Source organism: Treponema primitia ZAS-1, from assembly GCF_000297095.1.
GTDB lineage: Bacteria > Spirochaetota > Spirochaetia > Treponematales > Breznakiellaceae > Termitinema > Termitinema primitia_A.
In genome coordinates this window covers 56720-114390 of sequence record NZ_AEEA01000037.1, presented here as the reverse complement: position 1 = coordinate 114390, position 57671 = coordinate 56720, and the positions used below count along the sequence as shown (strand labels likewise).

Below are 57671 nucleotides of genomic sequence, written 5' to 3'. Positions count from 1 at the left end.
TGAAGTCCGAGGAATAGCCGCCGCCCCGGAAATAGCCCAGGCTGCCGTAGCGCCAGCTTACCGCATCCAGACAGGCGCCGGCTTCTTCGGGGCTTATCTCCCAGAAGGGCTTCCAGGCGGCTTTCCCGTCCTTCCGCTGCTTGCCCGTACCGTCGATGGCGGCGGAACCGGAGTTGATCAGGTGGATAAGGCCATTGGCCGCCCCGCCTTCGGGTTTCCAGCCGGTGACCCGCTCTATAGCCGCAGGGCTCCAGTAGGTCCGCACATCCGAGAAGACCTGAGCCTGGCCTGTAAGGAGGTAGCCGAAGAGCATGGACACCCCGTTGAGGCCGTCATTCTCTGTGGCCACCACATAGGGGGAGCGGATGCCGTTCCAGTCAAAGGATGAGTTGAGGATAACTTCCATGAAGTCTCCGTTGGGGAAATGGTCGGTCCACTGGCGCTGACCCTGGAAACCCGCCAGGATGGCGTTATGCCCCAGGGCTTCCTCGTCCAGCTTCTTCCGGCGCAGGTCCGGGTTTCCAACCATGAGGTCCCGAACGATAAGGGCCATTTTTACGCAGGTCTTCCAGGTTTCGTCCTTTTGTTTTTGGCTATGCTGTTCTTCGGCAGGATTATTGTCCGGCCCTACCTTACAGTTTTCCAGAGTCCAGGCCAAGGCCCGTTTGTACTCAACTTCGGAGTAGATCTTCTCTTCAAAACGCCGTACCAGTTCGGACATATCCACGTATTCATTTCGCATCCCCAGGTATTCCTGGAAGAAATCGGCGTTGCTGATGGAACCGGCGATACCCATGGCTACCGAGCCGATGGATAGATAGCTCTTGCCACGCATCCAGGCGGCGGCCAGGCCGGATTTTATAAAGCTGAGGATCTTGTCCTTCACATCATTGGGGATCTTGGCGGCGTCCGCAAAGTCCATCACATCCCTGCCGTAGATACCAAAGGCGGGGAGTCCCTTCTGGTTGTGGGCGGCCAGAACCGCCGCCAGGTATACCGCGCCGGGCCGGTCGGTACCGTTGAAGCCCCATACTGCCTTAATGGTGGTGGGATCCATGTCCATGGTTTCCGAGCCGTAGCACCAACAGGGGGATACGGTCAGGGTGACCTGGACGTTTTCCCGGGAAAACTTATCCTGGCAGGCAGCAGCTTCGGCCACGCCACCGATGGTGGAATCGGCGATTACACACTGGATGGGCTGCCCGTTGGGGTGCCTAAGGTTTTCGGTGATGAGTTTAGCCGCCGCTTTAGCTAAGTCCATGGTTACCACCTCGAGGGATTCCCGCACCCCTCGGCGCCGGCCATCGATGGTCGGCCGTATGCCGATTTTCGGCAGCGCTCCCCGGTAACGGTTCTCCGGGGGATTCAACTTGAGACTGGATATATCAGCCATTCTTTGCCTCCTGTAAACTTATGGGGTGGAAAAATCCGCCCCTTAATGACGAATAATAGTTACCGGGATTCGGATGATCCGGCTCCCGGTTTTCCGGTTTTGTTTTTTCAGACTAATCCGTTCAAGGATACGCTGTCCCGCCTTTTCTCCAATGCTTACCGCATCCTGGGCCGCCGTATACCGGCAGGCCGGTAAAAATGGGGTATACCGCGTCTCATCAAAAGCGGCTATAACCACCGGTGGAAGCTTCCGCCCTTCACGGACCCATTCCAGAAGCCTCCGCTCCATCCCCAGGTGAACCAAACTGTTCACTGCCACCAGGGCTTCCAAGGTTTGCGGGGACTTGAGAATGGTATCCATACCCTGGTACCCATCCTCTACCCCCATGCCGGTCAGACGTATCCACTCCGGTTCAGACCGGATTCCCGCCTCCCCCAGCGCCCGGGAAAAACCGGAAAAGCGCTCCCGGGCGGTGGAAATGACGCTATTCCCCCCGACAAAAACGATACGTTTAAACCCATCGGAAAGGAGACGCTGGGTAAGGTCAAATGCGCCTCCGTCGTTATCCGAAAGCACCGCATCCAGATCGATCCCTTCCACCAGCCTATCCACCAGTACCAAGGGGAATCCCCGCCGGGCGATCACCTTTAGGTGTTTCCCCTGGGCGCCCGCGGGGATAACCACCATACCATCCACCATACGATCCGCCAGTAGGGAGGTCCGCTTCTGCTCTTCCTCCACGGAATTTGCCGAAGAGGCGATAAGCATGGTATAGCCCTGGGCATCCAGTACCCGTTCAATCCCTTCCGCCAGATCCATGAAAAAATCGTTGGCCAGTTCCGGGGCAATGATCGCTACCGTCCTGGTAGACCGGGTTTTAAGGCTCCGGGCTGTATGGTTAGGCCGGTATCCTAGTTTTTTCACCGCCAAAGAGACCCGTAACCGGGTTTTTTCGGACACTTGGCCGGTACTGTCCGGGGCAAGAGCCCGGGATACCGTGGCAGTGGAGACCCCAGCGGCTGCGGCAACATCCCGTATGGTCTGCCCTTTCATTTGAAGGTCCAATACACCCTTTTACAGCTTCTTATCCAGGGGGATAACCCCTTTCTTTAGAATTATATTCCCATATTTTACGGTTTCGCCGGTCATGACCACTGCAAAGGCTTTTTTGGTCCGCTCATAGAAGGCAAACCGTTCAATCCGCTCAACCGGGGGAGTTCCGGGCCAATGCCGGTCAATTACCGCCTGATATGATTTTTCCACCCCAAGATCCAGGGTATCCCCAGGCATGACCTGCATCATCATCACCGGATGGGGTACTGCGTAGTCCAGATTCATCAGGGCCAGGATCCCGTCCAGCAAAGCGGGAATTCTGATACCATCCGCCCGGATCACCCGGGAATTACAGGAATCTCCGGGGAAAAAAGCGTCCGCCAGGATAAGCTCATCCCCGTGACCCATACGGAACAGGGCATCCAAAAGTTCGGGGCTGATAACCGGATCAATACCAATAAGCATAGTAACCTCCCATATTGTACTATTATAATCAAGCCGAAAGAGCAATTTGTCAAGAGAAAAATGTAATCGTTTACATTATGCTTTCTACAGGTGCATCCGCCGCTGTAATTCTTCCCAGAGGGCTCTGCCCTCAAAGACCAGCAGGAAGGCCAGGGAAATAAGGGAAAGGGCAAAGCAGATTACTGCGGGATAAACAATGGTAACCACATGAAAAATGATGAGCAGCAAAGAAAAAATACTGATCACGCTGATGATGCCTAAAAATATGATATAATCCTCTACCTTTAGTCTGCGGACCTTGGCAAATACCGCCAGGGCTATCATGGAACAGCTAAAGAGGGTGGGGATAACAAAGTTCAATGACCATTTATAAAAACCCGTAAAAAAATCCCAGAGGAGAACCATAACCGAAATAACCAGGAGCTGCAGAAAAATTATTTTTGGAATATTCCACCATTGGTTATTGATGACCAGAAAGGAAAGCCAGAGGCTGCCCAGTCCCGCAATGACAAAGAGGGACCACCATACACCCCCCGAGGGGATAGCAATATTGATCGCCACGGTTATAACCGCCACAGCGATGGTACCAAAGGCAATAAAGCTGATGAGCCGCTTGTTGGGAACCGGCAGGATGGGGATTTCCGGGAACACGTCCAGACCAGGTTCGGCTTCCCCGGACAGTTCCCCCTGACAGAGGGGGCAGCGGCGGGGACTTCCCCCAACCCTAACCCTGCATTTATGACAAAACAACATGGGGCGCTCCAAGTTCTTCCGTGTTGGACACAATTTCAATATCCAAACCGAAGCTGCTGAGGGTACGAAAAAAGGCCCTCTGAACATCACTGCTTATAAAGGGGGATGAAAAACTGATAACCAGGTTATCCTCAAAGGATGTTATACACACCTGATGACGTTTCGTGCAGGTGGTCATGCAGAATGAGCGTATATGGGGGGTCATTTCCGCGGGCATGGTGATTTTTCCGATATTGGAAAAGGCTGCGCTGTCCTCCTTCTCCGCCTTCCATGCAGCATTCTTGAGAACCGGAACCTTTACCGCCAGGGGAACCACCTTGATAGGCAGGGCATGTTCCAAAGAGCTTAGCTGGTTCAGCCGTTCATAGATTTTTTCCGGCCCTAACTGGGCCTTAAAGGAAAGCCGTACCTGGGCCAGGACATCCTCGAAATTTTTTCCCTGGACGGCAAAATTATGGGACACATTGATGACGCTGAAAAAATTCCGCGCCGTGGGGGTGGCAAAATAGCGCCGCAGATCCACAGGAATAGTGAGGGAGACCGGCCGGTTTTCATCCCGAACTTTCATACCGTCGTGGATGGAACAAATAAGCAGGGCGGAAAGAAATTCTCCCATGGTGGCATGGTATTCATGGGTTTTTTGCAGTAACGCTGCGGCAGAAATATGCCCCTCAATAATGCCAAGCCGGGATTCGGGAAGCCGTTCGCCCTTGATACGGTAGGCATGGGGCAGTTTGGGTATTTTAACGGATTTCTCCTTTGAATAGTATTTATCAAAGGCATCCCCGCTTCTTTGTTCATTCGAAGCGTTATTATCTTCCAGGCGGATATTGTTATCAATAATTCCCCGGTACTTTTCAAGAAGATAGTAATAGACAATGGTTTTGAGAAACTGTAAGGCTCCCATCCCATCGGACAGGGCATGGTAGAGTTCAAGGTTAATACGTTTTCTGTAAAAGTTCAGCTCAAAAAGCAGATTTGCCCGGTTTACATCGTACAGGGGGGCGCAGGGGGGCTTATATTCCTCCCGTACCTGGGGTTGTATATCGCTTTTTTCAAAGTAGTACCAAAAGAAGCCCCTGCGTATGATGAAGCGGTAAAAGGGGAATTGTTCAAGGCTGGTATTGAGGGCACGCTGCAGAGTTTCTGCGTCCACATCCTCATGGAGTTCGCAGCAGAAACGAAAAACCTTGGTATCATCCTTGGTGGTGCTGGGGGGAAAGATCTTTGCAGCATTATCAAGCCGGTGCCATTTGGCGGAATACACGGGGCCCCCTAATTATCCAAAAAGTTGTTGATCAATTCGTAGGTCTTTTTTACATGGACAAAACGGGGGGGCAGCATCATATATGCGTGGAAGGCATCCTTCATCCGGTAAACTTCCACCTGATTCCCCGCTGTTTCCAGCCTCTTTCCATAAAATTCCCCCTCATCCCGGAGGGGGCAATACTCGGCGGTGATAATCAAGGTCCTGGGCTGACGGCTCAAATCCGACGCTTCCAGGGGGGCAAAGTAGGGGTTCACCGAATCCGCCCCGGAGCCCTTATACAATTCTAGCATATCCTCAACTCTTTTTGAAGTTAAAAGATAATCGTATCCGTTGGTCCGTATGGACTCAAAGGGTGAATTTTCGCTGTGGTCCGCGGCGGTGGCGGGGTAGATCAGTATTTGGCGGGGCGGCAGAAACTCCCCCCGGTCCCGGGCCATGAGGGAAACCGCCGCTGCAAGATTTCCCCCGGCGCTGTCACCGATGATAGTTATATTGGCAGGGTTCACGTTCAAAAGACTATTTCCCATAAACAGTTCCCGGGCCACGGCGTAGCAATCCTCCGGAGCGGTGGGGAACTTGTATTCCGGGGCAAGCCGGTAATCTACGGAAACCACGATACTGGAAGTGGCCCCTGCCAAACGGGTACACATCTCGGTATAGCTTTCAATGCTCCCCAGAACCCAGCCGCCGCCGTGGAAAAACAGCAGGAGCCGCCGGGGCTTCCCTTTTTTTGGCAGGAAAACCCGTACCGGTATCTCGTAATCCCCGGAGCTGACAACGTGGTCCCAGACGGAGTATTCCGCCGGTATGGGGCGTAACCGGGCGCCCAGGTTTTCAAAATGCCGTTCAACCTTATAGCTTTTTTTGATATCCACATTCAGGTTCAGGTAAGCAATAGTTTTGAGCGCCGCCCGCATGGCCTTGTTGATAGCCATATCTGCCTCAGGAGATAGCCGTTTCCAAGGCTACCTCCATCATCCTGGTAAAGGCGGTTTGCCGTTCCTCGGCGCTGGTCGTCTCACCTGAGACCAGGCTGTCCGAGATGGTTAGCAATGCCAGGGCTTCCCGGCCGTATTTGGCCGCCAGGGTGTAGAGTTCCGCCGTCTCCATTTCCACCGCCATAACGCCGAATTTTGCCCAGAGCTTCCATTCTTCCGGGTCCTCGGTATAAAACATATCCGATGAAACAATGGGTCCCACCTTAGGCTGCCAACCCTTGGCAACTGCCGTGTCGTAGGCGGTCTTAAGGAGACTGAAGGCTGCGGTGGGGGCGAAGTTTCTCCCCCCAAAGCGGATGCTGTTGGCCCCCGAATCGGTGGACGCCGACATGGCTATAACCAGATCCCGGAGCTTAAGTTCCGGTACTATGGCCCCCGCCGTCCCGATGCGTATGGCCCGGCGGACATTGTAATCCCGAAACAGCTCATTAACGTAGATAGAAATTGAAGGAATCCCCATCCCTGTCCCCTGTACGGATACCCGTTTCCCCTTGTAGATTCCGGTATACCCAAACATATTCCGCACCCCGGTGTACTGAACCGGCTTCTCCAGGAAATTTTCCGCGATAAACTTGGCCCGCAGGGGGTCTCCGGGCAGCAGAATCGTCTCGGCGATATCCCCAGGTTTTGCCGCAATATGAGTGGACATGGTAACTCCTTCTATTAAATACTAAGACCAACGGCGGGGAGGATCTACCCCTTGTCAGTTATTCCTAATTTGGAATTCTTGCCCCCTTGTTTTGGTGAACAATTTATTGTACCGTAAAGTTAATAGCTTAATCTTTAAGACTTTAACAATTGCGGGGTAAACAATGGCTCAAATGGGCAACAGGAACTTACATTTAATGGAAACAACACCGGTTTGGGTCAGCATTATACGGCTTGCGCTTCCGATGATGTTCAGCATGATCGCCCAGTTGGTCTACAATATGACCGATACGTTTTTTATCGGGCAGACCGGGGACCCGAACATGGTGGCGGGTATTTCGCTGGCAATGCCGCTTTTTATGGTGTCCCAGGGTATAGGGAACATATTCGGCGTAGGGGCGTCAAGTTATATCTCCCGTATGCTCGGGGCGCGGGAAATAGAAACCGCAAGACGTACCAACGCGGTGTCTTTTTATACAACCATCCTCGCCGGGGTGGTTATTACGATTGCCATGCTTCTGTTCCGTAAGCCGATTTTACACGTCATCGGAACGAGTGACGTAACGTTTCCTTACGCCGATAGTTATTTTACGATAATTTCCGGATTTATCGTCATTGCGCTGCTCAATATTTCCTTATCGGGACAAATCAGGAGTGAAGGCGCCACCGATAAGGCAATGATTGGTACGCTTATCGGCATAATCCTTAACATCATTCTTGACCCGGTGTTTATTTTGGTTTTTCACATGGGAACCGCAGGCGCGGCATGGGCCACCGTGATAGGACAGGCCGCTTCACTGGTGTATCTCCTTTGGTGTTTTATGTCCCCCCATACCATGCTTTCCATACACCCCCGGGATTTTAAGCCTTCCGGGAAGATATACGGAGAGATTCTCAAAATCGGACTGCCCGCGGCGCTTTCAAATATTGTGATGAGCCTTGCGATGGCGGTACGGAATCTTATGGCCGCAAGTTACGGCGACCTGGTAATTGCCGGTATGGGAGTTACCATACGGGTTGAAAGTTTAAGTTTTATGCTGATAATGGCCCTGGCCATGGGTTACCAGCCCTTTGCCGGGTTTAACTACGGGGCTAAAAACTATGGGCGTCTCAAAAAGGGCATGAAGATAACCTTTATGTATACCACCGCTCTGGCGTTATTTTTTGTCGGCGCCTTTGCCCTGGCGGGGCGCAGTATCATTGCGCTTTTTATCAATGACGCCCCAACGATTACCGCGGGAGCAAGCTTTCTCCACGCTTTTTTATTTGGGCTTCCTGTTATGGGCATTCAGATGACCATTATGGTTACATTCCAAGCCCTTGGAAAACCGGTACTGGGGACGATAGTATCCCTGGGAAGACAGTGTTTGTTTTATATCCCCCTTGTTTATGTGTTTAATCATTTTTGGGGATTCGAGGGTTTTGTATATTCACAACCCGTTGCGGATATAGCTACCACCACGATTGCGCTCTTTTTGGTGCGCGGCCTGTTAAAGGAATTAAAGCATCATGAAAAATGAACTGCACAATGAATTACTCCGTTCTCTTTTTATGTTAAAAAAATTCACCAGTACGTTCCGCCCCGCTGTTCTTCCTAAGGAAGACGAGATGAATCTCGCGTCATTTACGTTGCTCTACTATATTAAGGAACACAACGGAGATTTGAGCTGCGAAAAAATCAGAAACGAATTATCGGTTACAAAACCCGCGGTCTCACAAATGCTTGCTTCCCTCGAAAAAAAAGGTTTTTTAACCCGGGAAACGAACAAAGAAAACCGGAGATGCATTGTACTTTCTCTCACCGAAAAGGGAACCCAGTTTATTGAAAAGACCCAGCGAAAAACCGAAAAACGGCTTACGGAAATTATCGGGCGCTTTGGCGTAGACGAAACCCACAGCCTCATAACGCTGGTCAACCGTTTCTTGTCAGTTATGGAAGAATCTGACCGGGAGTAACACGGGGATATAATTGGATCCACCATTGAATTAGACAGCGGGAAGCGCGGAAAAATCATAGACTTTTCGAACCGGAAGAAAAATGAACCCTTTACAGTCGAGATAGATTCTAAGCTGTACGCCGTTCCCCTGGGGGCTATCAAAAAATTCCTCGGCAGCTCCTGAATCGTTCTTTTTTTTCACCAAGACTCAAGCAAAACCCACCTCCGCCCCCGGCTCACCACCGCCTCAGGCAGGATCGTGAATATAGAGGTACAGGTAGAGCGGTACAAATTCTTCATCCAGCGCATCATCTACTACCTGGCTAAAATGCTGGTTGAACAGATGAAAGCCGGCTTTAACTACGGCAGGATCAACCAGACTATCTGCGTAGTTATCGCTAACCATATCCTTTGCCCGGAAGAGGAGCATTACTTGAACAGTTATGACCTGCGGAACCCCATAACCGGGCGCTTATTTACAGATTTACTCAAGGTGGTTATACTTGAATTACCGAAGGTTCCTGAAACCGACGATAACCGGGCCATCTGGCCGTGGTTACAATTCTTCAAGTGTAAAACCAAGGAGGATTTCACCATGCTGGCAAAAACCCATCCCGAAGTAAAACCCGCAATAAACGAGTATGCAAAGCTCAGTTGGAGCGACCGGCGCCGGATGATAGCGGACTACAAGGAGAAAGCGCGCCGGGATAAGTACGCCATGATGGAATTCGCCAAAGACGAAGGCCGGGATGAAGGCATCGCATTGGGTGAAGTTAAGGGCATCGCAATAGGCGAGGCGAAGGGCTTGGAGCGGCTGCGGAATACTGCCCGCAAAATGAAAATCCGAGGTATACCGGTAAACCAGATTGCCGAAGATACCGGCCTCACCCTAGAAGAAGTTGAGCAATTATAGTCGCTTGATATCTTCAGGAGGCTTAACCCATGGCGGTTCCGCCCCCCATTGCTAAATCCCCTTGTTTTCGCTATGCTTAACAATAATCCTAGATTTCCCCCTTTTCCTATGGTTTTTAGGCATAGGGATAATAGTTTGAATTTTTGGCTGCCAATCTATTGACACAGATTGAGGTTTTTGATAACCTGCTAGGACCTTGTAAAATGCGCGGGTAATGCCCTTGTAGCTCAGTTGGCAGAGCATATCCATGGTAAGGATAAGGTCAACAGTTCGATTCTGTTCGAGGGCTGGTAGGTAGGAGGAAGAGACATGGCGAGTAAAAAGACAGCGGTGGAGCTTGTCGCCCTGCAGTGTACTGAATGCAAGCGGAAAAATTATACGACCTCAAAAAACCGTCGGAATACCCAGGAAAAGCTGGAATTCAGTAAATATTGCCCCTTTGACCGGAAGCATACCCTGCACAAGGAAACAAAGGTTAAGTAGTTGCAGTTCAGAGGCGTATAGCTCAGTTGGTAGAGCGGCGGTCTCCAAAACCGCAGGTCGTGGGTTCGAAGCCTACTGCGCCTGGAATGAATATGGAAGGCGCAGTAGGCTTCGAAGGGCCCTGTTTGGCCCGAGTTGATTTGAGACATAGGAGAAGGTGACATGCGCAAGATAGTTCAGTTTATCAAAGAATCCTACGCAGAACTCCGCAAGGTCGTATGGCCGAGCAAGGAGGATGTTGTCAGCTCCGTGAAGGTGGTACTTATTTCTACCGTTATATTCGCCGCGGTCCTTGGGCTGGTGGATGTGCTTCTGCTTCTGGGTGTACAGGCAATATTTTAACAAAGAGGGCAAAAAAGGTACAATATGGCTACGGGTTGGTACGTGCTTCATACCTATTCCGGATATGAAAACAAAATAGAAAAAACCATCCGCATGATGACCGCCGCGGGAGATCTCGATAAAGAGGTCGTCCGTGATGTAAAGGTGCCTTCCGAAGAGGTGGTGGAAGTCAAGGATGGGAAGAAGCGGACCATGACCCGGAAGTTTCTGCCCGGGTATATCCTGGTAGAAATGGACCTTCCGGACCTGGAATGGAAGGCGCCCTGTTCGAAAATTAAGAAGATCCAGGGGGTTACCGGCTTTGTGGGAACCCCGGCGGATAAGAAACCCCAGCCCCTGACCGGGGATGAAGCCCGGGGGATTTTGCAGAAATCCGGGGAGATCAAGGGTGAACGGCCCGTCCGCGCCCGGCAGACCTTCGCCGCAGGCGAACAGGTTAAGATTATCGACGGACCCTTTGAGTCCTTTACGGGGACTATCGAAGAGGTCAACCAGGAAAAGAACAAGCTTAAGGTTATGGTCGGGATTTTCGGCCGTAATACCCCGGTAGAGGTAGACCTTTTGCAGGTAGAGAAAATGTAGAACGGAGATTTCCGTTTTTCGCTATACCGTGGAAGTTTTCTAAGGGAAACGTTATTACCACAAAGGAGTATCATATGGCAAAGAAAAAGGTTGCCACCTACATCAAGCTCCAGTGCCCGGCGGGAAAGGCCACACCGGCCCCGCCCGTTGGCCCTGCCTTGGGACCCCACGGGGTCAGCGCTCCCCAGTTTGTCACCCAGTTTAACGACCGGACGAAAACTATGGAGGCTGGGCTTATCATTCCGGTGGTCATTACCGTGTATACGGATAAGACCTTCACCTTTATTCTCAAGACCCCCCCTGCGGCGGTTTTGATTAAAAAGGCTATCGGCCTGGAAAAGGGTTCCGCGGAATCCCACAAGGTCAAGGTCGGGAAGCTGCCTAAGGCTAAGTGCGAAGAAATCGCCAAACTGAAGATGGCGGATCTGTCCGCCAATGATGTTGACGCCGCCATGCGGATTATCGCCGGAACTGCCCGGTCCATGGGTGTCGAGGTGGAAAAATGAGCCACGGGAAAAAATACATCGAAAGCCTTAAAAAGTACGATGCCACGGTCTCCTACCCCTTAAAAGAGGCGGTAGACAAGGTAAAGACCCTGGCATTTGCCAAATTTGACGAGACCGTAGACCTTTCGGTCAAGGTAAGCCTGAAAAAGAGCCAATCTGTCCGGGATACGGTGGTACTTCCCCATCAGTTCCATGCGGAAAAACGGGTATTGGTGTTCTGTAAGGCGGAAAAGGAAAAGGAAGCCCAGGAAGCGGGGGCAACCTATGTGGGCGCCGAGGACCTGATCGAGAAAATTAAGGGGGGCTGGCTGGACTTTGATGTTGCGGTGGCCACTCCGGATATGATGAAGGACGTTGGTAAGCTTGGTATGGTCCTGGGCCGCCGCGGCCTTATGCCTAACCCCAAGACCGGAACCGTAACCTTCGACCTCAAGAGCGCCCTGTCGGAGCTTAAAAAAGGCCGGGTTGAATTCCGGGCCGATAAGACCGGCGTTGTACACCTGGCGGTGGGCAAGGTTTCCATGGATGCCGAAAAGCTTGCTGAAAATGTCAATGCGGTGGTTACGGAAATTAAACGGAAGCGTCCCGCGGATGCCAAGGGCGAATTTTTGGAAACCGTATCGGTATCTTCCACCATGGGTCCCGGTGTATGGGTCGCTATCAAGGATGAGGAGTAAAATATGGCGATTGTTGCAAAAAAAATACAGGATATTAAGACTAAGGCCATAGCTGAGTTAAAAGAAGATTTTACCGCAGCCCCGGATTTTATCTTTACCGATTATCGCGGGCTTACGGTGGCGCAGATCACCAATCTGCGGAAGAATCTCCGGGCCAAGGAAGCCAAGTTCAAGGTTGTGAAAAACAACTATGCCCGGATCGCCTTTGAGCAGCTTTCCGCCCCCGGTGAAGTAGCGTCGTACCTAAGCGGCCCGACGGCGGTGGCTATTGCCCCTAAGGATGCCAACGAGGTCGCCAAGATCCTTCTGGATTTTGCCAAGGATACCCCGGCGCTGAATGTAAAGGGCGGCTTGGTAGGCGCCAGTGTATACGACGCCAAGCAGGTGGAGGCCTTCTCCAAACTGCCCGGACGGCTGGAACTTATCTCCATGCTCATGTCGGTGATGAACGGTCCGGCCCGGAACCTTGCCGCCGCCCTGAACGACGTCAACGCCAGACTGGTGCGGACCATCAAAGCGGTTGGGGACAAGAAAGCCGAAGGCGGCGCCGCCTAGGCGGAAATTGTAGTTAAATCCGTCAGGCTTCGGTCGCTGCCGTTCCTGTCGGGGTTTTATACCGGGTAATACCGGAAACATACCTGTATGGGTGTGTTAATTGAGATATTTTAGGAGAAGATAATATGGCAGCCCTTACTACAGATCAGATTTTAGAAGCGATTTCTTCCATGACAGTTCTGGAAGTTTCCGAACTGGTTAAAGCCATGGAAGAAAAATTTGGTGTTTCCGCCGCCGCTCCCGTTGCAGTCGCCGCTGTTGGCGCCGCTGCCGGAGCCGCCCCCGCTGAAGCTGCGGAGGAACAGACGGAATTCAATGTAATTCTTAAGGCCTATGATGACACCAAGAAAATTGCGGTCATCAAAGAGGTCCGGGCTGTTACCGGTCTTGGTCTCAAGGAGGCAAAGGATCTTGTTGAGGGCGCTCCCAAGCCCCTCAAGGAGAATGTTTCCAAGGATGAGGCTGCAAAGATTAAGGAACAGGTCACTGCCGCCGGCGGTACGGTTGAAGTTCAGTAAGATATTGGGTCAAAAGTAATATTTCTCTAGAAGGGATGTTTGAGGAGCGGCGTGAAGACGCCGCTCAAACATCCCGGCGGCTTCCGGCTTTTTGCCGGGGCCTTTTGTAGTTTGGGGGTAAACGTATGGTAAAGGGTAAGGCAATCACAAAGCGAACATACATTGGCAAGGACATACAGGATGTGATGGATCTTCCGGATCTTATTGATATCCAGCTTTGTTCTTATGAACGATTTCTTCAGCGGGAACGGCTTCGGGGCAAAGAAGCGCCGGAATTGCAGGGGCTGGAGGAAGTGTTCAGAACCACCTTTCCTATCGAAAGTCCCAACGGTGATATGACCCTGGAATATGAGTACTATACCCTGGATGAGGATAATATAAAATTTTCTGAACAGGACTGTAAGCAAAAGGGTTTGTCCTACGCGGTGCCCCTGAAGGCCCGGATCAACCTGATTTTTCAGCAGACCGGTGAAATCCGTCAGAAGGATATCTACATGGGTGATATCCCCATCATGAGCGAGCGGGGTACCTTCATCATAAACGGCGCGGAACGGGTGGTGGTTTCCCAGATCCACCGTTCCCCGGGGGTCATTTTTAGCCACGAGAAGGGAATCTACTCCTCCCGGATCATTCCCTACCGTGGTTCCTGGTTGGAGTTTGAAATTGACCAGAAGCGGGAGCTGATCTTCGCCAAGATCGACCGGAAAAAGAGGATCCTGGGAACCATATTCCTCCGGGCCCTTGGGTATGAAAGCCGTGAAGACGTCATTCAGGCCTTCTACAAAACCGAAGTTCTGGACGTTAAGGATGACCGGGAAACCAGGGAGCATTTTTCCGGCAAGATACTCGCCAAAGCGGTGGTGGTTGATGGTGTAGAAGGGGAGGGACCGCGGAAACTGTACCGGGCGGGTGAGAAACTCCACCCCCACAATATCGACGAACTTTTGACCAACGGTGTTACCACCGTGGAGGTCATTGATTTTGAACATAAGGATTCTCTTAACTCTCCCATGCTGATCAACTGCTTTGAGCGGGAGGAGATTAAATTTGTGAAGGAAGATCCCACCCGGGATGAACCTTCCAAGGAAGATGCCCTTTCCAATGTCTACTCCGTGCTTATGCCCGGGGAATCGATCACCGTGGAGGCTGCCGAGAAGGACCTCCAGGGGATGTTCTTTACCAGTCGGCGTTACGACCTGGGCAGGGTGGGACGTTACAAGCTCAACAAGAAATTTAACCACCAGCCTCCGCTGGAAGATTTTACCCTGACCAAGCCGGATATTATCGCCACCATGAAGTTCCTCATCCAGGTTTATGTGGGTGATGAAAACATCGACGATATCGACCACCTGGGTAATCGGCGGGTGCGCTCCGTAGGGGAACTGATGGCCAACGCCATGAAGACCGCCTTTAGCCGCATGGAACGGATAGCCAAGGAACGGATGAGCCTGAAAGAGACCGATACGATTAAGCCCCAGGACTTGATTTCCATTAAGCCCGTGGTTGCGGCCATCAAGGAATTTTACGGTTCCAGCCAGCTTTCCCAGTTCATGGACCAGGTAAATCCCCTGGCGGAACTGACCCACAAGCGGCGGCTTAACGCCTTGGGCCCCGGGGGACTTTCCCGCGACCGGGCGGGCTTCGAGGTGCGGGATGTTCACTACACCCACTACGGCCGCATGTGTCCCATCGAAACACCGGAAGGTCCGAATATCGGTCTTATCGTGTCCCTGGCCAACTATACCCGGGTAAACGAATACGGCTTCCTGGAAACACCCTACCGGAAAGTATCCGATGGGGTAGCCACGGGCAATATAGAATACCTTTCCGCCATGGACGAGGACCGGTACTTCATCGCCCAGGCTTCAGCAAAGCTGAACACCAACGGTTCTTTTGCGGACGAACAGATTTCCTGCCGCCGTCAGGGGGACTATACCACCAGGGCGCCCGGGGAAATCCAGTACATGGACGTATCCCCCAAGCAGATCATCTCGGTCTCCGCTTCCCTGATCCCCTTCCTGGAACACGACGACGCCAACCGGGCCCTGATGGGTTCCAACATGCAGCGTCAGGCGGTACCCCTGGTATTCCCCGAGGCGCCGCGGGTCGGAACCGGTATGGAAGGAAAGTGCGCCTACGACTCCGGCGTGTTAGCCAAGTCCCGGCGCAGCGGTACTGTGGTACGGGTTACCTCCCACGAAATTATTATTAAGCCCGATGAAAGCGGGAAGAACGCCCCCAAGATTCCGGAAACCAACGCCGACGGCCTGGATGAATACCGGTTGGTGAAGTACCAGCGGACAAACCAGGACACCTGCTATAACCAGCGGCCGGTGGTCAAGGTTGGGGAGAAGATCGTGGCCGGTCAGGTTATTGCCGACGGTCCTGCCACCCGGAACGGGGAACTTGCCCTGGGGCGTAACATCCTGGTGGGCTTTATGCCCTGGAACGGGTACAACTACGAAGACTCCATACTTATTTCGGAACGGGTGGTTAAGGACGATATGTTCACTTCCATCCATATAAAAGAGTTTATCACCGAAGTCCGGGAGACTAAGCTGGGGCCGGAAAAGATAACCCGGGATATTCCCAATACTTCGGAGAAGAGCCTGGATAACCTGGACGCCGAAGGCATTATCCGGGTGGGCGCCAAGGTGCGCTCCGGAGACATACTGGTAGGAAAGGTAACGCCGAAGAGCGAAACCGAAACCACCCCGGAGTTCAAGCTCCTTAACTCCATATTCGGCGAGAAGGCCAAGGAAGTGCGGGATTCCAGCCTCCGGGTACCCCACGGTATCGAGGGGACCATCATAGACATCCAGCGCTTAAAACGCACCGAAGGGGACGACCTTAACCCCGGTGTGGACGAAGTAGTAAAAGTGTTGATCGCCACCAAACGGAAACTCCGTGAGGGTGATAAGATGGCGGGCCGCCACGGTAATAAGGGTGTTGTGGCACGGATACTGCCGGAAGAGGATATGCCCTACATGGAAGACGGTACGCCACTGGATCTGTGCCTTACACCCCTGGGGGTTCCTTCCCGTATGAATATCGGCCAGCTCTTGGAAACCGAACTTGGCTGGGCGGGCTCCACCCTGGACGAATGGTATTCCGCCCCGGTGTTCCAGTCCCCCTCTACGGATCAGATCGAGGAAAAGCTCAGGGAAGCGAATCTACCCGTAACCAGTAAGACCGTGCTCCGGGACGGCCGGACCGGGGAGACCTTTGTGAACTCCATATTCTGCGGGATCATCTACTTCCTCAAGCTCCACCACCTGGTTGACGACAAGATGCACGCCCGGTCCACCGGTCCCTATTCCTTAGTAACCCAGCAGCCCTTAGGCGGCAAGGCCCAGTTCGGCGGTCAGCGTCTTGGGGAAATGGAAGTCTGGGCTCTGGAAGCGTACGGCGCGGCCAATACCTTACAGGAACTTTTGACCATCAAGTCCGACGATATGACGGGCCGGTCTAAGATATACGAAGCCATTGTAAAGGGAGAACCCTCCACCACCGCGGGGATTCCCGAATCTTTCAACGTATTGGTACAGGAACTGCGGGGCTTGGCGCTGGATATGACTATCTACGATGCCAAGGGAAAACAGATCCCCCTCACCGAGCGGGACGAGGAACTGATAACCAAAAGCGGTTCGAACTTTTAAGGGGTAAAAGATGCGGGACATACAGGATTTTGATTCGATTATGATAAAGCTGGCCAGCCCGGAGATGATCCGGGCCTGGTCCTACGGTGAAGTGAAGAAGCCGGAGACGATTAACTACCGGACCCTGCGGCCGGAGAAGGACGGACTTTTCTGCGAGCGGATCTTCGGGACCACCAAGGAGTGGGAGTGTTACTGCGGCAAGTTCAAGTCTATCCGTTATAAGGGCGTTATCTGCGATCGCTGCGGCGTTGAGGTGACCCACTTCAAGGTACGCCGGGAACGCATGGGCCATATTGAGCTGGCCGCTCCGGTGTCCCACATCTGGTATTACCGTTCCGTGCCCAGCCGTATGGGCCTGCTCCTGGATCTTCCCCTGGCTGCTCTGCGGTCGGTGCTCTACTACGAAAAGTACGTAGTTATAGACAGCGGCGATACGGATCTTAAAAAGATGCAGCTCCTTACGGAAGAGGAATACTACGAAGCGCAGGATCGCTACGGTCAGGGCTTTTCCGCTGGTATGGGCGCAGAAGCGGTGCGGACCCTGTTGGAAAACCTCAATTTGGATCAGATGGCTATCGACCTCCGGGTAAAGATGATCGATAAGGGCGCTAAGAGCGACAAGCGGCTTCTGAAGCGCATCGAAATTGTGGAGAACTTCCGCAATTCTACGAACAAACCTGAGTGGATGATCCTTGACGTAATCCCCGTGATTCCGCCGGAACTGCGGCCCATGGTCCAGCTTGACGGCGGCCGTTTTGCCACCAGCGATCTTAACGACCTCTACCGCCGGGTGATCAACCGGAACAACCGCCTTAAACGGCTCCAGGTGCTGAACGCCCCGGATATCATCATCCGCAACGAAAAACGGATGCTCCAGGAGGCGGTGGACGCCCTGTTTGACAACTCCAAGAAAAAGCGGGTGGTCAAGGGCGCCTCCAACCGGCCCCTCAAGTCCATTAGCGATATGCTTAAGGGTAAGCAGGGACGGTTCCGGCAGAACCTGCTGGGCAAGCGGGTTGACTACTCCGGCCGCAGTGTTATTACCGTAGGACCGGATCTTAAGATGTGGCAGTGCGGGCTCCCGACTAAGATGGCCCTGGAGCTCTTCAAACCCTTTATTATGAAAAAACTGGTCGACAAGGATGTTGTTTACAATATCAAGAAGGCCAAGATGCTGGTGGAGCAGGAGACCCCCGAGGTCTTCGCCATACTGGACGAGGTGGTGAAGGAACACCCGGTATTACTGAACCGGGCGCCTACCCTGCACCGGCTGGGTATCCAGGCCTTCGAACCGGTCCTGGTTGAGGGCAAGGCTATCAGGCTGCACCCCCTGGTCTGTCATGCCTTTAACGCAGACTTTGACGGGGACCAGATGGCGGTCCACGTGCCCCTGACCCAGGCGGCGCAGATGGAGTGCTGGACCCTGATGCTCAGCGCCCGGAACCTCCTCAACCCTGCCAATGGCAAGACCATCGTATTCCCCTCCCAGGATATGGTTCTGGGGATTAACTTCCTTACCCGGATTAAGCCCAATTCTAAGGGCCAGGGCAGGCGCTATTCCTCCAGCGAGGAAATTCTCATGGCGGTGGAAGCGAAGGCCCTGGACTGGGAAGCGACTATCAAGGTAAAACCCGTTAAGTTTCCCATCTGGGATAAGGCGGGCCGGGAATTTATCCCCGGTGATGACGGGCTTATTGAGACCACCGCGGGGCGGCTGGTATTCAACGAAGAAATGCCGCCGGAAATTCCCTTCCTTAACTACGAACTCAAGGACAAGGAACTCCGGGGCCTTATTGAAATTGTTTTCCGTGATAAGGGTTCCTGGACCACCGTAAAGATGCTGGACGTTATTAAAGCTACGGGTTACAAGTACGCCACGGTTTTTGGCGCCACCATTGGTGTGGACGACATTGTGGTGCCCAAGGAAAAACCCGAGATGATCGACAAGGCTAATAAGGCGGTCGATGAAATCCAGCGGCACTGGCGCCAGGGGACCATTACCCAGGAAGAGCGGTACAACCGGGTCGTTGAAGTCTGGTCCAAGACGAACGAAGATCTAACCAACATCATGATGAAGACCCTGGAAGCGGACCGGGACGGGTTCAACTCAGTGTATATGATGGCCAACTCCGGCGCCCGGGGAAGCCGTAACCAGATCCGCCAGCTCGCGGGTATGCGGGGCCTTATGGCCAAGCCCTCCGGTGATATTATCGAACTGCCTATACGGTCCAACTTTAAAGAGGGACTGTCGGTTATCGAATTCTTTATATCCACCAACGGCGCCCGGAAGGGACTTGCCGATACGGCCCTTAAAACCGCTGAGGCGGGGTACCTTACGAGACGGCTCGTGGATATAGCCCAGGATGTGGTGGTTAACGAGGATGACTGCGGTACCATCAACGGTATCAGTTATTCTGCTATCAAGGACGGCGAGGATATTGTGGAGCCCCTGAGCGACCGCATCGTGGGCCGCTACACCCTGGAACGGGTGAAGCACCCCATCACCGGAGAGCTCATCGTCGATGTGAATGAGGAAATTACCGAAAGTATTGCTGAGGATATCGAGAAGGCCGGGGTTGAGACCGTACGTATCAGGACGGTTCTTACCTGCGAGGCCAAGCACGGGGTCTGCCGCCGTTGTTACGGGCGGAACCTGGCGACTAACCGGTCGGTGGATATCGGGGAAGCGGTGGGAACCATTGCCGCTCAGTCCATCGGTCAGCCCGGAACCCAGCTTACCATGCGGACCTTCCATATCGGCGGGGCCGCCACCAAGGTGAGCGAGGAAAATCGGACCTTCCTCAAGTACCCGGTGTATCTCAAGGAAGTTGTGGGGACCCATGTGGAGCTTGAAAACGGCCGCTGGCTCTTTACCCGCCGGGGTCATGCGGTGGTCAACAAGGTGATGAAGGAATATAAACTGGAAGCCAAGGATGAACCCCTGGTGGAAAGCGGTAAGAAGATCATCCGGGATGAACCTATCATCAAACGGGGTGGGAAAGAAATCCTCTCCCCGGAAATTGCCTTTGCCCTGATCCAGGAGGCGCCCGGAGGGGGACGAAGCCTGTACCTTATCGGTCAGGATCAGAAGATCGAAATCCGTAACGGTTCCGATTTCCTGGTAAAAAAAGGCGAGGTTGTGGATGCTGAAAAGACCATCGCCACCTTCGACCCCTTCTCGGACCCCATCATCGCGGAAGCTTCCGGGTATGTGAACTACGAGGATATACTCCCCGGCACTACCCTCAAGGAAGAGTTGGATGAGGAAACCGGAAATACGGAAAAACGGATCACCGAATATCAGTTGGAAAGCAAGCAGCCCAGGATCTTCATCACCGATGAAGAGGGCGCCGAAGTTGCATCCTACTTCCTCCCCGGAGGCGCCTATATCCAGGTTGATGAGTGGCTGGTACCTCCGGATAATACCGAAGGACGGCCCGCTGAACGGACCAAGATCAAGGCCGGGCGTATCATAGCCAAGACCTTGAAGGAAAGCGCCAAGGCCATGGACATCACCTCCGGTCTGCCGAGGGTCAGCGAGCTTTTCGAAGCCCGCAAGCCCAAGAGCCCCGCGGTTCTTGCCCAGGTTGGGGGGATCGTATTCTTCAAGGGTATCGTCAAGGGTAAGCGGGTGGTAACCATCCAGGACGACTTTGGGAAGGAGTATAAGCACCTCATTCCCATGGCCAAGCGCTTGCAGATCCGGGACGGGGATACCGTGGAAGCTGGGGAAGCCCTCTGCGTAGGGGCGGTTAACCCCCACGATGTTCTGCATATACTGGGCGAGGCCACCCTCCAGCGGTACCTGATGGACGAGATCCAGCAGGTCTACCGCCTCCAGGGCGTGTCCATCAACGACAAGCATATCGGCGTTATCGTCCGGCAGATGATGCGGAAGGTAGAGATCGTCGCCGTGGGGGACACCAAGTTCATCTACGGACAGATGGTTGACAAGTACCGGTTCCACGAGGAAAACGGACGGGTCATTGCCGAAGGCGGTCAGCCCGCGGTAGCCCGGCCCATGTTCCAGGGCATTACCAAGGCGTCCCTTAACATCGATTCCTTCCTGTCCGCGGCGAGTTTCCAGGAAACTACCCGGGTACTCACCAACGCTGCCATCGCCGGGTCCACGGACTACCTCCGGGGCCTCAAGGAAAACATCATCATCGGCCACCCCATACCGGCAGGTACCGGCATGAAGCGTTACCGGGCGGTGAAGCTTTTCGGCGAGGACCAGCAGGACCTGGACGTGCAGATGCAGGAGATCCTGGAACAGCGGAAGCTGGAAAAGGTCGCCGAGCCGGCGGAAGAGGAAGACTTTTCGCCGGAAGCGGAAGAGACGGAAGAATAGTTCCGGGCAGGAAGGGGGTATTTTGCAGGACGGCAGGGCCGCCTTGCAAAATACCCCCCTTCCGGTCCATAGTATAAGTAATACATGACTGAGAACCAGGAAGATGCGCTCTACGAATTTCTCGAGAACAACCGGGATCCCTTTACCCTTGAAGATGTGATGAGCTTTATCCGGCTTCTGGACTTTTCCCGGAATAACCGTTTGGCGGAGGAAATTACCGCCTTTATCGACTCTCAGAACATTGCTTTTCGCTTGGAACCCGGGAGATGGGTGTCCAGACGGGGCTGTTTTGAGCCCCTGCGCTTTGTTATCAGCCCCACCAGGCCGGAACTGCTGAACGGGATACTCATTCCCGGGCATCGTTGCGTGCCTTTTGCCAATCCCATGCTCTATCCCCAGGAATATCGGTTTTTTTATAAGGGGAATCAGATCCCCTTTTCCTCCATCGAGGGGCCGCCGGAGGAATTTTACCCCTATTACACGATTTTTGGGGAGGAATATGCCCCCGAGTATGTGGCTAAGGATAATCCGAATAATGAAAGCGCCTTTAACAGCGATCCCTACGAGGACCCGCCGGAAGTTTCCATCCAGACCCTGGATATGCGGAACCTCTACCGGGAACTGGCCTTTGTTCCCGGGGACCGCTTTGTGGTTCGTACCCGGGACTGGAAAGAAGGCTGTTTTGATCTGGAACGGGTAGGGCGGGATGAGTGGTCTAAGGTGGATCTCTATGCCTGGCAGGAAGCTGCCGAAGGGGGCTTTGAGGGTTCCTTTAAGGCCCTGGGGCCCGGCAGCCGTACGGAAGAACAGATTGCCTACGCCTACTGGTACGGCGGGAAACGGATGCGGGATGTGCCCGCCTATTCTCTGGAGGATTTTCTCTACGAACAAACGGATCGTATCGAAACCACCCCCTACGGCATGGAAACCCGGTTCTGGTTTGCGGGAAAGGAGATTCCCGATAAGGATGAACTGGAGGAACCCAATACCCAATCCCCGGTTGAGGAGATTTTGAGCCGAAGCGGGGCGCCCGTATCGGAATATGTGATACAGGCCTATGTCTGCGATGCCCTTTTCCGGCGGGACAAGGATATATCGTCTCTGATGAAGCGGATCGTTCCCCCTGCGGTGGTGATGGCGGAGAAGGACCGGGAATATCTTACGAACTTTGTTACCGAATTGATGGCGGAGTTTGAACCCATCTATTCTCCTTTTAAGGATTCCTCCATGGGTCCCATCCGTCAGCGTATGGCGGAGCTGCATACAGCGGTGATTGACCTGGCGGCCCGGCTCCATAAAGGGGATATTAACACTTCCTGGCTGCCCAAACATACCTTCATCATCCTCTCCCAGATTAAGGACCATGCCGAGGGAGTTCTCGACGACCTGAATACGGATACGCCGCCCGAGGAAGATGAGCTGGATGCTCTGGATAATTCTCTGGATAGCATGATTGAGACCTATGAGGATATCAAGGAATTGATAGATGATGCCCTGGACAGCTTTCGGCAAAACAACCTTTCGGTGGTGAAGCGGGTCAAAAGTGAGGGCCTTGAATGGCGGATCCTGCAGGTGAGCCTGGGGGGTACCGATGTCTGGCGCCGCCTTACCCTGCCGGAAAGCTGCCGCTTACGGGAACTCCACGGGATAATCCAGATCCTTTTGGGCTGGAAGGGTGAATATGCATACCATTTTGCCCTGGAGGAACAGAATTCCCCGGACCGGGGCGGTTCGGGGCGGCTGGAACTTGATTCGATACTGGGAGAACTCGACCTTAGGGGGGGGAATTCCTTTTTGTATGAATACGGATCAAAGTGGACGGTGAAGATTCTGGTCCTTTCCCGGCACGAACCGGAGGGGCAGCCAAGTATCCGCTGTGTGGCAGGAGCCTCGGCCGCGCCGCCTGAGTTTATTGATGGCCCCATGCGGTTCAGGCGGTATATCACTGCCCTGGAACGGGGGGCCGATGCGGAACGGGAATTGGCGCTCCGTGAACTCGGTCAGGATTTTAATCCCGAGACCTTTGATTTGGATGCCTGTAACCGTAATTTAGCATCGGTATTAATAGGGGAACAATGATGGACAATGCAATAGAGCCCGGTTTAATCGAACTTATCAAACGGGGAGGGGGATTTCATATCATTCCCGGAACCAGCCCACAGGAACTGCTGACCAGCCTGATAGGGGGGATCTATCTTCCCCCATCGGTGGACAGGACGGTCCTGCTGAATGCGGTACTGGAACGGGAAGCCCTGATGACAACCGCCGTGGGAAGCGGTATTGCCCTGCCCCATCCCCGGAATCCCCTTATTACGGATCCCGCCGAGCAGTTTGTGACCCTTGCGTATACGGAGCAGGGGCTGAACTGGGAAGCCCTGGACGGCAAGCCGGTGCATACGGTTATGCTCATCGTTTCCGCTTCCGCAAAGATGCACCTCCACACCCTTTCGCGGATCAATTTCTTCTGCCAGCAGGAATCCTTTAGGGCCCTGCTGGGGAAGCGCGCTCCCGCTGCGGATATTTTGAAGGCCATCGAAGAAATCGAGCAGACCTGGGGAAATAGTTAATTCTATACTGGATAATGAATTACATCCGCATATAATCATACCCCCGGAAATGCCGGAAGGTTCCCGGCAGATAATCCCTTGAATTATATTCCATGAAAAGGTACGGCTCCTTCCCCCAACAATCCCAGTTAGGGGGAAAAGGTGATTGTCACCTTTTCCCCCGGATGGCTACAGCGCTTCTATCGTTACCGTTTTACCAGTTGGAGTAGCAAGGCGATTTGCATTATCAGTCTTCCAGGCGGTATAGGCGCCGACACTCCCGCCGGGGACCTTTATGGTGAGAGTGGGAACCGCTGCGTATGTGAAAACCAAAGTTTGGGTTCCGATAGTGGGCGGAGTAGCTCCCAGGGTTATCGTTTCAAGTCTAGTGCAGCTCTCGAATGTCCTGTCGCCGAAGGCGCTTGCCACCGGGAGGCTCACTGTGGTAAGGCTGGTGCAGCTCCTGAATGTCTCTTCCCCGAAGGTGGTTGCCGCCGGGAGGCTCACCGTTTTAAGGCGGCTGTAGCAGCTCTCGAATGTCTTGTCGCCGAAGGTGGTTGCCACCGGGAGGTTCACCGTTTCAAGGCTGGTGCAGAGGCTGAAGGTATAGCTACCAAAGGTAGTTGCCGCGGGGAGGTTCACCGTGGTAAGGCTGTCGCAGTACTCGAAGGTCCTGTGGCCGAAGGTAGTTGCTGCCGGGAGGTTCACCGTGACCAGTTTACTGCAGCCCTCGAATGTATAGTCGCCGAAGGTAGTTGCCGCCGGGAGGCTCACTGTGGTAAGGCTGGTGCAGCCTGAATGTCTCTTCCCCGAAGGTGGTTGCCGCCGGGAGGCTCACTGTTTTAAGGCTGGTGCAGCCGTAGAATGTTAAATCCTCGAAGGTGGTTGCCGCCGGGAGGCTCACTGTTTTAAGGCTGGTACACCGGATGAATGTATAGTCGCCGAAGGCGCTTGCCGTCGGAAGGCTTACCGTTTCAAGGCTGGTGAGGCCGGAGAATGCATGGTCACCCACCGTGATTACCCCGGGGGCGTTAATGCTTTTAAGACCGGTAAAACTGGAAAAAGCGCCACTATACCAATCGGCATCTTTGAAACCATCAGTAATAACGCTTACCGTGGCGGGCAGGGTAATGGAGACAAAGCGGGCTTTTTCCGCGTCCGTTATACGGTTTGTGTAGCCGACACTCGTACCGGTACAAGAATCCAGATTAAGGCTGATGAACCCGGTAGGTATGTCGGTGATGATGCCGGAGTAGATGGCCCCCAGAGCAACGGGAAGCGGCATCCCGGCTACCGTTACCACGTAGGGGTCCGCTGCGGTTCCCGATCCGGTTTTGCCCGCAATGGCTGCAGTTATGGGAGCGGGGGTGACACGGTCTTCGGTAAAGCTGCTGTAGTCCACGGAATTGTAGTCCGTAGTAGACCAACTGATCAGCCCGCTGGAGGACGCTCCCCAATCCGTCTTGTCGAAGCTGCCTATCTCCCCATAATCAAAAATGATGCCGATGGTATAGGACCCCCCTCTCTCGCCCCAGTTATCGCCAAATGTAAAGTCATCCCAGTTCCTGGAAAGGGTTTTCAGGGTTTCAACCAGCAATGGCAGTCCGCCATCGGTACCGGCGCTTATGGGTCCGCCCTTGTAACCGGCAACGGGGACGCCTTTCTCCGGGTCTATCAGATATGCCACATAATACATGCCCTCAGCATACGCAGGTAGGTTGTTAATTCTCAGGTGACAGGAGTTCCAGGGTCGGAGTTCCTCATCATCGTCATCACTTTCGGCAAAGTCGTTGTAGGACACGGTCTTATTGCTATTTAAACTGGTCACGGGAAGTTCTACCCTGAACAAAAAATTCTGGTTGGCGCTGACGATAGGCTTACTTGCGCCGATAAGGCCGATGTGATAGGAACCGCTCCCGGTCCAGTCGTCCCCAAGGGTAAAGGTATTTCCGCTGAGCGTAATGGTTTTCATGGTTCCCGTAAGGGATGTCACGCCTGCGCCTATGGGACCGCCGGTACTGGCGGCGACGGGGACATCCGATCCCGAGACTCTCAGGTATACCAGATAATACGTGCCCGCAGCCTCGGCGGGTATGTCGGTAATGGTAATGGTCTTGGGGTTCACCGTAATCGCCACGGTGCTGCTCGTTACCGAGGCGGTTTGGTTTCCGTTTACGGCTGTGTTGGTATTTATAACCACTACATAATAATAAAGGGTGCCCGAGTTAGTGGTCGGAGGGGTGAAGCTTGCAGCGTTTGTGCCGACGGGGTTTCCTTCAGAAGTGTTGTTTGCCGTGTTGCTAAACCACTGATACAAAAGGGTCCCGCTGTCGTTTGTCGCCGCCGTAACGGTGAGGGGAGTCGCAGCATCGCCTGGGGCGTAGGTTTCATCTCCAACAGGCTGGGCGGTAATGGTAGGCGGTGCAGCATGGGTAACGGGGGTATTGGTAAAGGTAACTTTAGCAAAGCTGCTCTGTGCCGAAGCTGTTTGCGCCCCGGTGGCGCTGGTATTGGTGTTGGTAACAACCACATAGTAAAAGGTGTCTACATTATTGGGAGAGGCTGCCGGTGTAGGGGGCGTATAGGTATTGCCATTTCCATTGCCTGTGATAGGGGTTGCCCCGGCGGTACTTTCCGTGGCGTTGCTATACCACTGATACGAAAGGGTCCCGGCATCGGTTTTCCCCGCCCGTACCGAGAGAGGAGTTACCGGATTGCCCCAATTGTAAATACTTGCCGCAGCAGGCTGGGTGCCAATTACCGGCGTTGCGGCGTCAATTGGCGCGACATACGGCGGGTCGTCTTCAGTGTCATTGTCATTGTTGAGGGAACAGCCGCTTAAGACCAGGGCGCCCAGCAGGATAAGCAGGATTGAACGGGGGCTAACGCGCCCGGCGTTACCGGGGGGGATAAACAATACTGTAGTACCCTTCATTTTGCCAAGAGCGTTTTTCATGGGGCTTTCTCCTTTTGAATCAGTAATGGCTTTTTGGGGTCTGTTTGACCAGCTATGGTATAGGATTGCCGATTCAGGGAGGGCTGTCAACAGAGCGTAGGGAAAAACGGCGCCAGGCAGCCCGGGAATTAAGGGCGGAAAAGTCGTCGTTTCCCCGGCAGAGCCCTCATCCCCCATATTGACGAAGCGGTGATATATTGACGCACACCCCCTTTCCCATAGATACTTTAGCCCTATGAATCCACTTGCAGTCGAACTCAACACCGTTTTGGACGGTTCCGCCACAGGCCGCCTTCTGTCTTCCCTTGGTCGCCGCCTTTTTTTCCCCCGGGGAATCATTGCCCAGTCAAATGAGGCGAAACAGCTGGCCCCGGTAAGAAACGCCACCATAGGCATGGCCTTTCACAAGGGACAGCCCCTAATTCTATCCGCCATAAGCGATAGTATGCCCACCCTTACGGCAAAAGAAACGGTCACCTATGCCCCCACCGCAGGGGTTGAGGAGGTTCGCAGGGCCTGGAAGGATTCTATGGTCAAAAAAAACCCCTCAATGAAGCCCGATGAGGTCACCCTCCCTGCCGCAGTCCCGGGGATCACCGCGGGGATCTCCTACGTGGCGGATCTTTTTCTTGATAAAACCAGTACCATCATAGCCAGCGACCCCTGCTGGGATAACTATAGCCTGATTTTTACGGAACGCCGGTGCGCCAAGCTCCGGGGCGTACCCTTCTTCGGAACCGGTTCCGGGCTGGATCTTGCCGCCATCGGCGCAGCCATCCGGGAGGAAGCCAAGACCGGTTCGGTGCGGATCATCTTCAACTTCCCCAACAACCCCGCGGGCTACTCCCCAACCAAGGCGGAAGCGGATGCCCTGGTAGACATTATCCGGGAAACCGCCCAGGGGGGTGCCGATGTCTTAGTAATCTGCGACGACGCCTATTTCGGCCTTTTTTATGAGGATGATATTTGCCGCGAGTCCCTTTTCGGCCGGCTGGCCTCCCTCCATGAAAAGGTCCTGGCCGTAAAAATCGACGGCCCCACCAAGGAAGACTACGTCTGGGGCCTGCGGGTAGCTTTCCTCACCTTCGGTTCCCCGGGTCTCAAGCCGGAACACCAGGAAGCGCTGGGCAAAAAACTCATGGGGGAAATCCGTTCCTCCGTATCCTGCGCCAACACCCCGGCCCAATACCTGATCCTCAAGGTCCTCTCGGACCCCCGGACCGGGGCCGAAAAAAAGGCCAATTACGAGCTGCTCCGGGATCGTTACCGGGCGGTACGGGCCTTTATCTCGGGAAACCCCGCCCACCCCAAACTCAGCCCCATGCCCTTCAACTCCGGCTACTTCATGAGCTTCCGCTGCAATGGCCTGGACGCCGAAGTCCTGCGGAAAAAGCTCCTGGCGGACCACGGCATCGGCGCCATAGCCCTGGGTCCCGGCATACTCCGGGTAGCCTTCGCCGCCCTGGAGAAAGAGCAGATACCGGAGATTTACCGCATCATCTACGATACCGCCGGAAAACTGTAAAGGGATTGTAACCGTATAAGGCTGTTTATTTTCCTAAAAGTGTATGGTTATATCCGGATACTTTGTGTATTTTCCGCAAAAGTGTATGGATATAACCGGACAATCCTTGACTATTCGGTGTATCTTGAATACACTGAATTCAGGATAGTAGATATGATTAGACGGGAATTGTACCTTGAACAGCTCCAGGGACTTATCGGAAAGCCCTTTATTAAGGTACTTACCGGTATACGGCGTAGTGGCAAATCTTCGATTTTGGCCCTGTTAAAGGAGGAGTTGTCTATCTCCGTTGGCCCCGGGCACATCATCTACTTTAATCTGGAAGTTATAGAGGGTGACGGCTTTCCCAATGCCGAAGCCCTGCATACTGCCATAATAGACCGTATCAAAGATGATAAAACCTACTATATTTTCCTTGATGAAATACAAAATCTAAGCGGATGGGAACGGGTGGTCAATTCCCTCTTTGCATCAAAGCCGGTTGATATCTATATTACCGGTTCTAATTCCCGGCTTTTGTCGTCCGAATTGGCTACCCTTCTTGCCGGGCGATATGTGGAAATACCGATCAGAACCCTTTCATTCAGGGAATATCTTCAATTCAAAGCACAGTTTGGTGACGGAGAAAAAGATCCCCCCAAAGCGGTTTGGGATTATATTAAACTTGGAGGTTTTCCGGCGCTCCATATTGCTGAATATGATGATGCAAGCGTCGAAAGCATTATCAAGGATATTTACGCCTCAGTATTACTGCGGGATACCATTCAACGGCATCATATCAGGAACATTGATTTGCTTGAACGAATTATCCGTTTCTTGCTTGATAATACCGGAAATCTTTTTTCCGCCAGAACTATTACCGCCTATATGAAGCATGAGAACCGCAAGGCTGATGTCGAGACCGTCTATAATTACATCCATGCCCTGGAAAGCGCCTTCATCATTAAAAAAGCCCCGGTGTATGATATACGGGGCAGGGGGCACCTTGCTTTCCGGGAAAAATATTACCCCGGGGATATTTCCCTAATCTATGCCGCCCTGGATCATAATTTTAATCGTATCTCAGGTATCCTTGAAAGTATTATTTTTACCGAGCTGGAAAGGCGTGGGTATGATGTATATGTAGGAAAGCTGGATAACCGTGAAATTGATTTTATCGGGATCCGGGGCGCCGAAAAAATCTATGTACAGGCCGTATATTTGCTGGGGGACAACAAAGAAACTATAGACCGGGAATTCGGCGCCTTCAAGGGTATACAGGATAATTACCCAAAATATGTGGTGTCCCTGGATGAACGGTGGTCTGATAATATTGCAGGTATCAGACGGCTGCATTTGGCGGATTTTTTGCTGGGCCCGTATTGAAAGTAAAAATAAAAGGCCCGCCGGAAATGACGGGCTTGATTGCCTTGTAAGGTCTAATAGGACATGATCGTGGTGATCTTCCTGCCGCCGAATCCCAGTTCTTCGTAGGTGCCGCTGTTAACATTGATTTTGCCGCTGAGTATCTTTGTACCCTGGGCTCCGCTGAAGTAGAGATACTCGCCGGCAAGTGTGTAGGTGTCCAGTTCAATGCGATCAGGGTTCCGATCAATATAGCTGAAGAGGTCCGTCACCTCCGAAGGATTGTTAATACTAAAGCGGTATATTTTCTGATTCCCTGATTTCATGCCGCTGGCATTGTATAGTTCCATGCCGTAATAAAAATAATCATCCGCTAGCAGTACATTGAGAATGTCCCCCTTGTTTTTAATAAAAGGTTCGGGAACATAATAATCCCGGTTTCCGTTACTGTCCAGCAATTGGCAGAAGATACTGGAGCCAGGGGCGCTAGAAATTCCCCACAAACTGCCGTCTGCAAAAATAGTCAAACTGCTCATACTTGAAAAACCACTAAACATAGGAGAATTATAGCTACTCACCGCAATATTGGTTCCTTTTCGGAAACAGTAGTCGATAAAACGCTTCGTAGAGGATTGCTGACTGCTAAAATTTTTAAAATCCTCCTGTGTCAGAGTAAGCAGGGCTTCCTTATCGGTTTTTCCGTTATACCGGAATTCAATATTTTCTGAATTAGCAATAGAGGAATAGAAATATTCCATTATTTTATCATAGTCGGGATTTTCATCGGCGTCTAAATAATCGGGAATCCACCCAAAGCTAATGGCTGTGCTTATCAATCCGCTCATAGGGGCAAAACTATCCTTAGGGTTATGGTCAACCTTGGTGTCGGTTCCTTTCATGTAACAATAGGTGTTAATAAAATTCTGCATATTACTGTAGTTACCAAGAAAAGTTTGAAGATCCGAACTTGTTAAAGCCTTCAGGGCTTCTTCATCGGTTTTATCATTAAACCGAAATTCAATATCATTCGAATTAGCAGCTGTATAGATGTACTTCATAATTTCGGCAGAATCCGGCTGCCCGCTTTTAAAGTACGTAGCCTTCCATTTATATAGGCCGTCACCAGGATCATATTCAGCTAACGCATCAAAGTTATAGATCCCCTCGTTGAAGGTTACCAGGGTATTCGTCCCTTTCCGGTACCAATACTGGACCAACACATTCTTTATGCTTTTGCTATACAAGGTCTCCCAATCCGATTTTTTCAGGGAAGCCAGGGCCTCGGTATCAGTTTTCCCATTGTACCGGAATTCAATGTTAGGAGACAGGGCATAATTGTAAAAAAACTGCATAATCTTATTGTAATCCGGTTTACCCTCGGCGTTAAGGTACGTCGAATTCCACACATATTGGCTTCTTTGAGATATAATGGAAGAAGAACCATAACTTAAATCTGTCCAAAGCAAAGGGGTCGGAGTCGGTATATTCCGCAGATTTTCCAAACTTACCTTGAATAAACCGTTTACTTGTTCATTGGTATTATTTTCATTCAACTTGCTATAGCTTCCGGAAAAAATGAGGGTTTTTGAATCATTACTCATCACAAAGGAAGTGATCCATGCACCGCCGCCGCCGGCACTGGAGGAGTACGCAATATTTTCATACCCATCGGGGTTATTAACCGGAATAACCCGCAGGTAATAGGAATAGGTAGTATTATTCCATATGCTCGCCTTGGCAATAATCATGGACCCATCGGAGGAAACAGCAATCTTTTCATAACTAATACCGCTTCTCGGTGCAGTAAGAGGGGTGGAGACGGAAGTTGCAGGATTGTATTTGTAGATAGTATTGGTATTGCCGCTATTTGAACTCTCACTCATTATGAAAAACATATTGCCATGGTTGTCAAAGATCACCGGGTCATTATTCGAGTTTGTGTATAAGTTAGACCAGGTATTGTTTTCGTTAATACTGAGAATAGCTACACAGGAACCGTTTTCTTTAACATGGAACAACTTACCCAGGTTAACCCTATTGGTTTGATTCCCAGTACCGGTATAGTTTATCAGGTCACTCGCAAAATATATATACAGGTCCTTCGTTGCCGAGGAGCCCGGTGACCGGGCGATAAACTGCACATTAGGCAGCTGGGTAATCCCATATGCGGAAAGATCGATTATCTGGGCCAGTTCAGCATTCTCATTGATCTTTACCAATACATCTTGACCGGATATTGTGGCGGCCCGGGCGTTGAAACTGGCGGAGCTGTCTGCGTCCAGCGCTGCTATAGCTTTGGCGCCGCTCAGGTTGAACTTGAAATCCGTCAACACCCCAGCGGAGCCTCCTTGGGGGACTTCAGGGTTTTCCTGGTTGGTATCGCCGCCAAAAGAATTTCCACACCCGGAAAGGACGGTTAGAGCAAGACAGCAAACCACCGGGACCAAATACCAATTGTTCTTCAATTTCAATTAAGAGCCCCCCTTTATGCTTTTTTGCATATTTGATTGTCAATTATTATGCTAAATAGCATAAATTTATAATAATAATGCTAATTTGCGTAATGTCAAGTTTCTATTATGCTATTTAGATTTATTCTTCAGTTATGGGGTTTAAAGAGAATCTTAAATCCGAATTGGCGTATCAGGAAATACTGGTTAAAGAGCTTGCTGCCTTGTCCGGAATAAGCAAACATACCTTGGATAATTATCTAAATCTACGAGGACATATCCCATCTGCCGATATTGCGGTCAAAATAGCTCATGCTCTAGGAGTTTCTGTGGAATATTTGGTTACCGGAGAAGAAAATTCCCCTAAAAAGTCATCTTTAGACCCTGAAATTCAAACCCTAGTACAGGATTTTAAGACATTAGACGGGAAGGACCGTAAAATGATATACGCCATAGTCCAGTTATTCAAAAATCAACGGAAAGGCTAGGGTTTTTGGGCATTGGTTCCCTTCCCTCACGCTAAAGCCTGGTCAAAGTCGGCGATAAGGTCCTCCGCGCCCTCAAGCCCTATGGCAAGGCGGATCAGGGTGTCGGTAATGCCAAGCCGCTCCCGGTCGGCCGCCGAAGTTGCGATATTGCTCATGGTTACCGGGCGGGAGGCGATGGTCTCCACGCCGCCCAGGCTCGGGGCCGCCGCCGCAAGCTGTACCTTTTCGTAAAACCGGAGCGCCTGCTCCACAGTTTTAGTTTTGAAGGAGAGCATGGCCCCGGGGCCGGATGCCTGCCCTTGGTGGATCTCCCGGCCAGGATGCCCCGAAAGGCCGGGGTAATATACATTACTTACATTTTTATGGGTCAAAAGCCATTCCGCAATCTGTTGTGCCGAGGACTGCTGGGTTTCTAGCCGCACCTTGAGGGTCTTGATCCCCCGTATCACCAGCCACTCATCCCAGGGCCCCGGTATGGCGCCGAAACTGTTCTGCACCACATGGAGCTTTTCCCCCAGCTCCTCCGTACGGGTTACCGCCAGCCCGAGAACCACGTCACTGTGGCCTCCCAGGAATTTGGTTGCCGAATGGACCACGATATCCGCGCCCAGCTTTATAGGCTGTTGGAGGTAGGGGGTCATAAAGGTATTATCCACAATGGAGAGGAGCCCCGCCTCCCGGGCAATAGCCAGACAGGCCGCAAGGTCCGTGATTTTGAGCAAAGGATTTGAGGGGGTTTCCAGGTAGAGCGCCCTGGTGTTGGGCCGAATCGCGGCGCGGATATTCGCCGGGTTCCCGGAATCCACCAGGGTCGTTTCGATGCCCATCCGTTTGTAGAAGTTGTTGAGGATGAAGATGCTCCCCCCATAGACCTCTTCGGCGGCTATCACATGATCCCCCGCCGAAAGTAGCCCCAGGACCGACGAAATCGCCGCCATGCCGCTTCCGAACGCATAACCCTTAGCGCCCCCCTCCAGGGTTGCGATAATCTCCTCCAACGCCTGCCGGGTCGGGTGCCCACCCCGGCTATAATCAAACTCCTGACTACCCGGCCCCTTGGATATATCTTTCCGGAGGAAGGTAGATGTTTGGTATATCGTTACCCCCAGCGCTCCGGTAAGCGGATCCGTTTCGTGTCCGTTGTGTATAAGCTCGGTCCCTTTGTTCATGCTGCCCCCTTATTAATCCCCGTTATTATAGGGGGTTGTTGATTACAAATGAAAGGCCGGTGTAGGATAGTGTTGCCATGACACCGCGGTTTCTCCGATATACTTCCTCGGGGCATATCATGATACTTTCCCAGGACGATCCCCATGCTATTGTCGACGCCATGCTGGCGGTGGACTATGACGAGGAATTCTGTCTGGCCCTGGAATTCGATCCCCCCTTTGTTGCCCGGCTTATGAAGGCGGGCTTTTTAGTCATGTCCACATTCCTGGAGGAGGATCCGTCGGACTCTGGTCCGTCGGACTCTGGTCCGTCGGACCAAGGTCCGTCAGACCAGAGTCCGGCGCAGTACATCCTGCTCCCCAAGCTTCACCTGGAACGCTCAGTATTGCTTTTTCCGGAGCTGCACGTAAAAAAATCCATCCGCCCATTTCTGTCCCGGTATGAACTGCGGGTGGACGGGGTTCCCGCATCGGAACTGCGGGACATGCGGTCCCTGTTTGCCCTGTCTCCGGGACCGGATTCGGACTTTGGTTTCATCATGGAACGCTGTGTGGAGGTCCACGATGACGCATGGCTTACCGCGCCCCTGCGCCGGGCCATAGGGCAAATCCACGCCGATCCGGATCTTCCGGTACGGCCCATTTCCTTCGGAGTATACCGGGACGGCATCCTCAAGGCGGGCGAATTCGGCATCCTCGCAGGAAAGGTGTACACCAGCTATTCCGGCTATTACGATGAGGATAACGCCGGGATGGTTCAGTTGGTTCTTACCGCAAAATACCTCGAAAGCCTGGGGGCGCCCTTCTGGGATCTGGGTATGCCCCTGGATTATAAGGATCTCCTCGGGGCGCGGAATATCGATCCTTTTCAGTTTGTTGAGCTATTCCGAAATGGGCAACTGTGATATACCTAAACAATGGCATTTGGACATAGGAGCGTGGAAATAGGTAAGGCCCTTCCCTTGGGCGCGGAGCTGACCGAAACCGGGGTGAATTTTTCTATCTTTTCCCGGAACGCCACGGCGGTAACCCTGATCCTCTTTGAGTCCGATGCCCCGGACAGCGCCTATGAAGAGATATCCCTGGATAAACGTAAGAACAAGACCGGGGACATCTGGCACTGCCATATCCGGGGGCTTGGGGCGCTTACCCAGTATCTGTACCGGGTGGACGGCCCCTATATCCCGGAAAAGGGGTTCCGCTTCAATGCCAATAAGACCCTGCTGGACCCCTATGCCAAGGCCCTAACCGATCTTTCCAACTGGGATATGACTGCCTCGGTGGCCTACAACGCCGATGGAGTTTCCAATGACCTGTCTTTCTCTTACACCGATGATATTCGTACCAAGCCCCGGTGTATTGTTGTTGACAATAGCTTTGACTGGCAGGGTGATATTCCCCTTAACTACCCCCTGCGGTTCAGTGTCCTCTACGAAACCCATGTCCGGGGCCTGACGGCTCACCCCAATTCCGGGGTTAAGCATCCGGGAACCTACCGGGGGGTCATTGAGAAGATACCCTTCTTCAAGGAACTGGGAATAACCAGCCTGGAATTTCTCCCCATCCAGGAATTTTACGAGGGGGAACTTTCCCGGAAGAACCCACGGACCGGTAAAACCCTGGTGAATTACTGGGGTTATTCCACCGTCGCTTTTTTTGCCCCCAAGGGTTCCTACGCCTGGGATAAAAGCCCCGGAGGCCAGGTTCGGGAGTTTAAAGAAATGGTTAGGGAACTCCACAAGGCGGGTATCGAGGTGATCCTGGATATCGTGTTCAACCATACCGCCGAGGGTAACGAGTGGGGGCCCAGCTATTCCTTCCGCGGCCTGGACAACACCCTCTACTATATGCTGGATGCAAACAAACGGTATTACAAAAACTATTCCGGCTGCGGTAATACGGTAAACTGTAACCATCCGGTGGTGCGTACCTTTATTATCAGCTGCCTCCAGTACTGGGTTACGGAGATGCACGTGGACGGCTTCCGTTTCGACCTGGGTTCCATCCTGGGCCGGGACCAGAATGGCCAGCTTATGGAGAACCCCCCCCTGCTGGAGCGTATCGCCGAGGAGCCCGTGCTGAGCGCCACCAAGATCATCGCCGAAGCCTGGGATGCCGGCGGCGCGTACCAGGTAGGCTGGTTCCCCGGCGGCCGCTGGGCAGAATGGAACGACCGCTACCGGGACGAGGTACGCCGTTACTGGCGGGGGGACCCCCATCATGTGCGTCACCTGGCCACCCGGCTTTCCGGCAGCTCCGACCTGTACCTCCGGGATGGGAGGAAGCCCTTCCATTCGATAAACTTCCTCACCAGCCACGACGGCTTCACCCTGCGGGATCTGGTGTCCTACAACGGTAAGCACAATGACGAAAACGGCGAGGAAAACCGGGACGGGGGGGACAATAATTCCAGTTATAACTACGGCGCCGAGGGACCAAGCCGGGATCCGAACATAGAAAATATTCGGGAACGGCAGCTTAAAAATTTTGTGACCACCCTGATGATCTCCATAGGGACCCCCATGCTTTTAGGGGGCGATGAATTTGCCCGGACCCAGGGGGGCAACAACAACGCCTATTGTCAGGATAACGAAATCTCCTGGTACGACTGGACCTTAATGGAAAAGAACAGCGGCATCTTCCGTTTTGTAAAGGAGATGATAGCCTTCCGCCTGCGGCACCACGGTTTTATGCGCCCGGAATTCTACACCGGCCGGGACGGCAACTACAACGCCATTCCGGATATCTCGTGGTTTGACGAAAAGGGCGCTGAGCTGGATTGGGAAAAAACCGATCCCTGCCTGGCGCTGCGTATGGACGGCAGCCGGGCGGATATTCTGGCGGACCGGGACGACAATGATTTCTTTATCATGTTCAATTCCGGGGCCAAGCAGGTTAAGTTTAAGGTCTGCGAACCCATGGCGGGGAAAAAATGGTACCTCGCGGTGGATACCAGCCTTCCCAGCCCGGACGATTTTCTGAGCCCGGGTCAGGAACGGCTCCTGCCGGATCAGGATGAATATTTTCTGCAGAGCCGCAGCATGGTGATACTCCTGTCCAAGGTAATGTAAGAGGTTTTCTGATAGCATGGACGAAAGTAGTTTTATTATCGGTGTTGATCTTGACGGTGTGGTAGGCGATTTCTACGGCGCCATGCGTCGTATCGCCTCTGAATGGCTCGACAAGCCCCTGGATGCCCTGGCGGAAGAAGTAGACTACGGCCTGGACCAGTGGGGCATCGCTGAATTCGGCGGCTACGATAAGCTTCACCGTTTCGCCGTAACCCAGCGCAACCTCTTCCGGGACATGCCCCCTATCAAGGACGCCCCGGCGGTATTACGGAAGCTCTCCATGCACGGCATCCGGATCCGTATCATCACCCACCGGCTCTTCCTCAAGTATTTCCACAAGACTTCGATTACCCAAACCGTGGACTGGCTCGATTCCTACGACATCCCCTACTGGGACATCTGTTTCATGGCGGACAAAGGCGCCGTGGGCGCCCACGTCTACATCGACGATTCCCCGGACAACGTTACCCGCCTGCGGGAACAGGGCTGCCATACCATCGTTTTCAGCAATTCTACCAACCGCCTTCTCCCGGGCCCCCGCGCCGACACATGGCAGGATGTGGAGCGCCTGGTATTGGACGCCAAGGAAGAATGGACCACCGGTACCCTGGACTTATTCGGCGCCGCAGGGTTCCGGACGAAATAGTATGGCTAAAGTAATTGGCAATTTAGGGATATAATGGCAATTGTTTGATACCATGTCCGACATACTCCTCTCTACAATCAATGCCAAGTGGATCCACCCCTCCCTGGCCCTGCGCCTCCTCAAGGCCAACCTGGGCGCCCTTGAGCCCCGCTGTGAAATCCTGGAATTTGCCCTGCGCCAGCCCTTGGCGGAAAAGACCGCCCCCATCCTGGCGGCCCGGCCCCGTGTTTTGGGTATCTCGGTCTCCATCTGGAACCATACCGCCACAGTGGAACTGCTGAAAGCCCTGGACCCGGTCTGGGCCGATGAAGGCGTCCCCGGCGGGGCCGCCCCTCGCCCAATCATTGTTCTGGGCGGTCCGGAGGCTTCCTTTCTGCAGCCGGACGCAGAGCTGTTCCGGTACGCGGATTACGTAATCCGCGGTGAAGGCGAGATAGCCTTCCGGGAGCTGTGCACCCGTATCCTGGAACCGGCGCCTACAGCCATTTTGCCCAAATTTATCGACGCGCCCCCTGTGGATCCTGCGCTCATCGATCCGGGGTACCGGCTCTACACCGCCGAAGACCTGACCCGGAAACTCAGCTATGTGGAAGCCTCCCGGGGCTGTCCCTTTGGCTGCGAGTTTTGTTTGAGCAGTGCGGCCCAATGGGGCCGCTTGAACCGGCGGGTGCGGGAATTTCCCCTGGACAAATTTCTTGGGGAAATGGAAATCCTGATCGCCCGGGGAGCGCGGAGTTTTAAATTTTTAGACCGGACCTTTAATCTGGATATAGAACGGGCAGGGCGGATCCTGGAATTTTTTCTGGAACGCCTGGAACCCCCCATGTACGTTCACTTCGAGATGGTCCCCTCTCGGTTCCCCCGGGAACTGCGGGAAGCGCTTACCCGGTTTCCCCCGGGAAGTCTCCGTTTGGAACTGGGAATACAGACCCTGAACAGGGAAACTGCGGCCCGTATCGGCAGGCCGGTGGATCCGGAACGGGAACTGGAAGTTCTGGATTTTTTGCGCCGGGAAACCCAGGCTATAGTTCACGCCGATCTTATTGCGGGGCTCCCCGGGGAGGATATGGCGTCCTTCGCCCGGGGCTTCGACCGGCTCTGGCAGGTCCGCCCCACGGAAATCCAACTTGGCATCCTAAAGTGTCTTCCCGGAACCGCCATGAACCGGCACATCGAACCCTTTGGGATGCGCTTTAACCCCAACCCGCCCTACGAAGTTCTGGAAACCGCAGTAATGCCCCCGGAGGATCTGGATCGGATCAAAAATTTCGCCCGGTTTTGGGAACTCATCGTCAACCGAGGTGTTTTTCCCCACGAGCTCAGCGCCCTGTTCCCGGAAGGCGTCCCAATATTTGCCCCCTTCATGGCCCTTTCGGATCGGCTCTTGGAGCAATTTGGCCGGAACTGGGGCATAGATCGCCGGGACCTCCAAAGCGCCTTGAAATAACGCCTCCTTCCCTAGGGGGAGATTTTTTCCGGAGGGGTTTGATTTTTATTAAGGATGCGCTACATTAATAAAATAAGGAGTATTTCAGTGAAAACCCTACACATACATATCGTTATTTCCGTAGCGTTCGTGACTTTACTCCTTTCCTGCGGTATCCCTACTTCTATCCCCACACTCCCCTCCAAAGTGAAGGTAAAGGCGCATCCTACCATCAACCTCCCCGTGGGCAGTGATTATTTTGATAAATACCTGGATGAAAATGTATTTAGCGCTATCAAAGATGCCTTGGAGGAGGGTGACGATTCTCCCGATGTGTATGATTATTACAACGATGAAGATACGGAGCACATCCAAACCTTCCTGTTAAGCCAAACAATTACGGATCTGGATCTGGACTTAAAGAAAAATATCAGCGCCAATGAGGATGCGGAAACTATTGATAAGAGTTTTTTTATGGAATCCCCGGGGAAAACCGATATCACCGGCACCGTAGCCCTGCCTCTGGACAGTATATTTTCCGCCATTGTAGGCCCCCCTACGGATAATTTCCCCCTTGGTTCGCTGACCGGTACAGCGGATTCGGGATCGCTGGAGTTTACCTTGGGCAACGGGTTTGAAACGGCGATATTCCAATCCGGGTATATTACGCTTAAATTTAGTTCGGCAATAACTGTTTCCAGCATCGGATTATACGGGTCCCAAGGTTCAACCAATGCCCTGAGGCTGGGTACCCCATCCGGTACCCCTTCAAATTCCAGTATAATTTTTCTCCAGGGTTCAAACTCGCTTCCTAAAAAAGTATGGGTAAAAATCAGTTACATTGCTTCGAGCGCTTCTGCGGTAACCGTAACCGTTTCCAAAGGCGATGTTGCACTTTCCGCCGCTACCGGGGTTAACCTGCCGACGAGCATACCAATTAACATAAATATTCCTTCCATCAGCCTTGATATTGACTCCAAGGAATTTCTTCAGGGCACAATCGATGTGGGGCAGTTTGACATAAATCTTATCTGGCCCGCCGGGTGGCAAAACTTCAAGCTTGCCGACGATACTAAATTCATCCTAACCCAGTATCCTAAGATTGCACCTACAGGTACATATCCAGGATTAAATTTTGCCGATAAATCCGGCGGGACCCTGAAGGGACAATTCCTTAACCTCAATAATATTGCGTTGATCGGAAATCTATTGATCTCCGCAACTAATGGTTCTTTCAGCAATGTACGTGATAGTATGCTTGATCAAAGCTATACGGCTAAAATGGACATCAGTAAGTTCAGCGAAGTACTCATCGACTGTTCAACAGGCGATATGAACTTAACCCAGACAATTATAGAAGATCTCGGCGATATGAGCAGCATGGTTGAGGAAATCACCTTTAGTGCCGGAGGGGCCGATAAGGGGGTGGGGCTGTGCCTCGATGTCACCGAAGTCGCCGACGGTTTAAAAATGGCGGTTAGCTCTGGTGCACTTAAAATTAACGATACTGCTGCCAGTCCTGTGTATGAACCCCTCAATATGGGGCCGAATTTCTTTACCAACCATGATGGATTGACACTGAGACCCAGGGATGCTAGTTCGGACGATAATGGAAAATTGGATTTTACATTCAACTTCCTGCCCAAGGGCTATATCCCCTCCGTAGGAGTCCTGACACTTAATAACGTTATCCCCGGGGAGCCCTATACGGTGGTAAAGGGGACCGTAGAACTGGTGTTTGACTGGATTAGTGCCGAGATTGATCCGGGTAATGAAGGAAGATTCGAAGGAAAACAGGAAATGAATCTGGATTTCGGCGGTGGTGAAAACTCCATGATAGACGATCTGGCTTTTGTAGGAACTATAGCCCAGTTGTTTATTGTTGGTCCCGAAGATTTTAAGCCGGATTTATATTTAAACATTACCTATGGTGTAGCAGAACACAAGGAACCCTTTGGACCCATGCCGGGGAAACAGGCGCAGGCTATTCCTTCCTTCGTATTGAATGTTGCTAAAGAGGAGCGGCACCACGGTTCGGAGGTGGTACATAATCTGCCTGGGGGCGGAGAACTAATAGAAGATTTCAATGAAATAATGAACAGCCGCAGTCAATTAACCCTGGAGTATATAATCAAGATTGGACATTTGCATATAGAGCCGCCGGCTGCTTCGGGGACCCAGGAAGGTCAGGAGTCCCAGAAAATATCTGTCAAAATGGTTATCCTCCTGCCCATGCAGTTTACGGTGAGGAATCCGGATGTGGCGGGGCTTGTTTTTGATCAGCTTGGGGAAAGCGATCTCTTCCAGCGCGATCCCGGGGATGATTCTTTGTTTGATACCCTTAAATCCCTGCAGTTTGGACTTGGGTTCAGATCCGGCGAGAATCTGTTCAACAGCGGAAAAATCTATCTTGTAGAGGAAAAGCATATAAATGATCCTGACGAGGACATTCTTGGTCTTCTTTTTGATTTTTCTTTGAAGCGTAATGTCGGGATATATGTGGGCGGGGATAAAATAGACCTTATTAAGGAGAGTAACCCCTATATACCCAGGATAATCATTGTTCCGAGCAAGGATGATGAGGGCAATGTTCTTCCCCTGGCTTTCTTGCGGAATGGCAGGCTCGGCAGTATCAACTTTTCCGCCGAAATCGAAACGGAACAGGAAATTTCTTCAATTTTATGAAAAAAATTAGCGCAGCTATCCTTTTTTTATGTACCCTGTCCCTCTGGGCGCAGGATCAATCCCATCGTTTTATTGAATGGGGTTTTGACGTTGACGCATCCTTTGCGAACAGTTATCTGGGGACAAGGGACATCATGCAGGAAACCGTCACCCTGGATTTATCTAACATAAGCAGCGAGCTTAAGAATGGGTTCGGTGTTTTTTTTGATACCCATGGGAGGACCTTTCTTAATGTTAACCTGGGAGTCAATTGGGGCGTCGGTGTGTTTGCCGGTGTGGATGCCATGGGGCAGTTTAAGATTCCCCAGTCCCTGATGGAATTACTGACCAAGGGAAACTCCCGGAAAGAAACCTATGCCGATAACTTCGGTCTTGGTGCGGCCTCTTTCCTGGAAACCGGTTTTTGGACTTCCTCAAGGTTCAGGAGAATTAAATTTACTGTCCAGCCGGCTTACTTCGTGCCCCTGGCGTATTTGGGCAAACCTACGGTGAAATATTCTTTTTCAGCCAAGGACGATGGTACCCTTTCTGTATCAGGGAAATACAAGGCTGAACTATACACCCCCTTTTCTCTTGATGATACCAGCAACATAGATGTGGGGAGCATACTCAGTAAGGGCGGAGTGGATATAACCCTGCGGGGAGAGTATCCCCTGTCTCACAACCTCATCCTGGGCGGTACCATAACGCATGTTCCCTTTTTCCCGGCGCAGCTTTCGGATAAATATTCCCTAAGCGGGGTTTTTAACTTTACCGCCGAGGATATTGAACATGTTATGGACATCATGAACGACGATGATGATGATGGCGCCCCGGAATTTGAGACCAATGACGAATATGGTACGAGCCAGAAGGTTATTTTCCGTCCCTTTAAGGTCGGTGTTGATATGGTCTACCGGCCCTTCAATGTACGGCTGCTAACTATTAAGCCGGCGCTTGCCCTGGTATTCAACAGCATCTATGATACGCCGATTTATGCGGATTTAGGGGTGATTGGTGAACTGAATCTGGCCGACATTTTTATATTTGATGTGGGTCTCCATTATGAAGATCTGCTTTGGAAAGAGCGGCTGGGCTTCACCCTTAACTTCCGGATCATTGAGATTGGTATCGGAGTAACAACCCAGTCCCAGGAGTTTTTAGAAAGCTTTCAGGGCGCGGGCTTTGGCGTAGATATTGGTTTCCGTATGGGCTTCTAAACGGCAGGGTTGAGCCGCAGTTTCGCACGGAACGCCGCCTGCCCGTCGCCGGTCCGGCGCCCCTCAATGAATGTGCCTTGGGGAACTGACACGGTCCGGATCTCCATGGTTTCCCCCAGTTTAATCTCGTTCAGGTAGTTGATATCCAGCCGCATGGCTTTTGCTTTTGTCAGGGCATCCGGGTCGGTGATATCCTGGATCCATTGGACATACCGGGCATTGTTCATGTGTCCGTTGAAGTCTATATCCGAATAGGCCGCCCGTCGTTCCCCAAGCTTCTCCGGGTGATACCCCGCTGCTTCCATTGTCTCCAGGCTGCTCCCTCCGTCCGCAAGGGAGTCCCGGCCCTCGTTTAGGGGCAGCTTCTCCATTGTTGCCTGGGGCCGCAGGGGCCGCCGCTTATCAATATCGACTATGAGCCAGCAGCTTCTGGCCCGCACAATAGGGATACCCGCCCTATCCAGTATATCAAAATCCCGGATGGCAAAAAGCTTTTCCCAGCCCCGTGGCCAGGTCCTGACCGTGATCTGCTCCTCCTGCCGGGGCCGCTTTTCCATCAATACGGACATCCGGGAAAGCACCCAGCCCTGCCGGATTTCCGCCATGGGCGCCCTGCCAACCCCCAAAGCCTCCGCGTGCCGTATGGCCGCCTCTTGAAAATAATCAAAAGCCGCCGCCATACTTAAATACCCGGATTCATCCACCGCGGTAAAACCCACGGGATAGCTTTCTTCATAAACATCCATACTATACTCCAATGTTATAATACAAAATTCTGCTGGAAAAAAATAAAAAAAGCAACCATCAAAAATCGTTGTAAAAATCCAACGAATTCAGTAAACTTAACATATTAAACGTAAGGAGTCTTCCATGAGCAGTGAAGTAACGATAACTAAGGATAATTTTGACGCCGAGGTTCTGCAGTCCCCTATCCCGGTTTTAGTTGATTTTTGGGCCGTCTGGTGCGGTCCCTGTAAGATGATAGCCCCCATGCTGGAGGATATCGCCGGTGAATATTCGGGCCGCCTCAAGGTTGGTAAGATCAACGTCGATGAGCAGGGAGACCTGGCGGGACAGCACAATGTGGTGTCTATCCCGACCCTGGCTCTCTATAAGGGCGGCAAGATCCAGGCCCAAGCGGCCGGCGCTATGCCCAAGCATGAGATAGTGAATTTTTTCAAAGCCTTTATTTAGGTTCGTACCGCTTATCGCTGTTCGGTTTCCCCGGGCTGGCCTGGCTGGTGGCAGTGATGTACCAGTCGGCGGCGCTATTCGTATCCTTAGCGGCCTCGTCCCGGCAGAGGGTTCTGGTTGCCGTAACCCCTTTGGTGGAGACCGCATCCCGGGGGCTCAGGCTCCGGCCTCCTCCCGTTGCGGGAAGCCAGGCTTTCTGGCCTGCCAGAATATCCGCCGCCTGGCTTAGATCCTCCTTTGCCCAGGTATTGTCGGGGTTTTCGCTGAGAAGCACCCCATCCAGCACCGTATCATCCTGATCCAGCAGTATCACCACATCGGTTTTCCGCAGCCGTTTAAGCGCTTCGGGAACCCAGAAGTCACGGGCGTCCGGAAGGGCCTCAGTCCCTGGGGAAAGGGCGAGATTATCGCCGGTTTCGTTCTCACTTGTGGGATCCAGGGTCCGTAGATGCAGAACCAGGTACTCCCCGGCTTTAACCTCCGTTGGGGGGAACTCGAATACCGGCTCCGCCATGCCCGTTCCGGCGGTAAAGAGCCGGATTGCCCCCAGGTTTCCCGGGCTGAGGGTTTTAAGCTCCACAAATTCCGCCTTGGGGTTGGCGTATTCCGTGCGCAGCTCCGTGATAATCAAACCGGGAATCCGGTCGTTCCTGGAACGGAAGGGTATCAGCACCCCCAGGGTATTCCCCAATTCATCCTCCACCAGGAGATCCGCCACGATCCGTTCACCCCCCCGCATGAGTTCCTTTAGGTTCACCAATGCCGAAGTTCCGCCGCTTATGGATTGGATCTCCAGGGGGGGATCAAAATTGATCGACGATACTTCGATGGGTTTGGAAAAGGTAAATTCGATTTCCTTTGAACTCAGGGCCTTAACCCCCAGGAATACCGGTGTTTCCGCGCTGGACCCCAGGACCTTCTGTATGGCCTGCTCGGTGGAGCAGGTACAGGCGGCGAAGCCCAGAACCAGCAGGACGATTCCCCATAAAATATTCTTTGACATAATTGCCTCCGCCCGCAATATGCTGCGGAGGAATTTTTTGCTTTACCCGGGGAGAAAAAAAGAAGGTTTTTTTAAAGTTTCAGGGCTTCCACCATGTAACGGAGATCAAAACCCCCTTCCCCGGGTTTCTTCATCTCGATTACAAAAATAAGTGAACCATCCTGGGGGGCGGTCATTACTTTCCGTATACGGTAGGAGCTGATCAGGGGCCGCTTTATCTGGGGGGTACCCACGGTATAGGACCGTTTGGAACCGTCCCTGGCAGTTTTTTCAACATTGATAACAAAGGAGGATTTCATATTGGCGCCGTATCCTTCAAGGGTAGGGATCACCGTGGCTTTGTAGGATGTATTGGTCTGGAAATCCCGGAATTCGATGGTCTCACCGCCATCCCCCGGGCCATTAGAGGTTTCCAGGGAAATAAAGAGGGGCTGTCCCTGGCGAAGGAAATTGATCCCGTAGCGATCCGCCAGGGTACTATTCTGGGTAATGAGCCTGAACAGGGCGCCGGAGCCATCCTGACCCGGGACTACCGTATCGGTATGGGTATAAGAAACCCTGCCTCCGGGTACAAAGTTGTTCCTGGGCACATCCACCACCCCCAGATCCGCCCAGGGTCTGAGGGTTCTTGATTCGACCCCGTATTGGGCAAACATATACACCCTGCCGTCAGGAGAAAATCCAAGGTCGACAAAAGACGCGTTATCCCCCGCCCAAAGGTATAAACCGCCGAAAACAAGGGCGGCTATCACAAGGTAGAACGATTTTCGTTGCAACATTAGACTCTCCTCTTTACTAATATCGGAAAATCATCTTAAGTCTTGAATCTCACTTTACATTATTTTTATTTTCCGCTATACTACTAAACTCATAGAGCAATTTACTCCGAAAGGAAGGTTATTATGTCCCGTACCTGCGATATTTGCGGCAAGCACACCATCACCGGAAATAAGGTAAGCCACGCAAAGAATCATACCCGGCGTACCTGGAAGCCGAATTTACTCAAGATAAAGACCGAAATTCAGGGTACCACGGTAACCCTTAAGATCTGCGCCCGCTGCCTTAAAAGTGACTATATCACCAAAAAGGTCTAGGGACTAGAGCGAAAACGCGCCCGTCGCCGAAGCTTTCCGTCTTTTTATTCCTAATTTTTCTCAGCTTTTCGTCCTGTAAGGGTCCAATGTTGATCACCCTGGGGATTATTGGCCGTAATTTCTCGGAAGCTACCCCCTTGGAAGCGAATTTTCGTGAAGCGGAGTTTCAAACTGCGTATTCCTTCACCCAGGGGCTCCTTGAAGGGGCGAACCAGCTTCCATCAGACCTGAGTCTGGTCCAGCCGGATAGCATCGTCCGGGATTTGACCCTGGAGCTCTATTCCCAATGGCAGTTTGAAGTTGAAAATAACGACGTTTCCCATAGCGAAGCCTTTACCCTATCCAGGACCTACCTGGTTCCCCGGGATACTGCCCAGAATGGCCGGAGGGATACCACCCTCGAAGCCTGTCTGGCCGGAGCGGAGACCCTGGTACCCCTGCGGGAATTATCCCCCCCGATGATAGCCCTCCGGGTGGATGGCCTTTCGGCTGGAGATGAGGGTTACCCCCTGATCTGGGAAACCAGGGCACGGTTCCCGGCAGATACGGAAGGGCAGGGAGGTCGGGATAGAAAAAAAGAGGCTAGGGTAGAGTCTCTGAGGATAGAAATTGAAACCCTATTACGGGAGCGGCTCCTGGCGGCGGATCCGCTGCTGGAAACCAGACCCCGGCTGTTCTGGCTTGCCACTGCCGGCGACCTGATGCTGGGCCGCGGCGCCGGGGACATACTCCTCCGGGAAGGGCCCGGGGGAATCTTTGGAGAAACCGCCGGTCTGTTTATGGCGGCGGACCTTGCTATCGTGAACCTGGAAGGAGCGGTGAGCAGCCGGGGAAGCAGGGTGGAGAAGACCTACAACTTCCGCTTTCCCCCGGTAATGGCCGGAGCTTTGCAGCAAGCGGGTATTGACGCGGTGCTCCTGGCCAATAACCATATCTACGATTTCGGCCCCGATGCTTTTCTGGATACCCTGAGCCACCTGGAAGCCGCCGGTATCGGCATACTTGGCGCGGGGCGGAACCTGGAAGCCGCCGCATCGCCCTTTGTGTTTACCGGGGACGGAACGGGGCTTCTCCCGGTTCATGCTTTTGGCATAGCATCCTATCCCCGTGAAGCCAGCGGCTGGGATGGCCTTTCTATAACCGCCGGGGAAAACAAACCGGGGATACTCCATGCCGGCCGGGGCGGAGCGGACAAGCTGAAGGAAAGGTTTTCCACCGAAGCCCTGGACATGGTGTTCTTCCATGGGGGCAGCGAGTGGACCACCGCGCCGGACGCCCGGACCCGGGGCATATACACGGAGCTGATCAAGGCCGGGGCGGATATCATCATCGGCTCCCATCCCCACATCGTTCAGGGCTTTGAGTGGATTGACGGTAAGCCCATCTTCTGGTCCCTGGGGAATTTTGTCTTTGCGGGGATGGAAAATACCGGCGGCGGGGATGAGGGGCTTTTTTTACAGCTGGGATTTCTGGGGGAAAGGCTTGTCTACATCGAGCCCCTTCCCCTTACCCTGTCCGGCCCCCGGACAAAAATTGCCCCCATGGAGGAGCTTAAAACTTTTTATACCCGGTCCAGGTAAGGTCAGGGCTGTCCAAACAGCTCCGCCGCCTGTTTCCGGACCTCATCCGCCATAGCCTGGTAGTTACCCTTGAGGGCGTTCATGTTCTGATTGTAAAATGCCACGAATTCCGGGTCCTGGAAGGGGTCTATCTGCACATGCCGGCCAAGGCGCCGGGCCAGTTCTTCTTCCTTTTGGCGTAGCTTGGGGGCATACTGCCGGCGTATGGCTTCGTCGTACTGGGCCAGTTCGCCTAAATACTGGGAAAGCGCCTGAAGGAATTGTTTGTACAACCCCCCGAAACGGGAATCCCCAATCACCGCCTGGAGGCCCTTCCCGGCGGTTTCGATCCGTTTTTCATCATCCTTGGTAATCGGAAGGGTAACCTGGGCAATAAGCACATCGAATATGCCCTGTTTCAGAGCTCCCAGCTGTTCCTTGGGGGTCTTTTTCAATTCCCCCTCCAGCCCGTCCTTGGGATTCTCCAAAAAAGCATTGGCCAGCTTTTTCCCCCGCTGCTTTGCCTCAAACTGATCAATGGTGCCCTTATCGCTCTTTACGGATTCGGTCCTTTCCAGGGCCAATTCCAGAGCGCTTTTTATCCTACCCATGTGTTCCGCCTTTGTGTTTGTTTCTATTACTATAAAATACTCATTAAACCCGCTCCGGAGCAAATGGTATCCATCTTTTTATCCCAAGGATCGGTCGGCACTTCGGGCAGTATCTGTTGTTCCAGACAAAGCGCCACCCTAATATAGGGCACGCCGAGCCCGTCCAGCTTGGCGAAAAACTTGTCGTAATACCCCTTGCCATGGCCCATGCGGTTGCCCTGCTTATCGAAGGCCATGCCAGGCACTACCATCAGCGCTGCCTTCTCGCCAGGGGTATGAATTTTCCCGGCCGGGGATGGAAACTCTTCGGACAGTTCTCCAATTAAAGGTTCCCGTATACCGAAAGCCCCGGTTTGCCAGGGACCCTCGGCAGACTTGATACGGAAAAACCGCGCGATATCCCCCTCAACCTTGGGCAGAAAAACCTTTTTCCCCTGCTTAAAGGCCAGGTCCAAAAGGGGCGCCGTTTCGATTTCTCCGGGAGCGGAGAGGAAGAGCAATATCGTTTCGGCGTTCGTCCAGGCTGGATAAGCCGCCATAAATTCCGCCGCCCGGATACCTTCGTTCCGGAAGATTTCCGGACTGAGTTCCGCAAGCTGCCGCCTTAGGGTTTTTCGAAGTTCCTGTTTAGGGCTCGCCATGAAACAAGGATAGCAAAGTTTTTAGAAAATCGCTACCACGCTATTCAGGACGTGCCCTTGCTAAAAAATGTGTGGTAAGTTATTTTTAACAGTAATGGGTACGTATGATAAACTGGTACAGAGCATTTTATCCGGAAGGCAAGACCAATCATTCAGGTTCTCGGAAATCACCCATTTATTGCTTGCCCTTGGTTTCTCTGAACGGATAAAAGGAAGCCATCATATATATTACCGGCCGGATATTTCTGAAATTATCAATATCCAGCCGAATGGTTCCCAGGCAAAACCGTACCAAGTGAAACAGGTGCGGAATATCATGGTAAAGTATCAACTGGAGGTACCACATGAATAAATATGAAATTATTGTTTATTGGAGCGATATTGATAATGCGTACATTGCGGAAGTTCCGGAATTAGCCGGATGTATGGCCGATGGTCAATCCTACAGCGAAGCGGTTCAAAATGCCGATGTGGTCATCTTTGAATGGCTTGAAACGGCTCACCTTTTGGGTCGGGATATTCCTGTTCCTAAGGGCAAATTACTCTACGCATAAATCGGCCCCCCGATCCCAAAAAAAGCCGCCTAATCGGGCGGCTTTTTTATACACATACCATAGGGTATGAACAATCGGGTTCTAGAAAATCGCTACCACGCTTCCGTCGGTCCAGGTCTTGGTGATGTAGTCCTTGATCTTCGCGGACCGTAGGGCCTGTGATAGGGCCTGTATCCGGCTGTCATTTTCGTTACCCTTTTTCACCACCACGATGTTTACATAGGGGGAGTCCGCTCCCTCAATGATCAGGGCATCCTTGGCGGGGTTGAGACCCGCTTCCAGGGCGTAGTTACCGTTGATGGCCGCGGCATCCACGTCCGCCAGGGACCGGGGAAGCTGGGCAGCCTCAAGTTCCCGGAACTTCAGGTTCTTGGGATTGGCAGTAATATCCTGGATGGTGGCGGTTATGCCCGCATCAGCCTTGAGGGTGATGATGCCCTTGGATTGAAGCAGCAACAGAGCCCGGCCGCCGTTGGAGGGATCGTTGGGAATGGCAATGGTGGCGCCTTCTTTAAGATCCGCAATATCCTTGATGGAATTGGAATAGATCCCGAAGGGTTCAATATGAACCCCAAAGGCGGAAATCAGGGCGGCGTTCCACTCGGCGTTGCTTGCCAGGTAGGGAATGTGCTGGAAGAAGTTGGCGTCCAGATCCCCCGCAATGAGGGCCGTGTTGGGGGTCACATAGTCGGTGAATTCCACCACCTTGAGGGTAATACCCTTTGCCGCCAGATCCTCCTTGACCAGGTTGAGCAGTTCCGCATGGGGAACCGGGGTGGCCCCCACCGTAAGGGTACTCCCCGAGCCGGCTGCCTCTTTTTTACCGCCGGCGTGTACCGGTTGGTTCAGACCGAAAACCAGGGCGCCCGCAATGAGCAGGCCAACAAAAATCTTCACACTTCGTGTGTTTTTCATGTAATTCCTCCTTATGGAATTAAAAAATATTTCAATAGATTTCCTTCGGGATTCCCCGGGGAAATTTATCGTTTCGATAACAAACTGCGGCTTACTGCGGTGCCGGTAAGCTGCACTATTTCTACGAGGATCAGGATGATGATCACCGCCGCAATGGTTACATCGGTCCTGAACCGGTAGTAACCGTACCGTATGGCCAGATCCCCCAGTCCGCCGCCGCCTATAGCCCCGGCCATGGCGGAGTAGCCGATCAGGTTGATGATGGTCAGGGCCAGACCGGAAACCAGGGCCGGCAGGGCTTCGGGGATCAGCACCTTCCGGATGATCTGCATATTGGTGGACCCCATGGCCTTTGCCGCAACCAGTACCCCGCCGTCAACTTCAGAGAGGGCCGCCTCCACGATCCGTGCCACAAAGGGGGCCGCCGCAATGGACAGGGGGATTATCACCGCCGTGGGCCCGATACTGGTACCGATGATGAACCGGGACAGGGGGATGAGCAGGATCATCAGGATGATAAACGGAAGGGAACGGAACAGGTTCACGATACGGGACAGCGCATTGTAGGGCAGTGTCCGGGGACTAAGCCCTGCGGGGGAAGTGCAGTAGAGAAAGGCCCCCAGGGGGAAGCCCAGGATGCAGGCAAAAAGCGCGGAGGCCAGGGTCATGTAGACCGTATCCGCCGTGGCCTGGGGGAGGAGGCTCAGGAGGGCAAACAGTTTTTCCTTATCCATGGATCAACTCCTTTGCGGCCCCAGTCTTCGGCGCCTCGAATACCGCCTCTACGCTTCCGGTTTCCACAATGCGCCCCCCTTCCATCACCGCCACTTCCTGGCACACCGCCCGGATAACCTCCATCTGGTGGGTAACCAGGGCTACCGTAATATGCAGCTTCTCGTGGAGATCCCGGATCAAGGAAAGTATGGACCGGGTCGTCTGGGGATCCAGGGAACTGGTCGCCTCATCGCAGAAAAGCACCTCCGGTTTTGCCGCCAGGGCCCGGGCTATGGCCACCCGCTGCTTCTGTCCGCCGGAAAGTTCCCGGAGCCGGGCCTTTCGTTTATCCCGTATATCCACTAATTCCAGCAGCTCATCCACCCGTTCCTGGATCTGCTTCTTATGAAGTCCCGCAATTTCCAGGGGATAGGCGATATTCCCCGCCACATTCCGGGAGCCCAGGAGGTTAAAATTCTGAAAAATCATACCCATCCGCCGCCGCCTTAACAAAAGCTCCCTGCCCCTCAGACTATCCACCCGTTCATCCCCGTAAAACACTTCCCCGCTGTCCGGGGCCTCCAGGAGGCTCAGTATCCGCAGCAGGGTCGATTTCCCGGCGCCGCTTCTCCCGATAATGCCGTAAATACCTCCTGTGGGGATACTAAGGTCCACAGTTTGAAGGGCGGACACCGAGGCATATTGTTTTGATACTCCCTTAACGGTAATCATGAGCTTTTCCTCTTTAATATATGGAATAGCTAACCATATTACGAAAAGCCATAGAATTGATACCACCCTTCTTGTATATCCTAGCCGATATATCATATAAAACATATCAGAATACTAGTAATATAGACAATGCCAAAAAAAATGTCAATAGCCCGACCCCCTATGGACCCGATTAGGTTACCGGGAACGCACTGAAACGAAGTATGGGGTCCTGCCAGCTGGAGAAAATATCAGGAACCCCCAAAGGGTCCCCCTGATATTTTCCCCACTGTCACCCCCGATAACGGATCCTGTTGTGCGTTCCCGAGCCGTTTAGGGGGTCCATAGGGGGCCTATTTCGCATAACGATGTATGCCGCTTGGGGTTTAGTTAGAAACGTAGTTTGGCGAACCGCATAGCTAAAAGCGCAATTTAGTGGCAAGGCTAAGCAGGTCCATCTACCCACCCTGCCACACCGGTTCTGCGAACCAGCCCGGTGAAGCCATGCGCCCACGAGGCACGGAAGCACACCGTCAATTAGTACGGAGTGGGGTGTCAGGAAGGAAAGGTATGGAGGGACCCTCTGGGAGGCCCCATACCTTTCCTTCCTGACAGGCCCCCCCGACCAGTTGTGTGCTTTCGAAAACCCAGTCTGCGCATGGCTTCACCGGGTATCCAGGCGTTTACAGATTAGATCAAACTCCGATAAATCTATCTGCTCCCGAATCCAGGCGACAAGATCCTGCTGCGATTCGTAGGTATAGCGTTCCAGCTCCTCTATAGCGGTGTCCAGATCGGCGATGTTATAGTTTGCCGCGGCAGCCCGTATCTGAGCCAGAAGTTCCGTATCAGGCGTGGGTTTTTTGGGTTTTGAATTTTCCCCATCCAGGGTTTTAAGCAGGGCATTGATACCTTCGAGGAGTTTTTGTGTTTCCGCAATGAAGTGGGGGGTATTGGATTTTACGAATGCCTGGTCTCCCGATTTAGCGGCCAGTTCCAACTGTTCCGCCAGCTTTCCCACCGGGTCTGCGCAGATACCGTAACTGGAACCCTTAATGCCGTGGACCGTAATGGCGTAGTCCCCCAGGGCTGCTTCGCTTTGTAGTTTTTCCAGCAGCGATGGGGTGTGGGTTACGTAGGAGCGGAGGGTTTCCAGGTATGCCTCGTCTCCGCCGAACCGTTCCAGGGCTTTGACAAAATCGAGGCCGCTTATTTTTTTATCCGCCAGGATCCCACTCTTCGGAGCCTGCTCCGGCAGTTCCTGTTCCTTAGGCAGATTTTTTTCAAGCTCCTTGTTCCGGACCCAACGGTTTATAACTTCATTCATCCGCATAATATCAATGGGCTTGGAGAGGAATGCCTGGAAACCGTTGTTTAGAAAGAATTCCTCATTGCCCAGGATGGCATTTGCGGTAAGGGCGATAATGGGCACGGTTTTGGCGTATTCGGTACCTATTTCGCTGCGGATCTTTTTAACCGCTTCAACACCGTCCATCTCGGGCATCATGTGATCCATGAAGATGGCGTTGTACTTAATCTCCGCGGCACGGACCAGATCGATGGCTCTCTGACCGCTGGTAACACAGTCCACGGTCATGCCGTAGGGCTTGAGCATGCCCCGGGCTACATCCAAATTGATGGCCACATCGTCCACCACCAGGACTTTTGCGTAGGGAATGTAAGCCCGCACAATACTTCTGTTTCGGTCCCGGCGGCTCATGGAATACTTAAACTGCCGCAGGTTTTCTGCCATCCCCGGGCCTATGACGGTATCGTTTACAAAGCCCTGGAGTATGTCAAAGGAAAAAACGCTCCCCTTACCGTATTCACTTTCCACGGAGATCCTTCCGCCCATCATCTCCACCATCCGTTTGGTGATGGAAAGCCCCAGACCGGTTCCTTCTATTTTACGGTTAGCCCCGGTGTCTACCTGCTGATAGTCGTGGAAAAGCAGATCCCTATCCTCAGGTTTTATGCCGATCCCGGTGTCGCTGATCCGGATCCTGAGCCGGACCGCATTCCCTTCCTTGTTACAGGAGATGCCCAGGCGTACCGAACCTTCCCGGGTATACTTAAAGGCGTTGCTCAGGAGGTTGTTGAGGATCTGTTTTACTCGCAGTTCGTCGCCGATGAGCTTTGCGGGCAGATCATCCTCAATATCCAGGGTAAAGACAATAGGTTTACTGCCTATGCGTACGATATTCAGGGTCACCGTATCGTTAATCAAACTGGGGGTATCGTATTCCGCCGGGATAAGTTCAAAGCGGCCCGATTCGATCTTGGAAATATCCAGAATGTCGTTGATGATCCCCAGGAGGGTCATTCCGGAGCTGTAGACCTTTTCGATATTTTCCCGGGTTTCCGGATGCATCTCCCCATTTTCCCTTCCCAATTCCAGTTCCGAAAGGCCGATGACGGCGTTCAGGGGGGTGCGCATCTCGTGGCTCATATTGGCCAGGAAGCTGCTCTTGGCGGCGTTGGCGGATTCGGCGGTTTCCTTGAGTATCTCAAGCTGTTCCTTCTGATGGTTTATCTCCCGGATCATACCGCGGTAGACGCTGACATCGGTAAAGATCATGGTGTAGCCGGTAAAGCGCTTCCCCACGTACAGTTCCTGCCGGGTGGTGGTAAAGGTCCGGTCCCCATGGGGGGTGCGGATGCTTATTTCTCCGCCCGGAAAGGGCTTGGAAAAATCCGCCAGTTCCGCAAAGAAATTGGCCGGCTCGGTATGAGCCGTTAGGGGGTATATCTGGGAGATCATGCCGAACACCGTGAGCTTTCCCGGGACCATGTTTAAGCGTATGTCCAGCCGGTCCGCAGTCATGTTGGTATCGATAATAATATTGTTGGTGTCCACCACAAGATAAAAGTCCGTAAAGGCCGTAAGGATACTGCTGTAGGCAATGGTTTGGAGATTGAACTGTTCCGCCGGATTTAAGAGTATGGCGAAGGTGATAAACATGATGAAACAGCCGAAGGGAACTATATCGTGTTCCAGGTTGAAGAGGAAAATTCCCCGGGTGAATAACATATTGAGGACCATGGGAAGTATGGATGCCAGGGTCAGGAGGAGCACGTGGAACCGGTTTGGCGTCTTTTTAACCACATGGTGAAGCAGGAGGATGATACCCAGAACCCAGACTACTATTAAAAACACGTAGTGGACCAGGAATGCTTGGGCATATTCCGGCCGGGGATAAGTATAGGCCCGGTAGTACAGGTGATGCAGGGAGTTGGTCAGGATGATAAGGATATCCAGAACCAGCAAAATCCAACTTATTGCATTGATCGTTTTGGATTTAAAGAACTTGATGTCCGTAAGAGACCGGGCAAAGGCAAAGACGCAGTAGGGGAATGCCGACAGGGCAATGGAACGCAGGGTAAAGACGAAGGGTAACAGTTCCATCCTGATAACCATGTCGATGGCGTTAAAAAAGATCCCGAGGGCGATGGCGGCGCCCAGGGTAAAAAAGCCCGTCAGCCGGCGGTTACGCGTATCGGTAAACCAGAGCAGGGCCAATATATAGAAAACAACAGTGAAGATAATGATGGAGAGAAAAAACAGAATTATCGAGCTATCCATAGTATTAGCTGCCCCTTATTAATCTCCATACCGTAAAGCATATCCCGGGGGCTTGCCTTTTCCAAGTCCCTCTGATATAATACCGTAGTTTATGGAAATTATGGAAGTAATTATGACAAAACAGATTCTGTTTGCTTGTTATGGCGGTCGGCGTTTAGTTCCGTGCGGCCCGTTTTTTATTTTTGTATGAATATCCGCCTTTTGGGGCGGTTTTTTTTTGCATAATGCGATAATCGCGGGGAGGGGACATGCTTAAAGGGCGTCATTTGGTGGAACCCGGCAATTTCAGCATAGAAGAAATGGCCGAACTCTTTACTTTGGCGGAAAAAATCGAGGCGGATCCGCTGTATCTGCGGGAAAGCTGCCGGGGAAAGCTGCTGGCAACCCTGTTTTTTGAACCCAGTACCCGAACCCGGCTGAGTTTTGAGGCGGCCATGCTGCGCCTGGGGGGGGCCTGCCTGGGCTTCGCCGAGCCCGGCTCCAGTTCCGCCTCCAAGGGGGAGAGCCTGGCGGATACCATCCGTACCGTATCCTGCTATGCCGACGCCATTGTCATGCGGAACCCCAAGGAAGGGGCCGCCATGGTGGCTTCCCGCTATGCCGAGGTACCGGTGGTGAACGGCGGCGATGGAGGGCATCATCACCCTACCCAGACCCTGACGGACCTGCTTACCATCCGCCGCTTGCGGGGGCATTTTGACGGGCTTACCGTGGGGTTCTGCGGGGACCTCAAGTTCGGCCGTACCGTCCATTCCCTGGCTAAGGCCCTGTCCCGGTACACGGGGATACGGCTTATCTTCATTTCCCCGCCGGAGCTCAATGTTCCGGACTATATAACCCAGGGGATTCTGAAAAAAACCGGGACCGAGTACCTTGAGACGGACCATCTGGAAAAGGTGATGGGGGACCTGGACGTACTCTATATGACCCGGGTTCAGCGGGAACGGTTCTTCAACGAGGAAGACTACATCCGCCTCAAGGATAGTTATATTCTCACCATGGAAAAAATGAAGGCCGCCAGGGATGATATGATCATCCTCCACCCCCTGCCGCGGGTTAACGAGATTGCCCTGGAGGTGGACGGGGACCCCCGGGCAGCCTATTTTAAGCAGGCAAAGTACGGTATGTACGTGCGTATGGCCCTGTTATCCTCACTGTTAGGGGTGGTGTAAAATGCTTAACATAGCAAAGATAAAGAACGGCATCGTTATTGATCATATAAAAGCAGGCCAGGGCATACGGATCTTCAACTGGCTCGGTCTCGGCAAGGCGCCCTACACGGTGGCCTTTGTGGTTAACGCCAGTTCCCGGCACATGGGCAAGAAGGATATCATCAAGATCGATAACACCATTGCTATCAACTATGAACTCCTGGGGCTCATCGATCCGGATATCACCGTTAATATCATTGAAAATGAAGTGATCACCGAAAAGATAAAGCTCCAGCTCCCCGAGCGGGTAGAGGACATCCTGATCTGCAAGAATCCCCGGTGCGTTACTTCCACCGAAGCCTACGTACCGCATATCTTCCACCTGGAGGATCCGGTGCTGGGGACCTACCGCTGCGAGTACTGCGACGAGATACGATCTACGGCGGACTTCCGGTAAATAAAAACGGCTGTCCAGAAAACACCCTCCCACCTATGGAACTGCTTAAAAACAATATGACCATTGGGGTTAAAATGTTAAAAGAAGAGGTACGGGTAATGAATTGTCGGGGAAGGGGTATATTTATGTAATTATGATGCATTGGTTGAAGGTAATTTTCATGACGCCCTTAAAAGGATAAAGCCATCGGAAATGATGAAGTCTGCCATTTATTGGGAGGAAGGCGACTATGACTGCGCGAAACCTGTATTGGGATAATTTGAGGAAATAGTCAAAACTGTTCAGAGTAATTTCTTTACCATGGATATTGCCCGTAAAGCGGATGGCGGTTTAACCATAATTGAATTGGGGGATGGACAGGTATCGGGTTTGCCGCAAAGGGCGGATAAAACAGATTTTTATGGCGAGATAAAAAAGGTAATGGTAGATGTTTGTTAAGTGCTTAACTGATACCCGACCGGGTTCATTGACACGAGATAAGATTTATAAGGTTATCGAAGTTGTGGATGATTATTATTACCGGCTTCTGGATGATAAAGATGTGGATTGTGTATTTCAACCTGAAATATTCGTTATTGCCCCAGTCCTAAAAGTCCGTTTCCTTGGCAAATCGACTCCTATGACTTTGACCCACGGAAGGATATATGATGTGTTGGATATCGAGAGGGGGTGGTATAGGATTATTGATGAGACCGATGAGGATTATTTGTATGGGAAGGATTGTTTTGAAATTATTGAACGATTGGGCTAGTTCAAAGAGGGAAATAGTTTACAAATGACAAACTTGATTATGAGTTTTTTAACAATTTTGCTCCTACCGGTAAAGGTGGTACTATATTGCCGATTATTATATTAGTTAGAAATGGGACGATCAGC

At 52.6% G+C, this 57671-nt stretch carries 52 protein-coding genes and 2 tRNA genes (1 of these 54 cut by a window edge); 34 read left to right on the top strand and 20 right to left on the bottom strand.

Annotated elements, in window-relative coordinates; translation table 11 throughout:
- The 7 genes from TPRIMZ1_RS0106230 to deoD form a co-directional block, all read right to left on the bottom strand.
- On the bottom strand, window positions 1–1393 hold the 5' portion of the coding sequence (locus TPRIMZ1_RS0106230) for an L-fucose isomerase (RefSeq protein ID WP_010256391.1). It extends 425 nt beyond the left edge of the window; only the first 1393 of its 1818 coding nucleotides appear in the window; its start codon is at window positions 1391–1393; its stop codon lies off the left edge, out of view.
- A gap of 42 nt (window positions 1394–1435) precedes the next feature.
- Window positions 1436–2446, bottom strand: a complete 1011-nt coding sequence (locus TPRIMZ1_RS18540; RefSeq protein WP_010256389.1) for a LacI family DNA-binding transcriptional regulator — start codon at window positions 2444–2446, stop codon at window positions 1436–1438.
- 21 nt (window positions 2447–2467) lie between these two features.
- The gene (gene fucU / locus TPRIMZ1_RS0106220; RefSeq protein ID WP_010256386.1) at window positions 2468–2911 is read right to left on the bottom strand and encodes an L-fucose mutarotase; all 444 of its coding nucleotides are present in this window, start codon (window positions 2909–2911) and stop codon (window positions 2468–2470) included.
- Window positions 2912–2995: 84 nt separating this feature from the next.
- Entirely contained in the window at window positions 2996–3664 is a 669-nt protein-coding gene (locus tag TPRIMZ1_RS0106215; protein ID WP_010256383.1) for a DUF6320 domain-containing protein, read from the bottom strand.
- On the bottom strand, window positions 3648–4931 hold the full coding sequence (locus TPRIMZ1_RS0106210) for a hypothetical protein (RefSeq protein WP_010256380.1): 1284 nt from the start codon (window positions 4929–4931) through the stop codon (window positions 3648–3650). Before TPRIMZ1_RS0106210 ends, TPRIMZ1_RS0106215 begins: the two co-directional genes overlap by 17 nt.
- A gap of 8 nt (window positions 4932–4939) precedes the next feature.
- Window positions 4940–5869: an alpha/beta hydrolase gene (locus TPRIMZ1_RS0106205; protein ID WP_010256378.1), complete on the bottom strand. Its 930-nt coding sequence runs from the start codon at window positions 5867–5869 to the stop codon at window positions 4940–4942.
- 7 nt (window positions 5870–5876) lie between these two features.
- Window positions 5877–6581, bottom strand: a complete 705-nt coding sequence (deoD, locus tag TPRIMZ1_RS0106200; protein ID WP_010256375.1) for a purine-nucleoside phosphorylase — start codon at window positions 6579–6581, stop codon at window positions 5877–5879.
- Window positions 6582–6777: 196 nt separating this feature from the next.
- On the opposite strand from deoD, the gene TPRIMZ1_RS0106195 reads away from it, so the two are divergent.
- From TPRIMZ1_RS0106195 to TPRIMZ1_RS0106115, 16 genes are all read left to right on the top strand, one after another.
- Window positions 6778–8100: an MATE family efflux transporter gene (locus TPRIMZ1_RS0106195; RefSeq protein ID WP_010256372.1), complete on the top strand. Its 1323-nt coding sequence runs from the start codon at window positions 6778–6780 to the stop codon at window positions 8098–8100.
- Complete coding sequence (locus TPRIMZ1_RS0106190; protein WP_010256369.1) at window positions 8090–8536, top strand: MarR family winged helix-turn-helix transcriptional regulator; 447 nt, start codon at window positions 8090–8092, stop codon at window positions 8534–8536. Before TPRIMZ1_RS0106195 ends, TPRIMZ1_RS0106190 begins: the two co-directional genes overlap by 11 nt.
- A 165-nt stretch (window positions 8537–8701) precedes the next feature.
- Window positions 8702–9430: an Rpn family recombination-promoting nuclease/putative transposase gene (locus tag TPRIMZ1_RS0106180; RefSeq protein ID WP_081503627.1), complete on the top strand. Its 729-nt coding sequence runs from the start codon at window positions 8702–8704 to the stop codon at window positions 9428–9430.
- Window positions 9431–9646: 216 nt separating this feature from the next.
- Window positions 9647–9719, top strand: a tRNA-Thr gene (locus TPRIMZ1_RS0106175).
- 20 nt (window positions 9720–9739) lie between these two features.
- Window positions 9740–9913 (top strand): 50S ribosomal protein L33, encoded by a 174-nt coding sequence (rpmG, locus tag TPRIMZ1_RS0106170; protein ID WP_010256364.1) that lies wholly within the window; start codon window positions 9740–9742, stop codon window positions 9911–9913.
- An 11-nt stretch (window positions 9914–9924) separates the two neighbouring features.
- Window positions 9925–9997 (top strand) — tRNA-Trp (locus TPRIMZ1_RS0106165).
- Between the two features lie 78 nt (window positions 9998–10075).
- Window positions 10076–10255, top strand: a complete 180-nt coding sequence (gene secE / locus TPRIMZ1_RS0106160; protein ID WP_010256363.1) for a preprotein translocase subunit SecE — start codon at window positions 10076–10078, stop codon at window positions 10253–10255.
- 24 nt (window positions 10256–10279) lie between these two features.
- Window positions 10280–10837 carry a transcription termination/antitermination protein NusG gene (gene nusG / locus TPRIMZ1_RS0106155; RefSeq protein ID WP_010256362.1) on the top strand — a complete coding sequence of 186 codons (558 nt, stop codon included), beginning with the start codon at window positions 10280–10282 and terminating at the stop codon, window positions 10835–10837.
- 74 nt (window positions 10838–10911) lie between these two features.
- The gene (rplK, locus tag TPRIMZ1_RS0106150; protein ID WP_010256361.1) at window positions 10912–11343 is read left to right on the top strand and encodes a 50S ribosomal protein L11; all 432 of its coding nucleotides are present in this window, start codon (window positions 10912–10914) and stop codon (window positions 11341–11343) included.
- On the top strand, window positions 11340–12020 hold the full coding sequence (rplA, locus tag TPRIMZ1_RS0106145; protein WP_010256359.1) for a 50S ribosomal protein L1: 681 nt from the start codon (window positions 11340–11342) through the stop codon (window positions 12018–12020). The genes rplK and rplA overlap by 4 nt, the downstream gene beginning before the upstream one ends.
- Window positions 12021–12023: 3 nt before the next feature.
- Window positions 12024–12575 (top strand): 50S ribosomal protein L10, encoded by a 552-nt coding sequence (gene rplJ / locus TPRIMZ1_RS0106140; protein WP_010256358.1) that lies wholly within the window; start codon window positions 12024–12026, stop codon window positions 12573–12575.
- Between the two features lie 125 nt (window positions 12576–12700).
- A complete protein-coding gene (gene rplL, locus TPRIMZ1_RS0106135; protein WP_010256357.1) occupies window positions 12701–13093 on the top strand; it encodes a 50S ribosomal protein L7/L12 in 393 nt (130 codons plus the stop codon).
- Between the two features lie 125 nt (window positions 13094–13218).
- A complete protein-coding gene (gene rpoB / locus TPRIMZ1_RS0106130) occupies window positions 13219–16752 on the top strand; it encodes a DNA-directed RNA polymerase subunit beta (RefSeq protein WP_010256356.1) in 3534 nt (1177 codons plus the stop codon).
- Between the two features lie 10 nt (window positions 16753–16762).
- Window positions 16763–21103, top strand: a complete 4341-nt coding sequence (gene rpoC, locus TPRIMZ1_RS0106125) for a DNA-directed RNA polymerase subunit beta' (protein ID WP_010256355.1) — start codon at window positions 16763–16765, stop codon at window positions 21101–21103.
- Window positions 21104–21187: 84 nt separating this feature from the next.
- Window positions 21188–23182, top strand: a complete 1995-nt coding sequence (locus tag TPRIMZ1_RS0106120; RefSeq protein WP_010256354.1) for an IS1096 element passenger TnpR family protein — start codon at window positions 21188–21190, stop codon at window positions 23180–23182.
- A complete protein-coding gene (locus TPRIMZ1_RS0106115; RefSeq protein WP_100217013.1) occupies window positions 23179–23670 on the top strand; it encodes a PTS sugar transporter subunit IIA in 492 nt (163 codons plus the stop codon). Before TPRIMZ1_RS0106120 ends, TPRIMZ1_RS0106115 begins: the two co-directional genes overlap by 4 nt.
- 168 nt (window positions 23671–23838) lie before the next feature.
- On the opposite strand, the gene TPRIMZ1_RS19695 is transcribed toward TPRIMZ1_RS0106115, so the two are convergent.
- A complete protein-coding gene (locus TPRIMZ1_RS19695) occupies window positions 23839–24423 on the bottom strand; it encodes a leucine-rich repeat domain-containing protein (RefSeq protein ID WP_081503626.1) in 585 nt (194 codons plus the stop codon).
- Window positions 24368–26605, bottom strand: coding sequence for a leucine-rich repeat domain-containing protein (locus tag TPRIMZ1_RS0106105; protein ID WP_157784184.1), 2238 nt, complete (start codon window positions 26603–26605; stop codon window positions 24368–24370). The genes TPRIMZ1_RS19695 and TPRIMZ1_RS0106105 overlap by 56 nt, the downstream gene beginning before the upstream one ends.
- 235 nt (window positions 26606–26840) lie before the next feature.
- On the opposite strand from TPRIMZ1_RS0106105, the gene TPRIMZ1_RS0106100 reads away from it, so the two are divergent.
- Both TPRIMZ1_RS0106100 and TPRIMZ1_RS0106095 read left to right on the top strand, forming a co-directional pair.
- A complete protein-coding gene (locus tag TPRIMZ1_RS0106100; RefSeq protein ID WP_026043562.1) occupies window positions 26841–28130 on the top strand; it encodes an aminotransferase class I/II-fold pyridoxal phosphate-dependent enzyme in 1290 nt (429 codons plus the stop codon).
- Window positions 28131–28283: 153 nt separating this feature from the next.
- Window positions 28284–29495 (top strand): ATP-binding protein, encoded by a 1212-nt coding sequence (locus tag TPRIMZ1_RS0106095; RefSeq protein WP_026043561.1) that lies wholly within the window; start codon window positions 28284–28286, stop codon window positions 29493–29495.
- Window positions 29496–29548: 53 nt separating this feature from the next.
- Here the strand turns inward: TPRIMZ1_RS0106095 and TPRIMZ1_RS0106090 are convergent, their stop codons facing one another.
- Window positions 29549–31939, bottom strand: a complete 2391-nt coding sequence (locus tag TPRIMZ1_RS0106090; protein WP_198429908.1) for a hypothetical protein — start codon at window positions 31937–31939, stop codon at window positions 29549–29551.
- A 170-nt stretch (window positions 31940–32109) separates the two neighbouring features.
- On the opposite strand from TPRIMZ1_RS0106090, the gene TPRIMZ1_RS0106085 reads away from it, so the two are divergent.
- On the top strand, window positions 32110–32412 hold the full coding sequence (locus TPRIMZ1_RS0106085; protein ID WP_232616751.1) for a helix-turn-helix domain-containing protein: 303 nt from the start codon (window positions 32110–32112) through the stop codon (window positions 32410–32412).
- A gap of 26 nt (window positions 32413–32438) precedes the next feature.
- Here TPRIMZ1_RS0106085 and TPRIMZ1_RS0106080 read toward each other — a convergent pair whose 3' ends face one another.
- The gene (locus TPRIMZ1_RS0106080) at window positions 32439–33581 is read right to left on the bottom strand and encodes a trans-sulfuration enzyme family protein (RefSeq protein WP_010256344.1); all 1143 of its coding nucleotides are present in this window, start codon (window positions 33579–33581) and stop codon (window positions 32439–32441) included.
- A gap of 119 nt (window positions 33582–33700) precedes the next feature.
- Here TPRIMZ1_RS0106080 and TPRIMZ1_RS0106075 point away from each other — a divergent pair, with 119 nt between their 5' ends.
- The 6 genes from TPRIMZ1_RS0106075 (at window position 33701) to TPRIMZ1_RS0106050 (ending at window position 42608) form a co-directional block, all read left to right on the top strand.
- Window positions 33701–34486, top strand: a complete 786-nt coding sequence (locus tag TPRIMZ1_RS0106075) for a leucyl-tRNA--protein transferase (protein ID WP_010256343.1) — start codon at window positions 33701–33703, stop codon at window positions 34484–34486.
- A 12-nt stretch (window positions 34487–34498) separates the two neighbouring features.
- Window positions 34499–36652 carry a glycogen debranching protein GlgX gene (glgX, locus tag TPRIMZ1_RS0106070; protein WP_026043559.1) on the top strand — a complete coding sequence of 718 codons (2154 nt, stop codon included), beginning with the start codon at window positions 34499–34501 and terminating at the stop codon, window positions 36650–36652.
- A gap of 16 nt (window positions 36653–36668) precedes the next feature.
- On the top strand, window positions 36669–37298 hold the full coding sequence (locus TPRIMZ1_RS0106065; RefSeq protein WP_010256341.1) for a 5' nucleotidase, NT5C type: 630 nt from the start codon (window positions 36669–36671) through the stop codon (window positions 37296–37298).
- A 40-nt stretch (window positions 37299–37338) separates the two neighbouring features.
- Window positions 37339–38745 (top strand): B12-binding domain-containing radical SAM protein, encoded by a 1407-nt coding sequence (locus tag TPRIMZ1_RS0106060; protein ID WP_010256340.1) that lies wholly within the window; start codon window positions 37339–37341, stop codon window positions 38743–38745.
- 87 nt (window positions 38746–38832) lie between these two features.
- On the top strand, window positions 38833–41409 hold the full coding sequence (locus TPRIMZ1_RS0106055; RefSeq protein ID WP_010256339.1) for a hypothetical protein: 2577 nt from the start codon (window positions 38833–38835) through the stop codon (window positions 41407–41409).
- Entirely contained in the window at window positions 41406–42608 is a 1203-nt protein-coding gene (locus tag TPRIMZ1_RS0106050; protein ID WP_010256338.1) for a hypothetical protein, read from the top strand. Before TPRIMZ1_RS0106055 ends, TPRIMZ1_RS0106050 begins: the two co-directional genes overlap by 4 nt.
- Here TPRIMZ1_RS0106050 and TPRIMZ1_RS0106045 read toward each other — a convergent pair.
- The gene (locus tag TPRIMZ1_RS0106045) at window positions 42605–43354 is read right to left on the bottom strand and encodes an acyl-[acyl-carrier-protein] thioesterase (protein ID WP_010256337.1); all 750 of its coding nucleotides are present in this window, start codon (window positions 43352–43354) and stop codon (window positions 42605–42607) included. The genes TPRIMZ1_RS0106050 and TPRIMZ1_RS0106045 overlap by 4 nt on opposite strands.
- Before the next feature lie 124 nt (window positions 43355–43478).
- On the opposite strand from TPRIMZ1_RS0106045, the gene trxA reads away from it, so the two are divergent.
- A complete protein-coding gene (gene trxA, locus TPRIMZ1_RS0106040; protein ID WP_010256336.1) occupies window positions 43479–43802 on the top strand; it encodes a thioredoxin in 324 nt (107 codons plus the stop codon).
- Here the strand turns inward: trxA and TPRIMZ1_RS0106035 are convergent.
- Together TPRIMZ1_RS0106035 and TPRIMZ1_RS0106030 are read right to left on the bottom strand one after the other, a co-directional pair.
- A complete protein-coding gene (locus TPRIMZ1_RS0106035; protein ID WP_010256335.1) occupies window positions 43795–44805 on the bottom strand; it encodes a hypothetical protein in 1011 nt (336 codons plus the stop codon). The two genes, trxA and TPRIMZ1_RS0106035, sit on opposite strands and share 8 nt — an antisense overlap.
- Window positions 44806–44876: 71 nt before the next feature.
- Window positions 44877–45584: a DUF2259 domain-containing protein gene (locus TPRIMZ1_RS0106030; protein ID WP_010256332.1), complete on the bottom strand. Its 708-nt coding sequence runs from the start codon at window positions 45582–45584 to the stop codon at window positions 44877–44879.
- Between the two features lie 123 nt (window positions 45585–45707).
- Here TPRIMZ1_RS0106030 and rpmB point away from each other — a divergent pair, with 123 nt between their 5' ends.
- Complete coding sequence (gene rpmB, locus TPRIMZ1_RS0106025; RefSeq protein ID WP_010256327.1) at window positions 45708–45899, top strand: 50S ribosomal protein L28; 192 nt, start codon at window positions 45708–45710, stop codon at window positions 45897–45899.
- Between the two features lie 86 nt (window positions 45900–45985).
- Window positions 45986–47479 carry a CapA family protein gene (locus tag TPRIMZ1_RS0106020; RefSeq protein ID WP_010256324.1) on the top strand — a complete coding sequence of 498 codons (1494 nt, stop codon included), beginning with the start codon at window positions 45986–45988 and terminating at the stop codon, window positions 47477–47479.
- A 2-nt stretch (window positions 47480–47481) separates the two neighbouring features.
- Here the strand turns inward: TPRIMZ1_RS0106020 and TPRIMZ1_RS0106015 are convergent, their stop codons facing one another.
- Both TPRIMZ1_RS0106015 and TPRIMZ1_RS0106010 read right to left on the bottom strand, forming a co-directional pair.
- Window positions 47482–48069 (bottom strand): DUF6657 family protein, encoded by a 588-nt coding sequence (locus TPRIMZ1_RS0106015; RefSeq protein ID WP_010256321.1) that lies wholly within the window; start codon window positions 48067–48069, stop codon window positions 47482–47484.
- Between the two features lie 29 nt (window positions 48070–48098).
- On the bottom strand, window positions 48099–48710 hold the full coding sequence (locus tag TPRIMZ1_RS0106010) for a 5-formyltetrahydrofolate cyclo-ligase (protein ID WP_010256318.1): 612 nt from the start codon (window positions 48708–48710) through the stop codon (window positions 48099–48101).
- Between the two features lie 67 nt (window positions 48711–48777).
- Here TPRIMZ1_RS0106010 and TPRIMZ1_RS21115 point away from each other — a divergent pair, with 67 nt between their 5' ends.
- Together TPRIMZ1_RS21115 and TPRIMZ1_RS0106000 are read left to right on the top strand one after the other, a co-directional pair.
- A complete protein-coding gene (locus TPRIMZ1_RS21115) occupies window positions 48778–49062 on the top strand; it encodes a type II toxin-antitoxin system HicA family toxin (RefSeq protein WP_420082991.1) in 285 nt (94 codons plus the stop codon).
- Window positions 49055–49264, top strand: coding sequence for a type II toxin-antitoxin system HicB family antitoxin (locus tag TPRIMZ1_RS0106000; protein WP_010256314.1), 210 nt, complete (start codon window positions 49055–49057; stop codon window positions 49262–49264). Before TPRIMZ1_RS21115 ends, TPRIMZ1_RS0106000 begins: the two co-directional genes overlap by 8 nt.
- An 81-nt stretch (window positions 49265–49345) precedes the next feature.
- Here TPRIMZ1_RS0106000 and TPRIMZ1_RS0105995 read toward each other — a convergent pair whose 3' ends face one another.
- The 4 genes from TPRIMZ1_RS0105995 to TPRIMZ1_RS0105980 all read right to left on the bottom strand — a co-directional run bounded on the left by TPRIMZ1_RS0105995 (window position 49346) and on the right by TPRIMZ1_RS0105980 (window position 55187).
- Window positions 49346–50179 carry a MetQ/NlpA family ABC transporter substrate-binding protein gene (locus tag TPRIMZ1_RS0105995; RefSeq protein ID WP_010256312.1) on the bottom strand — a complete coding sequence of 278 codons (834 nt, stop codon included), beginning with the start codon at window positions 50177–50179 and terminating at the stop codon, window positions 49346–49348.
- A 65-nt stretch (window positions 50180–50244) separates the two neighbouring features.
- Window positions 50245–50913: a methionine ABC transporter permease gene (locus TPRIMZ1_RS0105990; RefSeq protein ID WP_010256311.1), complete on the bottom strand. Its 669-nt coding sequence runs from the start codon at window positions 50911–50913 to the stop codon at window positions 50245–50247.
- Entirely contained in the window at window positions 50906–51625 is a 720-nt protein-coding gene (locus TPRIMZ1_RS0105985; protein WP_010256309.1) for a methionine ABC transporter ATP-binding protein, read from the bottom strand. The genes TPRIMZ1_RS0105990 and TPRIMZ1_RS0105985 overlap by 8 nt, the downstream gene beginning before the upstream one ends.
- 643 nt (window positions 51626–52268) lie before the next feature.
- Window positions 52269–55187: an ATP-binding protein gene (locus TPRIMZ1_RS0105980; protein ID WP_010256308.1), complete on the bottom strand. Its 2919-nt coding sequence runs from the start codon at window positions 55185–55187 to the stop codon at window positions 52269–52271.
- 248 nt (window positions 55188–55435) lie between these two features.
- Between TPRIMZ1_RS0105980 and pyrB the strand changes: the two genes are divergently transcribed.
- The 4 genes from pyrB to TPRIMZ1_RS18530 all read left to right on the top strand — a co-directional run bounded on the left by pyrB (window position 55436) and on the right by TPRIMZ1_RS18530 (window position 57546).
- Window positions 55436–56359, top strand: a complete 924-nt coding sequence (gene pyrB / locus TPRIMZ1_RS0105975; protein WP_010256307.1) for an aspartate carbamoyltransferase — start codon at window positions 55436–55438, stop codon at window positions 56357–56359.
- A 1-nt stretch (window position 56360) separates the two neighbouring features.
- Entirely contained in the window at window positions 56361–56795 is a 435-nt protein-coding gene (locus TPRIMZ1_RS0105970; RefSeq protein ID WP_010256306.1) for an aspartate carbamoyltransferase regulatory subunit, read from the top strand.
- 267 nt (window positions 56796–57062) lie between these two features.
- Window positions 57063–57233: an ATP-grasp domain-containing protein gene (locus TPRIMZ1_RS21110; protein ID WP_420082992.1), complete on the top strand. Its 171-nt coding sequence runs from the start codon at window positions 57063–57065 to the stop codon at window positions 57231–57233.
- Between the two features lie 64 nt (window positions 57234–57297).
- Complete coding sequence (locus tag TPRIMZ1_RS18530) at window positions 57298–57546, top strand: hypothetical protein (RefSeq protein WP_157784183.1); 249 nt, start codon at window positions 57298–57300, stop codon at window positions 57544–57546.
- The last annotated feature ends 125 nt before the right edge of the window (window positions 57547–57671 follow it).

Excerpts from the sequence above, each read along its gene's own strand:
- TPRIMZ1_RS18540 (WP_010256389.1), bottom strand. The coding sequence starts at position 2,446 with ATGAAAGGGCAGACCATACGGGATGTTGCCGCAGCCGCTGGGGTCTCC.
- fucU (WP_010256386.1), bottom strand. The coding sequence starts at position 2,911 with ATGCTTATTGGTATTGATCCGGTTATCAGCCCCGAACTTTTGGATGCC.
- TPRIMZ1_RS0106215 (WP_010256383.1), bottom strand. The coding sequence starts at position 3,664 with ATGTTGTTTTGTCATAAATGCAGGGTTAGGGTTGGGGGAAGTCCCCGC.
- TPRIMZ1_RS0106205 (WP_010256378.1), bottom strand. The coding sequence starts at position 5,869 with ATGGCTATCAACAAGGCCATGCGGGCGGCGCTCAAAACTATTGCTTAC.
- deoD (WP_010256375.1), bottom strand. The coding sequence starts at position 6,581 with ATGTCCACTCATATTGCGGCAAAACCTGGGGATATCGCCGAGACGATT.
- TPRIMZ1_RS0106195 (WP_010256372.1), top strand. The coding sequence starts at position 6,778 with ATGGAAACAACACCGGTTTGGGTCAGCATTATACGGCTTGCGCTTCCG.
- TPRIMZ1_RS0106190 (WP_010256369.1), top strand. The coding sequence starts at position 8,090 with ATGAAAAATGAACTGCACAATGAATTACTCCGTTCTCTTTTTATGTTA.
- rpmG (WP_010256364.1), top strand. The coding sequence starts at position 9,740 with ATGGCGAGTAAAAAGACAGCGGTGGAGCTTGTCGCCCTGCAGTGTACT.
- secE (WP_010256363.1), top strand. The coding sequence starts at position 10,076 with ATGCGCAAGATAGTTCAGTTTATCAAAGAATCCTACGCAGAACTCCGC.
- nusG (WP_010256362.1), top strand. The coding sequence starts at position 10,280 with ATGGCTACGGGTTGGTACGTGCTTCATACCTATTCCGGATATGAAAAC.
- rplK (WP_010256361.1), top strand. The coding sequence starts at position 10,912 with ATGGCAAAGAAAAAGGTTGCCACCTACATCAAGCTCCAGTGCCCGGCG.
- rplA (WP_010256359.1), top strand. The coding sequence starts at position 11,340 with ATGAGCCACGGGAAAAAATACATCGAAAGCCTTAAAAAGTACGATGCC.
- rplJ (WP_010256358.1), top strand. The coding sequence starts at position 12,024 with ATGGCGATTGTTGCAAAAAAAATACAGGATATTAAGACTAAGGCCATA.
- rplL (WP_010256357.1), top strand. The coding sequence starts at position 12,701 with ATGGCAGCCCTTACTACAGATCAGATTTTAGAAGCGATTTCTTCCATG.
- rpoB (WP_010256356.1), top strand. The coding sequence starts at position 13,219 with ATGGTAAAGGGTAAGGCAATCACAAAGCGAACATACATTGGCAAGGAC.
- rpoC (WP_010256355.1), top strand. The coding sequence starts at position 16,763 with ATGCGGGACATACAGGATTTTGATTCGATTATGATAAAGCTGGCCAGC.
- TPRIMZ1_RS0106120 (WP_010256354.1), top strand. The coding sequence starts at position 21,188 with ATGACTGAGAACCAGGAAGATGCGCTCTACGAATTTCTCGAGAACAAC.
- TPRIMZ1_RS0106115 (WP_100217013.1), top strand. The coding sequence starts at position 23,179 with ATGATGGACAATGCAATAGAGCCCGGTTTAATCGAACTTATCAAACGG.
- TPRIMZ1_RS0106105 (WP_157784184.1), bottom strand. The coding sequence starts at position 26,605 with ATGAAAAACGCTCTTGGCAAAATGAAGGGTACTACAGTATTGTTTATC.
- TPRIMZ1_RS0106100 (WP_026043562.1), top strand. The coding sequence starts at position 26,841 with ATGAATCCACTTGCAGTCGAACTCAACACCGTTTTGGACGGTTCCGCC.
- TPRIMZ1_RS0106095 (WP_026043561.1), top strand. The coding sequence starts at position 28,284 with ATGATTAGACGGGAATTGTACCTTGAACAGCTCCAGGGACTTATCGGA.
- TPRIMZ1_RS0106080 (WP_010256344.1), bottom strand. The coding sequence starts at position 33,581 with ATGAACAAAGGGACCGAGCTTATACACAACGGACACGAAACGGATCCG.
- TPRIMZ1_RS0106075 (WP_010256343.1), top strand. The coding sequence starts at position 33,701 with ATGATACTTTCCCAGGACGATCCCCATGCTATTGTCGACGCCATGCTG.
- glgX (WP_026043559.1), top strand. The coding sequence starts at position 34,499 with ATGGCATTTGGACATAGGAGCGTGGAAATAGGTAAGGCCCTTCCCTTG.
- TPRIMZ1_RS0106065 (WP_010256341.1), top strand. The coding sequence starts at position 36,669 with ATGGACGAAAGTAGTTTTATTATCGGTGTTGATCTTGACGGTGTGGTA.
- TPRIMZ1_RS0106050 (WP_010256338.1), top strand. The coding sequence starts at position 41,406 with ATGAAAAAAATTAGCGCAGCTATCCTTTTTTTATGTACCCTGTCCCTC.
- TPRIMZ1_RS0106045 (WP_010256337.1), bottom strand. The coding sequence starts at position 43,354 with ATGGATGTTTATGAAGAAAGCTATCCCGTGGGTTTTACCGCGGTGGAT.
- trxA (WP_010256336.1), top strand. The coding sequence starts at position 43,479 with ATGAGCAGTGAAGTAACGATAACTAAGGATAATTTTGACGCCGAGGTT.
- TPRIMZ1_RS0106035 (WP_010256335.1), bottom strand. The coding sequence starts at position 44,805 with ATGTCAAAGAATATTTTATGGGGAATCGTCCTGCTGGTTCTGGGCTTC.
- TPRIMZ1_RS0106030 (WP_010256332.1), bottom strand. The coding sequence starts at position 45,584 with ATGTTGCAACGAAAATCGTTCTACCTTGTGATAGCCGCCCTTGTTTTC.
- rpmB (WP_010256327.1), top strand. The coding sequence starts at position 45,708 with ATGTCCCGTACCTGCGATATTTGCGGCAAGCACACCATCACCGGAAAT.
- TPRIMZ1_RS0106020 (WP_010256324.1), top strand. The coding sequence starts at position 45,986 with ATGTTGATCACCCTGGGGATTATTGGCCGTAATTTCTCGGAAGCTACC.
- TPRIMZ1_RS0106015 (WP_010256321.1), bottom strand. The coding sequence starts at position 48,069 with ATGGGTAGGATAAAAAGCGCTCTGGAATTGGCCCTGGAAAGGACCGAA.
- TPRIMZ1_RS0106010 (WP_010256318.1), bottom strand. The coding sequence starts at position 48,710 with ATGGCGAGCCCTAAACAGGAACTTCGAAAAACCCTAAGGCGGCAGCTT.
- TPRIMZ1_RS21115 (WP_420082991.1), top strand. The coding sequence starts at position 48,778 with ATGTGTGGTAAGTTATTTTTAACAGTAATGGGTACGTATGATAAACTG.
- TPRIMZ1_RS0106000 (WP_010256314.1), top strand. The coding sequence starts at position 49,055 with ATGAATAAATATGAAATTATTGTTTATTGGAGCGATATTGATAATGCG.
- TPRIMZ1_RS0105995 (WP_010256312.1), bottom strand. The coding sequence starts at position 50,179 with ATGAAAAACACACGAAGTGTGAAGATTTTTGTTGGCCTGCTCATTGCG.
- TPRIMZ1_RS0105990 (WP_010256311.1), bottom strand. The coding sequence starts at position 50,913 with ATGGATAAGGAAAAACTGTTTGCCCTCCTGAGCCTCCTCCCCCAGGCC.
- TPRIMZ1_RS0105985 (WP_010256309.1), bottom strand. The coding sequence starts at position 51,625 with ATGATTACCGTTAAGGGAGTATCAAAACAATATGCCTCGGTGTCCGCC.
- TPRIMZ1_RS0105980 (WP_010256308.1), bottom strand. The coding sequence starts at position 55,187 with ATGGATAGCTCGATAATTCTGTTTTTTCTCTCCATCATTATCTTCACT.
- pyrB (WP_010256307.1), top strand. The coding sequence starts at position 55,436 with ATGCTTAAAGGGCGTCATTTGGTGGAACCCGGCAATTTCAGCATAGAA.
- TPRIMZ1_RS0105970 (WP_010256306.1), top strand. The coding sequence starts at position 56,361 with ATGCTTAACATAGCAAAGATAAAGAACGGCATCGTTATTGATCATATA.